General features: G+C 32.8%; 66 protein-coding genes (1 of these 66 cut by a window edge). 33 read left to right on the plus strand and 33 right to left on the minus strand.

Annotated elements, in window-relative coordinates:
- A partial coding sequence (locus tag BMZ76_RS07275) for an IS30 family transposase (RefSeq protein WP_167547434.1) occupies window positions 1-296 on the plus strand: 296 nt, incomplete at its 5' end.
- A 196-nt stretch (window positions 297-492) separates the two neighbouring features.
- Here BMZ76_RS07275 and BMZ76_RS07280 read toward each other — a convergent pair.
- The 3 genes from BMZ76_RS07280 to BMZ76_RS07290 form a co-directional block, all read right to left on the minus strand.
- Entirely contained in the window at window positions 493-1338 is an 846-nt protein-coding gene (locus tag BMZ76_RS07280; protein WP_091204469.1) for a hypothetical protein, read from the minus strand.
- A gap of 18 nt (window positions 1339-1356) precedes the next feature.
- Window positions 1357-2175, minus strand: a complete 819-nt coding sequence (gene kdsA / locus BMZ76_RS07285; protein WP_091204471.1) for a 3-deoxy-8-phosphooctulonate synthase — start codon at window positions 2173-2175, stop codon at window positions 1357-1359.
- Between the two features lie 199 nt (window positions 2176-2374).
- Entirely contained in the window at window positions 2375-2824 is a 450-nt protein-coding gene (locus BMZ76_RS07290; RefSeq protein WP_091204473.1) for a 2-dehydro-3-deoxyphosphooctonate aldolase, read from the minus strand.
- A gap of 194 nt (window positions 2825-3018) precedes the next feature.
- On the opposite strand from BMZ76_RS07290, the gene BMZ76_RS07295 reads away from it, so the two are divergent.
- Window positions 3019-3579, plus strand: a complete 561-nt coding sequence (locus BMZ76_RS07295; protein ID WP_091204712.1) for a YeeE/YedE family protein — start codon at window positions 3019-3021, stop codon at window positions 3577-3579.
- A gap of 44 nt (window positions 3580-3623) precedes the next feature.
- The gene (locus BMZ76_RS07300; RefSeq protein ID WP_091204475.1) at window positions 3624-4040 is read left to right on the plus strand and encodes a DUF6691 family protein; all 417 of its coding nucleotides are present in this window, start codon (window positions 3624-3626) and stop codon (window positions 4038-4040) included.
- Window positions 4041-4084: 44 nt separating this feature from the next.
- On the opposite strand, the gene BMZ76_RS07305 is transcribed toward BMZ76_RS07300, so the two are convergent.
- The 4 genes from BMZ76_RS07305 to prmA form a co-directional block, all read right to left on the minus strand.
- Complete coding sequence (locus tag BMZ76_RS07305) at window positions 4085-4756, minus strand: lysoplasmalogenase (protein WP_091204477.1); 672 nt, start codon at window positions 4754-4756, stop codon at window positions 4085-4087.
- 9 nt (window positions 4757-4765) lie between these two features.
- Entirely contained in the window at window positions 4766-6037 is a 1272-nt protein-coding gene (locus tag BMZ76_RS07310) for a sterol desaturase family protein (protein WP_091204480.1), read from the minus strand.
- A gap of 94 nt (window positions 6038-6131) precedes the next feature.
- Window positions 6132-6407 (minus strand): ATP-dependent Clp protease adaptor ClpS, encoded by a 276-nt coding sequence (locus BMZ76_RS07315; RefSeq protein WP_091204481.1) that lies wholly within the window; start codon window positions 6405-6407, stop codon window positions 6132-6134.
- A gap of 45 nt (window positions 6408-6452) precedes the next feature.
- Window positions 6453-7286: a 50S ribosomal protein L11 methyltransferase gene (gene prmA, locus BMZ76_RS07320; RefSeq protein ID WP_091204482.1), complete on the minus strand. Its 834-nt coding sequence runs from the start codon at window positions 7284-7286 to the stop codon at window positions 6453-6455.
- Between the two features lie 95 nt (window positions 7287-7381).
- On the opposite strand from prmA, the gene BMZ76_RS07325 reads away from it, so the two are divergent.
- Window positions 7382-8605 carry a porin gene (locus BMZ76_RS07325; protein WP_091204485.1) on the plus strand — a complete coding sequence of 408 codons (1224 nt, stop codon included), beginning with the start codon at window positions 7382-7384 and terminating at the stop codon, window positions 8603-8605.
- 54 nt (window positions 8606-8659) lie between these two features.
- Here the strand turns inward: BMZ76_RS07325 and tpiA are convergent, their stop codons facing one another.
- The 4 genes from tpiA to BMZ76_RS07345 all read right to left on the minus strand — a co-directional run bounded on the left by tpiA (window position 8660) and on the right by BMZ76_RS07345 (window position 11839).
- Window positions 8660-9412, minus strand: coding sequence for a triose-phosphate isomerase (tpiA, locus tag BMZ76_RS07330; RefSeq protein WP_091204488.1), 753 nt, complete (start codon window positions 9410-9412; stop codon window positions 8660-8662).
- Between the two features lie 65 nt (window positions 9413-9477).
- Window positions 9478-9975: a TlpA family protein disulfide reductase gene (locus tag BMZ76_RS07335; protein WP_091204491.1), complete on the minus strand. Its 498-nt coding sequence runs from the start codon at window positions 9973-9975 to the stop codon at window positions 9478-9480.
- Between the two features lie 198 nt (window positions 9976-10173).
- Complete coding sequence (locus tag BMZ76_RS07340; RefSeq protein ID WP_091204493.1) at window positions 10174-11274, minus strand: BT_3928 family protein; 1101 nt, start codon at window positions 11272-11274, stop codon at window positions 10174-10176.
- Between the two features lie 19 nt (window positions 11275-11293).
- The gene (locus tag BMZ76_RS07345) at window positions 11294-11839 is read right to left on the minus strand and encodes a DUF1599 domain-containing protein (protein ID WP_091204496.1); all 546 of its coding nucleotides are present in this window, start codon (window positions 11837-11839) and stop codon (window positions 11294-11296) included.
- 88 nt (window positions 11840-11927) lie between these two features.
- Here BMZ76_RS07345 and folP point away from each other — a divergent pair, with 88 nt between their 5' ends.
- Window positions 11928-12752 carry a dihydropteroate synthase gene (gene folP, locus BMZ76_RS07350; protein ID WP_091204498.1) on the plus strand — a complete coding sequence of 275 codons (825 nt, stop codon included), beginning with the start codon at window positions 11928-11930 and terminating at the stop codon, window positions 12750-12752.
- Window positions 12753-12754: 2 nt separating this feature from the next.
- On the plus strand, window positions 12755-13387 hold the full coding sequence (locus BMZ76_RS07355) for a hypothetical protein (RefSeq protein WP_091204501.1): 633 nt from the start codon (window positions 12755-12757) through the stop codon (window positions 13385-13387).
- A 43-nt stretch (window positions 13388-13430) separates the two neighbouring features.
- Here BMZ76_RS07355 and rlmH read toward each other — a convergent pair whose 3' ends face one another.
- From rlmH to BMZ76_RS07370, 3 genes are all read right to left on the minus strand, one after another.
- Window positions 13431-13904: a 23S rRNA (pseudouridine(1915)-N(3))-methyltransferase RlmH gene (gene rlmH / locus BMZ76_RS07360; protein WP_091204504.1), complete on the minus strand. Its 474-nt coding sequence runs from the start codon at window positions 13902-13904 to the stop codon at window positions 13431-13433.
- A 116-nt stretch (window positions 13905-14020) separates the two neighbouring features.
- A complete protein-coding gene (locus BMZ76_RS07365) occupies window positions 14021-14512 on the minus strand; it encodes a CIA30 family protein (protein WP_091204506.1) in 492 nt (163 codons plus the stop codon).
- A gap of 107 nt (window positions 14513-14619) precedes the next feature.
- Complete coding sequence (locus tag BMZ76_RS07370; RefSeq protein WP_091204508.1) at window positions 14620-15054, minus strand: hypothetical protein; 435 nt, start codon at window positions 15052-15054, stop codon at window positions 14620-14622.
- A 358-nt stretch (window positions 15055-15412) separates the two neighbouring features.
- On the opposite strand from BMZ76_RS07370, the gene nadC reads away from it, so the two are divergent.
- From nadC to priA, 4 genes are all read left to right on the plus strand, one after another.
- Window positions 15413-16270 carry a carboxylating nicotinate-nucleotide diphosphorylase gene (nadC, locus tag BMZ76_RS07375; RefSeq protein WP_091204510.1) on the plus strand — a complete coding sequence of 286 codons (858 nt, stop codon included), beginning with the start codon at window positions 15413-15415 and terminating at the stop codon, window positions 16268-16270.
- Window positions 16267-17175 carry a YihY/virulence factor BrkB family protein gene (locus tag BMZ76_RS07380; protein WP_091204512.1) on the plus strand — a complete coding sequence of 303 codons (909 nt, stop codon included), beginning with the start codon at window positions 16267-16269 and terminating at the stop codon, window positions 17173-17175. The genes nadC and BMZ76_RS07380 overlap by 4 nt, the downstream gene beginning before the upstream one ends.
- 122 nt (window positions 17176-17297) lie before the next feature.
- Window positions 17298-17726 carry a DUF2147 domain-containing protein gene (locus tag BMZ76_RS07385; RefSeq protein ID WP_091204514.1) on the plus strand — a complete coding sequence of 143 codons (429 nt, stop codon included), beginning with the start codon at window positions 17298-17300 and terminating at the stop codon, window positions 17724-17726.
- Window positions 17727-17803: 77 nt separating this feature from the next.
- The gene (gene priA, locus BMZ76_RS07390; protein WP_091204516.1) at window positions 17804-20269 is read left to right on the plus strand and encodes a replication restart helicase PriA; all 2466 of its coding nucleotides are present in this window, start codon (window positions 17804-17806) and stop codon (window positions 20267-20269) included.
- Between the two features lie 11 nt (window positions 20270-20280).
- Here the strand turns inward: priA and BMZ76_RS07395 are convergent, their stop codons facing one another.
- Window positions 20281-20976 (minus strand): LytR/AlgR family response regulator transcription factor, encoded by a 696-nt coding sequence (locus BMZ76_RS07395; RefSeq protein WP_091204518.1) that lies wholly within the window; start codon window positions 20974-20976, stop codon window positions 20281-20283.
- 164 nt (window positions 20977-21140) lie between these two features.
- On the opposite strand from BMZ76_RS07395, the gene rpsF reads away from it, so the two are divergent.
- The 6 genes from rpsF (at window position 21141) to BMZ76_RS07425 (ending at window position 25697) form a co-directional block, all read left to right on the plus strand.
- The gene (rpsF, locus tag BMZ76_RS07400; protein WP_035671622.1) at window positions 21141-21482 is read left to right on the plus strand and encodes a 30S ribosomal protein S6; all 342 of its coding nucleotides are present in this window, start codon (window positions 21141-21143) and stop codon (window positions 21480-21482) included.
- Between the two features lie 5 nt (window positions 21483-21487).
- Window positions 21488-21784, plus strand: a complete 297-nt coding sequence (rpsR, locus tag BMZ76_RS07405) for a 30S ribosomal protein S18 (protein WP_086454224.1) — start codon at window positions 21488-21490, stop codon at window positions 21782-21784.
- 65 nt (window positions 21785-21849) lie between these two features.
- Window positions 21850-22293: a 50S ribosomal protein L9 gene (gene rplI, locus BMZ76_RS07410; RefSeq protein WP_091204520.1), complete on the plus strand. Its 444-nt coding sequence runs from the start codon at window positions 21850-21852 to the stop codon at window positions 22291-22293.
- Window positions 22294-22429: 136 nt separating this feature from the next.
- The gene (locus BMZ76_RS07415; RefSeq protein WP_091204523.1) at window positions 22430-22903 is read left to right on the plus strand and encodes a DUF6495 family protein; all 474 of its coding nucleotides are present in this window, start codon (window positions 22430-22432) and stop codon (window positions 22901-22903) included.
- Window positions 22904-22978: 75 nt separating this feature from the next.
- Window positions 22979-24997 (plus strand): NAD-dependent DNA ligase LigA, encoded by a 2019-nt coding sequence (ligA, locus tag BMZ76_RS07420; protein WP_091204525.1) that lies wholly within the window; start codon window positions 22979-22981, stop codon window positions 24995-24997.
- The gene (locus BMZ76_RS07425) at window positions 24981-25697 is read left to right on the plus strand and encodes a hypothetical protein (protein WP_091204528.1); all 717 of its coding nucleotides are present in this window, start codon (window positions 24981-24983) and stop codon (window positions 25695-25697) included. Before ligA ends, BMZ76_RS07425 begins: the two co-directional genes overlap by 17 nt.
- A 39-nt stretch (window positions 25698-25736) precedes the next feature.
- Here BMZ76_RS07425 and BMZ76_RS07430 read toward each other — a convergent pair whose 3' ends face one another.
- Complete coding sequence (locus BMZ76_RS07430; protein WP_091204531.1) at window positions 25737-26648, minus strand: bifunctional metallophosphatase/5'-nucleotidase; 912 nt, start codon at window positions 26646-26648, stop codon at window positions 25737-25739.
- Between the two features lie 153 nt (window positions 26649-26801).
- The gene (locus tag BMZ76_RS07435) at window positions 26802-27578 is read right to left on the minus strand and encodes a 5'-nucleotidase C-terminal domain-containing protein (RefSeq protein ID WP_091204533.1); all 777 of its coding nucleotides are present in this window, start codon (window positions 27576-27578) and stop codon (window positions 26802-26804) included.
- Between the two features lie 47 nt (window positions 27579-27625).
- Between BMZ76_RS07435 and BMZ76_RS07440 the strand changes: the two genes are divergently transcribed.
- The 13 genes from BMZ76_RS07440 (at window position 27626) to BMZ76_RS07500 (ending at window position 40295) form a co-directional block, all read left to right on the plus strand.
- A complete protein-coding gene (locus BMZ76_RS07440) occupies window positions 27626-28144 on the plus strand; it encodes a DUF6913 domain-containing protein (protein WP_091204535.1) in 519 nt (172 codons plus the stop codon).
- A gap of 7 nt (window positions 28145-28151) precedes the next feature.
- On the plus strand, window positions 28152-29039 hold the full coding sequence (gene dapA / locus BMZ76_RS07445) for a 4-hydroxy-tetrahydrodipicolinate synthase (protein ID WP_091204538.1): 888 nt from the start codon (window positions 28152-28154) through the stop codon (window positions 29037-29039).
- 128 nt (window positions 29040-29167) lie between these two features.
- Complete coding sequence (locus BMZ76_RS07450) at window positions 29168-29962, plus strand: outer membrane protein assembly factor BamD (protein ID WP_091204714.1); 795 nt, start codon at window positions 29168-29170, stop codon at window positions 29960-29962.
- An 8-nt stretch (window positions 29963-29970) separates the two neighbouring features.
- Window positions 29971-30288, plus strand: coding sequence for a DNA-directed RNA polymerase subunit omega (locus tag BMZ76_RS07455; RefSeq protein ID WP_035671643.1), 318 nt, complete (start codon window positions 29971-29973; stop codon window positions 30286-30288).
- Between the two features lie 7 nt (window positions 30289-30295).
- The gene (coaBC, locus tag BMZ76_RS07460; protein WP_091204715.1) at window positions 30296-31513 is read left to right on the plus strand and encodes a bifunctional phosphopantothenoylcysteine decarboxylase/phosphopantothenate--cysteine ligase CoaBC; all 1218 of its coding nucleotides are present in this window, start codon (window positions 30296-30298) and stop codon (window positions 31511-31513) included.
- Window positions 31514-31579: 66 nt separating this feature from the next.
- The gene (gene porD, locus BMZ76_RS07465) at window positions 31580-32464 is read left to right on the plus strand and encodes a type IX secretion system protein PorD (protein ID WP_091204541.1); all 885 of its coding nucleotides are present in this window, start codon (window positions 31580-31582) and stop codon (window positions 32462-32464) included.
- Between the two features lie 53 nt (window positions 32465-32517).
- Window positions 32518-34170 carry a DNA repair protein RecN gene (recN, locus tag BMZ76_RS07470; RefSeq protein WP_091204544.1) on the plus strand — a complete coding sequence of 551 codons (1653 nt, stop codon included), beginning with the start codon at window positions 32518-32520 and terminating at the stop codon, window positions 34168-34170.
- 72 nt (window positions 34171-34242) lie between these two features.
- A complete protein-coding gene (locus tag BMZ76_RS07475) occupies window positions 34243-34956 on the plus strand; it encodes a hypothetical protein (RefSeq protein ID WP_091204547.1) in 714 nt (237 codons plus the stop codon).
- Between the two features lie 71 nt (window positions 34957-35027).
- Window positions 35028-36218 carry an enoyl-ACP reductase FabV gene (fabV, locus tag BMZ76_RS07480; RefSeq protein ID WP_091204549.1) on the plus strand — a complete coding sequence of 397 codons (1191 nt, stop codon included), beginning with the start codon at window positions 35028-35030 and terminating at the stop codon, window positions 36216-36218.
- A gap of 114 nt (window positions 36219-36332) precedes the next feature.
- Window positions 36333-37334 (plus strand): glycosyltransferase family 2 protein, encoded by a 1002-nt coding sequence (locus BMZ76_RS07485; protein ID WP_091204551.1) that lies wholly within the window; start codon window positions 36333-36335, stop codon window positions 37332-37334.
- Between the two features lies 1 nt (window position 37335).
- On the plus strand, window positions 37336-37932 hold the full coding sequence (gene coaE / locus BMZ76_RS07490; RefSeq protein ID WP_091204553.1) for a dephospho-CoA kinase: 597 nt from the start codon (window positions 37336-37338) through the stop codon (window positions 37930-37932).
- Between the two features lie 59 nt (window positions 37933-37991).
- Entirely contained in the window at window positions 37992-39575 is a 1584-nt protein-coding gene (locus BMZ76_RS07495; RefSeq protein ID WP_091204555.1) for a sensor histidine kinase, read from the plus strand.
- A 3-nt stretch (window positions 39576-39578) separates the two neighbouring features.
- Window positions 39579-40295, plus strand: a complete 717-nt coding sequence (locus BMZ76_RS07500) for a response regulator transcription factor (protein ID WP_091204557.1) — start codon at window positions 39579-39581, stop codon at window positions 40293-40295.
- 53 nt (window positions 40296-40348) lie between these two features.
- Here BMZ76_RS07500 and BMZ76_RS07505 read toward each other — a convergent pair whose 3' ends face one another.
- The 9 genes from BMZ76_RS07505 to BMZ76_RS07545 all read right to left on the minus strand — a co-directional run bounded on the left by BMZ76_RS07505 (window position 40349) and on the right by BMZ76_RS07545 (window position 48881).
- The gene (locus BMZ76_RS07505) at window positions 40349-41089 is read right to left on the minus strand and encodes an acyl-[acyl-carrier-protein] thioesterase (protein ID WP_091204559.1); all 741 of its coding nucleotides are present in this window, start codon (window positions 41087-41089) and stop codon (window positions 40349-40351) included.
- Window positions 41090-41134: 45 nt separating this feature from the next.
- Window positions 41135-42052: a tRNA (adenosine(37)-N6)-dimethylallyltransferase MiaA gene (gene miaA / locus BMZ76_RS07510; RefSeq protein ID WP_091204561.1), complete on the minus strand. Its 918-nt coding sequence runs from the start codon at window positions 42050-42052 to the stop codon at window positions 41135-41137.
- Window positions 42053-42198: 146 nt separating this feature from the next.
- A complete protein-coding gene (locus BMZ76_RS07515) occupies window positions 42199-43041 on the minus strand; it encodes an ion transporter (RefSeq protein ID WP_449756540.1) in 843 nt (280 codons plus the stop codon).
- Window positions 43042-43065: 24 nt separating this feature from the next.
- Window positions 43066-44427 (minus strand): exonuclease domain-containing protein, encoded by a 1362-nt coding sequence (locus tag BMZ76_RS07520; protein ID WP_091204564.1) that lies wholly within the window; start codon window positions 44425-44427, stop codon window positions 43066-43068.
- Between the two features lie 176 nt (window positions 44428-44603).
- The gene (locus tag BMZ76_RS07525) at window positions 44604-44972 is read right to left on the minus strand and encodes a four helix bundle protein (RefSeq protein ID WP_091204566.1); all 369 of its coding nucleotides are present in this window, start codon (window positions 44970-44972) and stop codon (window positions 44604-44606) included.
- A 27-nt stretch (window positions 44973-44999) separates the two neighbouring features.
- On the minus strand, window positions 45000-45653 hold the full coding sequence (locus BMZ76_RS07530) for a YggS family pyridoxal phosphate-dependent enzyme (RefSeq protein ID WP_091204569.1): 654 nt from the start codon (window positions 45651-45653) through the stop codon (window positions 45000-45002).
- A 34-nt stretch (window positions 45654-45687) separates the two neighbouring features.
- Window positions 45688-46908 (minus strand): DUF1015 domain-containing protein, encoded by a 1221-nt coding sequence (locus BMZ76_RS07535; RefSeq protein WP_091204571.1) that lies wholly within the window; start codon window positions 46906-46908, stop codon window positions 45688-45690.
- A gap of 77 nt (window positions 46909-46985) precedes the next feature.
- A complete protein-coding gene (locus tag BMZ76_RS07540) occupies window positions 46986-47873 on the minus strand; it encodes a 3-hydroxyacyl-CoA dehydrogenase family protein (RefSeq protein WP_091204574.1) in 888 nt (295 codons plus the stop codon).
- Window positions 47874-47915: 42 nt separating this feature from the next.
- Window positions 47916-48881 carry a Gfo/Idh/MocA family protein gene (locus tag BMZ76_RS07545; RefSeq protein WP_091204576.1) on the minus strand — a complete coding sequence of 322 codons (966 nt, stop codon included), beginning with the start codon at window positions 48879-48881 and terminating at the stop codon, window positions 47916-47918.
- 144 nt (window positions 48882-49025) lie between these two features.
- On the opposite strand from BMZ76_RS07545, the gene BMZ76_RS07550 reads away from it, so the two are divergent.
- On the plus strand, window positions 49026-49667 hold the full coding sequence (locus BMZ76_RS07550; protein WP_091204579.1) for a protein-L-isoaspartate(D-aspartate) O-methyltransferase: 642 nt from the start codon (window positions 49026-49028) through the stop codon (window positions 49665-49667).
- 77 nt (window positions 49668-49744) lie between these two features.
- Here BMZ76_RS07550 and BMZ76_RS07555 read toward each other — a convergent pair whose 3' ends face one another.
- Both BMZ76_RS07555 and smpB read right to left on the minus strand, forming a co-directional pair.
- Window positions 49745-50794 (minus strand): Fic family protein, encoded by a 1050-nt coding sequence (locus BMZ76_RS07555; protein ID WP_091204583.1) that lies wholly within the window; start codon window positions 50792-50794, stop codon window positions 49745-49747.
- An 81-nt stretch (window positions 50795-50875) separates the two neighbouring features.
- The gene (smpB, locus tag BMZ76_RS07560; RefSeq protein WP_091204586.1) at window positions 50876-51328 is read right to left on the minus strand and encodes an SsrA-binding protein SmpB; all 453 of its coding nucleotides are present in this window, start codon (window positions 51326-51328) and stop codon (window positions 50876-50878) included.
- A 145-nt stretch (window positions 51329-51473) separates the two neighbouring features.
- Between smpB and BMZ76_RS07565 the strand changes: the two genes are divergently transcribed.
- Window positions 51474-52157 carry an OmpW/AlkL family protein gene (locus tag BMZ76_RS07565; RefSeq protein WP_091204589.1) on the plus strand — a complete coding sequence of 228 codons (684 nt, stop codon included), beginning with the start codon at window positions 51474-51476 and terminating at the stop codon, window positions 52155-52157.
- Between the two features lie 91 nt (window positions 52158-52248).
- Here BMZ76_RS07565 and BMZ76_RS07570 read toward each other — a convergent pair whose 3' ends face one another.
- Together BMZ76_RS07570 and BMZ76_RS07575 are read right to left on the minus strand one after the other, a co-directional pair.
- Window positions 52249-52467 (minus strand): hypothetical protein, encoded by a 219-nt coding sequence (locus BMZ76_RS07570; RefSeq protein ID WP_091204591.1) that lies wholly within the window; start codon window positions 52465-52467, stop codon window positions 52249-52251.
- Between the two features lie 57 nt (window positions 52468-52524).
- On the minus strand, window positions 52525-52734 hold the full coding sequence (locus BMZ76_RS07575) for a histidine phosphatase family protein (RefSeq protein ID WP_091204593.1): 210 nt from the start codon (window positions 52732-52734) through the stop codon (window positions 52525-52527).
- Window positions 52735-52783: 49 nt separating this feature from the next.
- On the opposite strand from BMZ76_RS07575, the gene BMZ76_RS07580 reads away from it, so the two are divergent.
- Entirely contained in the window at window positions 52784-53014 is a 231-nt protein-coding gene (locus BMZ76_RS07580; RefSeq protein ID WP_091204596.1) for a VF530 family protein, read from the plus strand.
- A gap of 7 nt (window positions 53015-53021) precedes the next feature.
- Here the strand turns inward: BMZ76_RS07580 and BMZ76_RS07585 are convergent, their stop codons facing one another.
- The 3 genes from BMZ76_RS07585 to BMZ76_RS07595 form a co-directional block, all read right to left on the minus strand.
- On the minus strand, window positions 53022-53570 hold the full coding sequence (locus BMZ76_RS07585; protein ID WP_091204598.1) for a DUF3575 domain-containing protein: 549 nt from the start codon (window positions 53568-53570) through the stop codon (window positions 53022-53024).
- A gap of 131 nt (window positions 53571-53701) precedes the next feature.
- A complete protein-coding gene (locus BMZ76_RS07590) occupies window positions 53702-54250 on the minus strand; it encodes a GNAT family N-acetyltransferase (protein ID WP_091204600.1) in 549 nt (182 codons plus the stop codon).
- A 10-nt stretch (window positions 54251-54260) separates the two neighbouring features.
- Complete coding sequence (locus BMZ76_RS07595; RefSeq protein WP_091204603.1) at window positions 54261-55112, minus strand: aldose 1-epimerase family protein; 852 nt, start codon at window positions 55110-55112, stop codon at window positions 54261-54263.
- A gap of 170 nt (window positions 55113-55282) precedes the next feature.
- Here BMZ76_RS07595 and BMZ76_RS07600 point away from each other — a divergent pair, with 170 nt between their 5' ends.
- Window positions 55283-56386 carry the 5' portion of a M1 family metallopeptidase gene (locus BMZ76_RS07600; RefSeq protein WP_091204606.1) on the plus strand. 1164 nt of this gene lie beyond the right edge of the window, so 1104 of the gene's 2268 nt are visible here — the first part of the coding sequence; its start codon is at window positions 55283-55285; its stop codon lies off the right edge, out of view.

Genomic DNA, 56386 nt, shown 5'->3' on the forward strand with positions numbered 1-56386 from the left:
TTATAAATACAATAACTTCTGATAATGGGAAAGAGTTTGCGCAACATCAAGAGATCAGTTCGGCACTTGAAATAGATTTTTTCTTTGCCAACCCTTACAGCCCTTGGGAACGTGGTGCAAATGAAAATCTAAATGGATTAATAAGACAATACATACCCAAATCATCATCATTTGATGAAATAACTCCAGAGAAAATTATAGAAATACAAGAGAAATTAAACAATAGACCAAGAAAAAGATTTAATTTTGAAACACCTAATTTTATGTTTAATCAAAAAGTTGCATTTATAACTTGAATCCTGCGTATTAAAACTATCCAACTTGAAATAAACAAATCCGATGGTTAAATTTAACTAATTAAAATTTAAATAAAGAAAAAAAATCAAACAATTCAACGGTTGTTAATTTTATACTTTTTAGTTTATTTTAAGTGAAATTCATAAAAAAAGCCATCATAAATGACAGCTTTGATGATTTTTGAAAATGGATGAATTAAATTCTAAAAATTCCTCCCAATGCAATGATTCTCTGAAAAAAGAAAAAATCCTGTGAAGCACTGTCTTCGGTACTTTCCGTAGTTCGTATGTCCTGCATGTTAATATAGCCACCTTTAAGTTCTCCTTGAATATAAAAGTGTTTGAAAAAAGTAACATTTAAACCTGCTTTTAAAGAAGTTCCAAAACCTGAAACATGAAAATCATCGTGACGTTCTTTTCCTAACAAAGTTGTGTTTGTTTTTGGGTATAATAATCCAAAACCAACTCCCTCTGTTAAATTAATTTGAATTTTATCGGTATTTCCAATTTTGAAGATAGACGAAATATCATCATGTCGAGAAAACTCAGTATTCACATAATTTAAACCATCAGTGTGCTCGTATTTAAGAAATTCTTCAGTCAGAAGCACTTGATTATTGCCCAATAACTCATCATAAGATCCCGGATTTGGATAATACCCATTGATGTCTACGGCCTTATTTTGCGACATCACATATTTCATGTGATCTACGCCTATAGCAACACTATAATGATCATTTATAAAATACCCCATTCTAAAATTAGTTTGAGGAATGGTCATTCTAGCAGGATTAATATAGTCTACATGCCAACCTTTTGGTTTGTCGTGCGCTTGAACATTCTCTAAGGTAAAATCGTAATCTTTACCTCGAAAAGTTATGTCTGATTTGGAGTAACTGTCTCTGTTTCCTCCCCATGAAATAAAAAATTTCCCTTTGTTATGAGTTGAATATTTATCTTGAATTTCTGTAGTTTCCTGTGCAATTGTGTTATTAGTACATAAAATAGTAAGGAATGCGGAATATAATAAAAAATGTTTCAATGAATTTGGGGCCTAAATTTAAAATGTATCTATTGTTTTTCTAATCGCGACTAACTTGGTCATTAAGGATTCGAAATAATCCAAATGCAACATATTAGCACCATCGCTTTTTGCGTTAGCAGGATCAAAATGGGTTTCTATAAAGATTCCATCCACACCTACAGCAATACCAGCTTTGGCAATAGTTTCAATCATGTCTGGTCTTCCACCTGTTACGCCAGCCGTTTGGTTGGGTTGTTGCAGCGAATGTGTAACATCAAGAACAGTAGTGGCGTATTGTTGCATCGTAGGAATTCCTCTAAAATCAACAATCATGTCTTGGTAGCCAAACATCGTTCCTCTATCTGTAACCATCACGTTTTCATTGTGACAATCCAATACTTTTTGAACCGCATGTTTCATGCTTTCCGGGCTCATGAATTGTCCTTTTTTCAAGTTGACTACTTTTCCGGTATTGGCAGCAGCCACAACTAAATCCGTCTGACGCACTAAAAAAGCGGGAATTTGCAACACATCTACATATTGAGCCGCCATATCCGCATCTTCATTGGTATGAATATCCGTAACAGTAGGAACTTTAAAGGTTTCCGAAACTTTTCTAAGGATTTTTAATGCTTTCTCGTCTCCGATTCCTGAAAAACTGTCAATTCTAGAACGGTTTGCTTTCTTGAAAGAACCCTTAAAAACGAAAGGGATTTGTAAATTATCAGTAATACCAACTAATTTTTCGGCAATTCGCATCGCCATTTCTTCACCTTCAATGGCACAAGGCCCTGCGAGCAGGAAGAAGTTGCCACTGTCAGTATATTTGATTTGTGGAATATGTTGTAGGTTCATAATATGATTTTTTAAAGGTGCAAAGGTAGTTATGATTTACGATTTACGATTTACGATTTCCAAATAATTTCCCGCATTAACTTTTTTTTAGGAGCTGTTTCCTGCTGTCCGTTGCAATCTCCCTAAAAAATGGGAGGATTTTCACTTCCATCAGGGCTAGGGAATTGGTAAACATGGATGTTATGGGATTTTAAAGCGATTATTTTTTTAACGAAAGACCCACTGGAACCATCAAAATTCCTTTTTCATAGATGTTTAAATAAAGTAAAACTGGTTTCTTTTGACCTTCCCATTTTAATTCATAAACATCCAAAAATCCAGCACCCAACTCACTTCTTTTTGTTGGAAAGGGACAGCAGCTTTCTAGTTTGGTAAACGTGATTTTTTCACCATTGGGTCCCGCTAATGCATTCAAAAACCGACCTTGATTTATCGTTTCGTTTTCGGTGTTGTTAAAGAAAATATTGATTGGGTAATCTTTGTCGTATCCATATTTTTTGTCTTTACTATATTCGGTAATCACAAAAGTATTGTCTTTCGAAAGTGTAAGATTTGGCGCTTTATCATCTGTGTTTTTCAAAGTAGATTGTGTACTGGAGCAAGATGATATTCCAACTAGTAAAGCAATAAAAAGGATTGATTTTTTCATATTTAAAATAAATTTATCAGGTAAAATTTAAATAGTAATTACAATACCATGTAATTTAAATAATACAAATATAAACAGAACTTTAGACCTTACTGCGTGTTCCCGTAATAATTTGAATTCACACTTTTTAACCGTCAGCAGTATTTCTTCCAAAATTTCGTAAAATGCTTCTTATCTTTGCACAAAAAAACAATATGGATATTATTTTTCAAACATGGTCCTGGTATTTTTCTGGGTTTTTGATTGGTATAATTATGCTTTCTTTAATTTATTTCGGAAAGTCTTTCGGGATGTCTTCTAACTTGCGCTCGTTGTGTTCTATGGCTGGTTTAGGAAAACGAGTAGCCTTTTTTGATTTTGATTGGAAAGCACAACGCTGGAATTTAGTAGTCGTTCTAGGAGCTATGTTAGGTGGTTTTGTTGCCGTTCATTTTATGGGTGATGCTTCAAATGTGGCTATTAATCCAAAGACAATTGCACAATTAGCACAACTTGGTATCGAAGCTCCAAACGGAAAATTATTGCCGGATGCTCTTTTTGGAACAGCAATTTTACAATCTCCAAAAAGTATTTTCATACTGCTTATTGGTGGTGTTTTGATAGGTTTTGGTTCTCGTTATGCCGGTGGTTGTACTTCTGGACATGCAATTTCAGGTTTGAGTAATTTACAAATTCCTTCTTTAAAAGCAGTTATCGGATTTTTTATCGGTGGGTTGATAATGGTACATTTTTTATTGCCATTAATTGTAAAGTAGAAAATAGATAAGCTCTAATTATTTAAAAATTTAAAATATAAAGCATGAAAAATATACTAAAATATGTATTGGTTGGATTTATTTTTGGAATTGTACTGACCAAATCTGAAGCTGTTTCTTGGTATCGCATTTATGAAATGTTTCAATTTCAGTCGTTTCACATGTACGGAATTATTTCGGTGGCTATTTTGACAGGAATTATTGGTATTCAAATCATAAAAAGAAATAACATAAAAGACATCAAAGGAGAATCGATTGAAATTCCGGATAAAGAAAAAGGATCTGCACGATACTGGATTGGTGGATTGTTTTTTGGATTGGGTTGGGCTTTGGTCGGTTCTTGTCCAGGTCCTATATTTATCTTGTTGGGTGCCGGTTTTTGGACTGTTTCGATAGTGCTTTTTGGAGCACTTTTGGGAACTTATTTATACGGATTATTGAAAAGTAAATTACCTCATTAATCGAAAAATAACTTGTATCAAAGTAGCATTCTCCAGCGGAAATGCTACTTTTTTTTGTTTAATTTTAAAATCCCAATGACAATCATATATTGCGCAAGTAAATAGGTAGCCATAATCAGTAAGGAACTGTATTGCAACGGCGCATAGAATTTATCAAATGCCAAAAGACTATCAGAAGCTACAAAAACGATAGCGCCAATTAAAATATAGCTATTGGCAGGTTTTTGCCAGTTTAAGAATCCTTTGAGCGCAAATAATAACATGATTGAAATTGTCAGCGCATAAACAAAAACAGGAATTTTTAAGTCACCCAGACTTGGCAGTAAAATTAGCATCATTACTATTAAATAGAAGGCAATTGCGGTAACTCCAACCCAGAAAATGATTTTACTTTTCTTTAAATAAATCTTCAATTGTTTGCTGAATAGTATTATATAGAAAATATGCGAAAGTAGAAAGGCAATCAATCCTGCTATAAAATACAATTCTCCTTTGTCAGCGAACATCAAAATAATATCACCTACCCATGACAAAGTCAAAGCGGTTAAAAGAATTTTCTTAGTAGAGAACCTTTCTTGAAAATAAACAGCTAAAAGTAAAAACGGCAACAAAAAGGGTTTCAAAAACCAAGCTGTATTTTCATTACCAAAAAATAGAAACGAAAGATAAACAAGACTAAATCCGATAAAACTATTTAATATTACGTTGCTTTTCATCCGTTGTTTTTAAGATTGAGTTACAATCATTGTTTCTTTTTCGAAATTAATACTGACAAAATAAATAGTTACAATTAATGACAAGATAAGATAAACTGCGACAACATAACTCGCAAAAGGAAAGAGTTGATCCATGCCAAACCAATCTCCAAAATAGAAGATTAGTCCAATTCCGAATGTAAAACGAATACTTTCCCAGAATACAGAAATTTTCCGGGTATCCATTAATTCCGTGTAACTGTAAACGGTCAAGAAGATGAATGCGCCGTAAATAAATACATTTGGTAAACCTATTTTGGCAATGGAATTGTACATATAACTAATAAGTAACAATGTAATGATAGCTTGAAATAAGGACCAGTACATCAGTTTATTAGAATGTTGAACTCCATATTTTTCAAAATCATAAACATTGGTGATTTTGGTAACGGGATATTTCTCTTCAAAATTTTCTGGACGCCAGCCTGTTGGTTTAAACCAAATGGTAAACTTGTCTTTCCAGTTTTCCGCGCGCCAAGCATCTGTAATCATCAACCATAAATGCTGAAAATTAATCCTAATGGGATTCCAGGTTCTCGCTGGTCTCGTGATTCCAAAAACAGGTGGAACAGTTTCTAATTCCGCTTGAAAAGTACCAAACAATTTATCCCAAATGATGAATATCTGTGAATGATTCTTGTCCATATATTCTGGGTTAATGGCATGATGAACCCTGTGATGTGATGGCGAAACCAGTATGTTTTCCAGAAAACCAATTTTCTTTATGTGCTTGGTGTGATACCAGAATTGGAGGAATAAATGAATCGGCAAGGTTATCGCAATTACTTTGGAGGGAACTCCTAAAAGAGCAGCCGGGATCAATAAAAAGGTAAATAAATTGACAAAACTGGAAACAGGTTGGCGTAGGGCACAGGCCAGATTGAATTCCTCACTACTGTGATGAATAGCATGTTTGTTCCATAAAAAATTAATTTGATGAGACAAACGATGACTCCAATAGCCATAAAAATCAATAGCAATAAATCCAATAAAATAGGTGAAAATGGTAGCTTCAAGATCGAATAAAGCTATCTTAGATACAATCCAATTGTAGGAAACCAGCGTAATGCTAAGTCCCAAAACATCTTTTAGGGAGTTCACCATTCCAGAGCTCACACTGGAAACAGAATCCATGTTAGGTGACGTATCTTCCCCTTTGTAATGCCCATAAATTTTCTCTATGATAATCAATATCAAAAAGACGGGCATTACAAAAACTAAAATTTTACCGTATTCTTCCATAGGAACACTTTATTTTACTCAAATATAGAATAAAACAGAGTGTTTTTGAATTATTCACAGTAATTTATTTCTTAATGGGAAGTTCTTATTATTCTTAAATTATCTCTGCATTTAATCCTGCTTCTAATAATTGGGTGCATTGTGGTTTCAATTTGTCGTAAGGACCTGTTTTTACGGTACATTTACCATTATAATGCACAATTAATGAACATTGTTCTGCTTGTTCCGGAGTGTGATTACAAACGCGAATTAAAGTTTCAATGACATGATCAAAAGTGTTTACATCATCATTATAAACAATGATTTCGTTGTCTAAACTCACGGATTCTTTTACACTGACTCTCTCTCTTACTTTTTCTTTAGTACTCATTTTGTAAGTTTTTGTACTTTCGTAATTAATAAAAAAATAGTACCTCTAATTTACGAATTTTAAAGATACCCAATTGTTTCTTTCAAATTTTTTAACATACCTAAGACCTTTCTCGGTACACGAAGCGTCTATAAATGGTATATCTTCCTGATAAAACCCGCTTAGAAGTAGTGTTCCATTAGAATTTAAACTGTCTACGTAATTTTGCATGTCATTCAACAAAATATTCCTGTTAATGTTGGCTATAATTAAATCGTATTTTTTACCTTCCAATAGTGCAGCTTCACCTTCATAAACGGTAATATGTTTGCAATTATTGCGTCCGGCATTTTCAATGGAGTTTAAATAACACCAGTTGTCAATGTCAATGGCATCAATTGGTTGGGCACCTTTCATCTCTGCAAGAATCGCTAAAATGGCAGTTCCGCATCCCATATCAAGGGTTTTCATTCCGGTAACATCCATTTCCAACAAATGCTGAATCATCATGTGCGTAGTCTCATGGTGACCTGTTCCAAAACTCATTTTTGGCTCGATAACGATATCAAATTCGGCATTCGTTTTTGGGTGAAAAGGAGCACGTACGTGACAATTTCCTTCTACATCAATGGCTTCAAAATTCTTTTCCCATTCTTCATTCCAGTTTACTTGTTCAATTTCTTCAAAAGTATAATCAATCGTAAACTCTTTGGATTGTAAAATGTGGATATCTTCTAAAATAGTTTCATCCCATAAATCCTTTTGAACAAAAGCCGAAATCCCTGTTTCAGTTTCTGTGAAACTTTCGAAGGCTTTTTCGCCCAACTCTGCAATTAGTATTTCAGAGCCTAATTCTTTTGGAGTAACAGTAAAATGATACCCAATATAAATGTTTGACATGCTTATTTTTTTTGCAAAGGTAACAATCACTATTTAAACCGCATTTGTAAATCAAATTTTATTTTACATTTGCACCGTTAACGCACAACTTTACAATGAAAAAAATTATTTTATTTTTTGTTTTTCTATCCAGTTTTACCAGCATTGCTCAAGTTAATATAAAACAAAACAAGCAGGATAATGATTTAAAATTATCGGCACTTCCTTATTATAGTTTTGGTAAAGGAATTGGGATAACTTCACCTGACAGTCTATACCAATTAAACATTCGTTTTCGAATGCAAAACAGGTTAACTTATTATGAAAATGAAGATGAGAAAGGCGTTTACGATGGGCAAATCAGAAGATTACGTTTGCGATTAGACGGATATGTGGGAAATCCAAAATTTTTATACGCAGTTCAATTGTCATTTGCTCCGGGCGATGTTGGTGAAATTAGAGAAGGTGAGAACATAAATATTATCAGAGATGCAGTTGTTTTTTACAGACCTAATAGACACTGGAATATCAGTTTTGGACAAACAAAATTACCAGGAAATCGCCAGCGTGTGAATTCTTCAGGCGGATTACAGTTAACGGACCGATCGATTAACAATGCCAAATTTACAATTGACAGGGATTTTGGTTTTCAAGTTCACAATATGAACGAATTTAAAGATGAATTTTCCTATAATTTCAAAACAGCTATTTCAACAGGAGAAGGTCGAAATATCACGGGGAATACAGATGCAGGTGTTGCCTTAACTGGTAAGGTAGAGCTGTTACCGTTTGGAGCGTTTTCAAGAGACGGAACCTATTTTGAAGGGGATATTGTAAGAGAAAAAAAACCAAAATTGATGCTTTCAGGAGCTTTTCAGCAAAATAATCATGCCAAAAGAACTCAAGGTCAATTAGGGAATGATTTATTTGAAGCTCGTACTATGAAATCATTTATGCTTGATGTTTTGGTTAAATACAATGGTTGGGCCGCCATGTCAAGTTATATGTCGAGAACTACTTCAAAAAATGCCGTAACAGTAAATCCAAATGATATTTCACAATCTAATTTTGCTTACGTTGGTAACGGATTTGATCATCAATTGAGTTATAATTTTCCTTCCAATTATGAAATTATTGGCAGATATTCCACTCAAAAAGTTGGAGCGGATATCCGGACTTTGGCTCCAAATTCTAAACAATACACTATTGGTTTAACCAAATATGTTTGGGAACATACTTTTAAGTTGCAAAGTGAATTGACTTTTGATACTTTAAATTATTTTGACGGAAGCACAAAAAATAATTGGTATGTACGTTTTCAGGTGGAAATAGGAATTTAAAAAAAAAGCGGTGAAATAAATCATCGCTTTCTTTATAAAGTTTAAAAATGAGATTTATATAGCATTTACAATCGCAACAAAATCATCAGCTTTAAGCGCAGCACCGCCAATAAGACCACCGTCTACATCAGGTTTTGAGAATATTTCTTTTGCATTATCCGGTTTTACACTTCCGCCATAAAGAATAGATACATTTTCTGCAATCTCGCTTCCATACGCTTTACGAACTGTTTCTCTGATAAATTCATGCATTTCCTGAGCTTGTTCTGGTGAAGCTGTTTCTCCGGTTCCTATTGCCCAAACTGGTTCGTAAGCTAAAACAATATTATCCCAGTCTTTTGCTTCAATATGAAATAAACCGTCTCTTAACTGATTTTCTACTACGTTAAAATGATTTTTTGATTGACGGTCTTTTAATTCTTCTCCAAAACAAAAAATAACTCTCATGTCATGTTCCAAAGCTGTATTTACTTTGTTAGCAATCAAAGCATCCGTTTCATGAAAGATTGCTCTGCGTTCTGAATGCCCCAGAATTACAATGTCTACACCAACGCTTTTAAGCATATCAGCGGAAATTTCGCCTGTAAAAGCGCCACCTTCTGCTTCGTGAACGTTTTGTGCAGCTACGTCAATATTAGTAAATTCTAAATGATCAACAGCGGAAGCCAAGTTTATAAAAGTAGGAGCAACAATAACTTGAACCGCTGTGTCTGTTGGAATTTTTGCTATCAATTCATTTAATAAATCCTCCGTTTGCTCTGCATTTTTATGCATTTTCCAGTTTCCGGCAACAATCTTCTTTCTCATTTCAGTTGGGTTATATTTAGTTTTTGGCTATATTATTTAAAATTTTAATTGAATAATATAATGTATTATTTTAAACCTTTAAGGGTCTCATTGATTTTATCAAAATCGGTTTCTATGGCGCGGTATAAAACAATATTACCATTTTTATCCACAATGATGTATCTCGGAATCCAGTCTACGTCTACGGCTTTAGCAAATACACCTTTCATTTGGTCATTTGCCATGAAATGACCTCCTTGTAATTGGTGTTTTTCGATTCCGGCTTTCCATTTATCGGCGGTTTTATCCATCGAAATAAATAAGTAGGCAACGTCAGGATTATTAGCTTGTAATTCTTTTAGTTTGGGCATTGCTTTTACACAATCTCCACACCAAGAAGCCCAAACTTCTATTACCAAGGTTTTTCCTTTGTATTTTTTTAGTATATCCTGAAAAGCAACTTGGCTCCCGTCAGTGGCCAAAAGGGTTTCTGATAAAGCTTCTTTGGAGAATTTAGTTTTTTCTTTACTTGAGGTGCAAGAGAATGTTGCAAACGCAATCAGTAGTGCTATTATTCTTTTCATTTTCAATTTGTTTTTAACAAAGTTAAACAAACAATTTGAATGCGTTGTTAGCAAGAAGTAATTTTGAAAGCATTTTCCGAAAATCACAAAGCAATAACATTATAGTATTAAAATAATCGAAAGCATTTATAATTCCTTTTAAGTCCAAAGTCGTAAAGATATCCATTCGGGCTTCACGACTTTAAACAATATAACTTTTTAGAATTTTAAATCTTCAATATCATTGTGATGTACTTTTTGTAGGATGGTTCCTTTTTCAATCAAAATAATACTTGGGTTGGCTCTTTCAATCGTTTTTACAGTAATAGCATCACAAAAATAGAAGTCAAATGTCAATTTGAATTGGTTTTTTGCAACAGCTATTTCTTCTGCTGAAGATGCAGTCATACCAACTACTTTATAGCCTTTTGCTTTAGCTTCTTGATTCAGCTTTTCCATTTTTGCCATTCCACTGTGATCTGCTTTAACCAAATCATAAGCGGTTATTAAAATCAATTTTGGTTCTGCTAAAAATTCCTCTTTGTAATCGGAACCGTCTTTTTCCATTGTAAAATCATGAATAGGAGGAACGTACCCTTCAGTGATAACTTTGTCTTTTCGGTCAACAAATACAGCACCTTCAGGAATTGCCATTAACTCTTTTTCAGTGAATTCTTTATTGACACCGCCAACTTTGTAAATAAAGACCATTTCCACTACAGATTTCACAGCTCCGTCAGGAATTCGCATTCCTTTTTGAATATTGTTCCCTACTTTATAAGGTCGGAAATCGATTAATGGTAAATGGTTCAATACCCAAACTCCCATAAGCGAGGATAAAACGATATTGGCGTAAATAACTATGTTTTGTACATTATTGCTAAACAACGGTTTTACTAATTTTTGATTTAAAAATAATATCAGAATAAAGAAAAGTAAAACGATATCTTTAGTAAATGATTGCCAAGGTGATAGTTTTAAAGCGTCTCCAAAACAACCACAATCTTTTACCACGTTAAAATAAGCAGAATAAAAAGTCAGGAAAGTAAATAATACAATCAAGATTAATAAACTCCAAACAGTAAATTTTGTCTTATAACCAATAAGCAACATAATTCCCAAAACTACTTCAAGAATTACAAGGAACAATGCAATTCCTAATGCAAATGGAATGAAGAAAGGCATATTAAAAACAGGTTCACTGAAATATTCCGCTAATTTATAAGAGAACCCAATTGGGTCATTTAGCTTGATTAATCCGGAGATAATAAATAGAATTCCAACGAAAATTCTAGAAAATTGAGTAATTATATTTTTCATGTTTTGTTATTGCTTTTTATTATTTATTTCCAAAACCCATTAGAATCAACGCAAAAACCGAATAATTTATCATATCCTGATAGTTAGCATCGATTCCTTCAGAAACTAATGTTTTTCCTTTATTGTCTTCAATTTGTTTAACACGAAGTAGTTTTTGCAAAATCAAATCTGTCAGTGAACTCACACGCATTTCTCGCCAAGCTTCACCATAATCATGATTTTTGTCTTCCATTAAATTTTTGGTCAATTTGATTTTAGCATCGTATAATTCAGTCGCTTTTGCAACTTCTAAATCAGGTTGGTCTGCAACTCCTAATTCCAATTGAATCAACGCCATGATAGAATAGTTGATAATCCCAATGAATTCGCCCGCTTCATCTTCATCAATTTTGCGAACTTCGTTCTCTTGTAAGCTTCTAATTCTTTGGGCTTTAATGTAGATTTGGTCTGTCAATGAAGGTAATCTTAAAATGCGCCAAGCACATCCGTAATCTTTCATTTTGTTGATAAACAGCGCTCGACAAGTCGCAATTACAGTATCATATTCATTTGAAGTATTCTTCATTATTGGTGTATATTTGTATTCAAATTTTTTCAAAAATAAGATAATTTTTTTGAATGTAGAATTTTGAAGTCTTTAAAACTGTAAACGAATGACTATTAACGGCAAAGGATTACTTGTTGACTTAGCAACTCCCAAGGTAATGGGGATTTTGAATGTGACGCCCAACTCTTTTTTTGATGGTGGAAAGTATAAAAATGAAACTGAAATACTTGCTCAAGTCGAAAAAATGCTGTTTGATGGCGCAACTTTTATAGATATTGGTGCTTATTCCAGCAAGCCAAATGCAGAATTTGTTTCAGAACAAGAAGAAATTTCGAGAATTGTACCTGTTGTAAATTTGATTCTAAAACATTTTCCAGAAACAATAATCTCGATTGACACGTTTAGAAGTGAAGTGGCCAAAGCTTCGATTGAAAGCGGTGCAGCTATCATCAACGATATTGCAGCCGGAAATCTGGATAATAAAATGCTGGAGACAGTAGCAAAATACAATGTTCCGTATATTATGATGCACATGCGAGGAAACCCGCAAACGATGCAAACACTCACTGATTACAATGATATTGTAAAAGAAATGTTGTTCTATTTTTCTGAAAAAGTAGCGATGGCCAGAAGTTTTGGAATTAATGATTTAATCATCGATCCGGGCTTTGGCTTTGCTAAAACAATAGCTCAAAATTACGAAGTTTTTCAAAAAATGGAATTGTTTAACATGCTTGAGTTGCCACTTCTTGTTGGGATTTCAAGAAAATCCATGATTTATAAAACGCTTGACACTACAATAGAAAATGCGCTAAACGGAACCACGGTTTTGAATACTTTGGCATTGACTAAAGGAGCAAAAATCCTGCGTGTTCACGATGTAAAAGAAGCTGTGGAATGCGTTACATTATTCAATAAAATCAATTTATAAAGATGAAATATTTTACTCTGATTGTTCTTTTTACGCTATTTTCTTGTGGAAACAAAGAAGCTGTTTTATTGCCAAAAGCCAATACAACAATTGTCAAAAATGTTGTGGATCTTTCGCCAATCTATATTTTTTTCAGAACAAAAGATAAAGATACGCTGGCAGAAGTAAACCGAAAAAACAGTATTATTTCGACCAATTGGATTCTAAATGTTGACAAACGTTTGCCGTTGCGACTTACAATTCCGGAAATCATGAAATTGCAACAAAAAAAGCGTGAAGAAAAAGCACACAAGAATGAAAAGGCCGAAAATTATTATTCTTACGCCGATACGATTGGGAAAAACTTAGCCTTTATTCCTTTTACTAATGTGTATTACAAACTTGAAAAACCAAAGTCCGGAGTTGTGGTCTTTTTTACTAAAAACAATGAAATTCTAGTAAATGATATTATGGTAAAACAAGAAGAATTGCAAGCCTATTTGAATAAAGCACCAAATAACAAATCCATCCAATACATTTTTTGCTTTGATAAAAACTTGAATTTTGGAAGTTACATTCAAGATAAAATTTTCATAAATAGTTTAAAGTTGCCTTCATCGGAATTTAATATAAAACACGAAGAGTTTATTTTTTAATCAAATCAACTGAGAACTGATACTGATTATTGAATACTCAATTTTACTGGTGATGATACGGTTCGTTTCTCAAAATTGTGAAGCCGCGATACAATTGCTCTATAAAGAATAATCGCACCATTTGATGCGAAAAAGTCATTAAAGACAGTGATATTTTTCCTTGTGCTTTGGCATAAACGGTATCTGAAAATCCATAAGGACCACCAATTACGAAAACCAAAGTCTTTACTCCGGAGTTCATTTTCTTCTGTAATTCTTCTGAAAATCCTACACTGGAAAAGTTTTTTCCGTTTTCGTCCAACAAAATAAGTTGGTCCGTTGGTGTAATTTTCGCCAAAATCAGTTCGCCTTCTTTCTCTTTTTGTTGACTTTCGGATAAGTTTTTTACGTTCTTGATATCAGGAATAATATCTAAATCGAACTTAATGTAAAAAGATATTCGTTTAGTGTAATCGTCTATTAATGATTGTAAGGCTTTGTTATCAGTTTTACCGATAGCAATTAATTTGATGTTCATTTTTGTTGAATTTCAGAGGCGCGAAGATAGAAAAATTAACAGTTTCAAAGCATATTCTCTTTGATGAAAATTGATAATCTGACTTTAAGTTTGTATAATGCAAACTAAGATGATATTTATTTCACTTCAATGCTATCAATTTGTAATCGAAATGGTTCTTCTTGTTTATTACCTATCAGGAAAGCAATTTCCTCTAAATTAGAACCGTCATAGCTAGGTAGGTCTAGTTTTTGTCCTCTGAAAGCAGGATATAATTCGCTAATTGGAATTTCTATAGTTTGCCAATCGGTAGTAGTTTGAAAAGGAAATACATACGAATGGGAATCAGTTTGATGGGGCTTGACTCTAAATTGGTATTGTTTACCATCACCTTTAAGACGGATACAAATGTGTTTAGCATCTGTCAAATGAATTGGTTCACAAACATATTTTACGGAACAAAATCCGCCATTATTTTCTAATGAAACGCTGCCTTCAAAAGTTCCAGATCCATCGGGATTCAGATAGAATTTACTTTGAGATTTCCCGCCCATCACAGCGTCGTTTACAATTTTCCAATTGTTTAAGTCACTTTTTAAATCAAAATCAAAAATTAAAATTGGTTTCATAATAAAGGGGAAAATAAATTATTTAGTGCTAATTAAAGATTTGTGTAATGCAATATTTAAGATTTAAAAACAAAAAGTCGCGTCAACTTTTTAGCATTTACACCTAATTATTTCGGCAACGGAGCACCAACCGCAATATCACAGCGATGATTCGTTTGTCCGTGTGGCGGATTCATGCCTTCTGCGGTAGGCGTTGTTTCCGGTTGAGTTATGGTTTCTTTGTTAGCAGGAACCGCTGCGTTTTGTTGTGGAGTTGCTGGAGCAGTAGTCGTCGCCACAGAATTTAATGGTGCGCCGACAGCAATATCACAACGATGACCCGCTTGTCCATGAGCAGGATTCATTCCAGCTGCAACGGTTGTTGGCTGCGTATTTGTATTTTGTTGTTGTTCCGTGGAAGTTTTAGACTGACTTTGCATTTGTCTGCCAACCTCAGTAAAAGGAACTACATTTGTTGGAGTGGTATTTGATGTTTCTACTTCTTTTTTACAAGAAGTGAAAAGTAATGCTGTTACAAAAAAAAGGCTTAAAAAAGATTTCATATATAATGTTTTGATGACTATTCTCAAATATAAGATTTTAAATAATAAACGCCTAAATAAAAATTATTGATTTCGTAGAAACTTGTTTGGAATTAATCTGCTAAATCGTTATTTTTAGGTTGAAATCAATGAATTTGAGATAAAATTGATGGTGGCTTTTTCATAACTAAAAATCATAAAGTACTATTTGTTTTATAGCCATAATTATTAACTGAATGAAGCCACAAATTCTGATTTTGAGCTGTAGTTTTGTAAATAAAATAGATTCGTTTGCTACTTTTTCTTAAGAAGCCAGCTCGTAAATTTTCAATTCCACAAAATATGCATTACTTTAGCATTCTATAAATTTCCTATAAAAATGATTAGCGATATACAGTTCAAAAACGAGTTAGAGATATTGATACAAAATGCCATTCGGGAAGATGTTGGGCCAGGGGATTATAGTTCATTGGCTTGCATTCCGGCATCAGCAACAGGAAAAGCAAAACTACTTGTAAAAGAAGACGGCATTATTGCTGGTGTATCTTTTGCAAAAATGGTTTTTAAGCATGTAGACGCTAACCTTCAGATTGAAACTTTTATCGAGGACGGAACTACAGTAAAAAAAGGAGATATTGTTTTTCATGTTTCTGGAAGTTCGCAATCTATTTTGAAATCAGAACGTATAGTTTTGAATTCAATGCAAAGAATGTCGGCAATTGCTACTAAGACCAAAGAATATGTTCGTTTATTAGAGGGAACAAATACAAAAATTCTCGATACTCGTAAAACAACACCAGGTTTTAGAGCATGTGAGAAATGGGCAGTTAAAATTGGCGGAGGCGAAAACCATCGTTTTGCGTTGTATGACATGATAATGCTTAAGGACAATCACAATGATTTTGCGGGCGGAATTACTTTGGCGATAGCCAAAACCAAAGCATATCTCAAAGAAAACAATCTGGATTTAAAAATAATTGTGGAAGCCAGAAATCTGGATGAAATCAAAGAAATTTTGGAGAGCGACGGAGTTTACAGGATTTTAATAGATAATTTTAATTTTGAGGATACTAAAAAAGCAGTAGCTTTAATAGGTACAAAATGCTTGACAGAATCCTCCGGAAATATTAACGAAAACACGATTCGGAACTATGCGGAATGTGGCGTAGATTATATTTCGTCTGGCGCATTAACGCATTCTGTTTATAACATGGACTTGAGTTTGAAAGCATTATGAGCAAAGAAATTGAATTGAAACTACGAAGAATTCCAATTGTACGGAATCTTATGTTTGGTTTAAAAAAGATAAAACTACCTTGGTTAGAAGGTTTGTCTTTGTATGATTTGATCGAAATATATGGCCTTGGAATCATCGAAAGTGCATTAACTTATCACGCTAGTGCCATTGCGTTTAGTTTTTTTATGGCATTATTTCCTTTTGCATTATTCATTTTAAATTTAATTCCATTCATACCTATTGCAGGTTTTCAAGAAGATTTTTTGATGTTTGTTAAGGACGGAGTGCCGCCAAATACTTATGATGCAATTTACAAAATCATCAGCGATATTCTGAATAATAGTGATTCCGGACTGTTATCCTCGGGATTTATATTGTCGATTTTCTTGATGGCAAATGGATTAAATGGAATTTTAGGAGGCTTTGAAACCTCTCGTCATGTGCTTATCAAAAGAGGTTTTGTTCGTCAGTATGTAGTTGCATTGGGAATGTCATTATTACTGTCCTTATTGTTATTAGTCACAGTGGCAATAATCGTAGTTTTTGAAGTATTGATTCAGAAAACAGTCTTTAGTGATCAAATTCAATTAATCGTAATTGGCCGTTATGCTTTTGTTATTTTAATGATTTTAATGACCACGTCTATACTTTTCAAATTTGGTACAAAACACGATAAAAACCGAGCATTTATCTCGATAGGTTCTGTCTTTACAACCATTTTAATTATTTTGGATTCGTATTTTTTTGGGATTTGGGTCACAAAATTTTCACAATACAATGAATTATATGGTTCAATAGGAACATTATTGATTTTGATGTTTTATATTTGGATCAACTGTATGATTTTGCTGTTGGGATTTGAATTGAATGCCACAGTAAACAAACTAAAAGTAAAAAAAGAGTAAAGTATTAAATTAAAAATAGGTTCAAAATTAGGAGCTATTTCCTGCTATTCGTTATAATCTTTTCTTTTTTAAAGAAAAAAAGAAAAGGATTTCCACTGCTATCAGGGCTAAAAAAAGAAAAAATGAAAAAAACGATTACAATTCTGGCATTATTTGCTTCAATGGCTTTTTATGGTCAAAATCAAACTGTTTTCGGCAAATGGAAAACCATTGACGACGAGACGGGCAAAGCCAAATCAATTGTTGAAATCTATGAACGTTCTGGAAAAGTTTATGGAAAAATAATTGACATAATAGATGTTGAAAAGAAAAAAAGTTTATGTACTAATTGTACTGGTGATGAAAAAAATAAGCCAGTGATAGGACTTGTTATTATCAAAGGACTTGTAAAAGAGGGTAAAGAATACAATTCAGGAAAAATTCTTGATCCAACTACAGGGAAGCAATACAAATGCTTTTTAGCTTTGGACGGAAATGATAAATTAAAAGTTCGCGGATATATTGGTGTAGCCATATTTGGAAGAACACAAACCTGGAATAGAGTAAAATAATTATAAATTAAGAGTTATGAGTTCAAAGTAAAAAAGCTAAGCATAACTCACAACTCATAACTCTTAATTACTGTTAAATGCATTTCGTCGAAGTAATTTTACCACTTTCCCTAGCCAAAACCTTTACCTATAGTGTTTCCGAGATGGAATTTCATTACATCAAAAAAGGAATGCGGGTGGCGGTTCCTTTTGGAAAAAGTAAAATTTACACGGCTTTAGTTATTGAAATTCATCAAAACAAACCCGAATTATACGAAGCCAAGGAAATCCATCAAATTCTAGATGAAAGACCCATTGTAACTGAAATCCAAATTAGACATTGGCAATGGATTGCTTCTTATTATATGTGTGCCATCGGGGATGTGTATCGTGGCGCCATGCCAAGTGCACTTTTGCTGGAAAGCGAAACCCTTATTTCTCAAAAAACCGATTCGTTTATCGATACCAGCCTGCTTTCAGATGATGAGTTTTTGGTTTATGAAGCTTTGCAACAGCAAAACTCACTAAAAGTGCAAGATATTATTGCTATTTTAAACAAGAAAAATATTTTTCCTGTTATTCAAAAACTGGTTGATAAGAATATTTTAGTGCTTCAGGAGGAAATCCAAGAAAGTTATAAACCTAAATTAGTTCGATACGTACGTTTACATCCTAAATATGAATCCAATCAAGGCTTAAGCCAGTTATTGGAAACATTAAAAAATGCCAATAAACAAAAGGAAATCGTGATGCGTTATTTCCAATTGTGCGCAACTGAAAAGACACAAGGTGAAGCTAAACCTATTACCGTAAAAAAATTAATTGAGGAAGCTAATTCTTCTGCTGCGATTGTAAAAGCGTTAATCGAAAAAGAAATATTTGAGGATTATTTTCTACAAGAAGACCGAGTAAATTTCAACGGGAAAATAAGAGAAGATGAATTACGATTAAGTGCAACACAACAAACGGCTTTTGAGGAAATAAAAGAAAGTTTCACTTATAAAGAAGTGTGTTTGTTGCATGGCGTAACTTCCAGCGGAAAGACCGAAATTTATATCAAACTCATCGAAGAGTATTTGGCAACGGGAAAACAAATCCTTTATTTATTGCCCGAAATCGCTTTAACCACTCAATTAGTGGGGCGTTTAAGAGCGTATTTTGGAAATAAAGTGGCTGTTTTTCATTCGAAATACAACAATAATGAACGCATTGAAGTTTGGAATCAAGTCTTGCAAAAATCTGAGAAAGCGCAAGTGGTAATAGGAGCAAGGTCCGCCTTGTTTTTGCCATTTCATGATTTGGGATTCATAATTGTAGATGAAGAGCATGAACAAACCTTCAAACAAGTAGATCCGGCTCCAAGATATCATGCGCGCGATGCGGCTATAGTGTTGGCACATTCGCACAAGGCAAAAGTACTTTTGGGTTCAGCGACGCCAAGTATAGAAACGTATTTTAATGCCAAATCAGATAAATTTGGTTTAGTCGAAATTTCCAAGCGATTTGGAAACGTGATGATGCCCAATATCGAATTGGTGGATTTGAAGGACAAATACTTTCGTAAAAAAATGACAGGACATTTCAGCGATGTTTTAGTAGAAGAAATTACAAACGCATTGTCATTGGGAGAACAAGTAATTTTATTTCAAAACAGAAGAGGTTATTCTCCTATCATTGAATGCATCACTTGCGGTCATGTGCCACACTGTCAACAATGCGATGTGAGTTTGACGTACCATAAAAATAAAAATCAATTGCGCTGCCATTATTGCGGATATAGCATGGCTAAGCCTACGCATTGTCACGAGTGTTCCAGTGTTGATTTGACTACAAAAGGCTTTGGAACCGAACAGATCGAACAAGAATTGATTTCTATTTTTCCAAATTCAAAAATTGGTAGGATGGATCAGGATACAACTCGAGGAAAATTTGGTTTCGAGAAAATCATTGATAGTTTCAAAAACAGGGAAATAGATATCTTAGTTGGAACTCAAATGCTGGCTAAAGGATTGGATTTTGACAACGTAAGTTTGGTGGGAATTATGAACGCGGATAATATGTTGTTTCATCCTGATTTTAGAGCTTTCGAAAGAAGCTTCCAGATGATGACGCAAGTTGCAGGTAGAGCCGGACGTTCAGAAAAACAAGGAAAGGTAATCATACAAACCTATAATCCCAATCACAATACGATACAACAAGTCACCAATAACGATTATTTAGGAATGTATAACGAACAGTTGTATGACCGACAAATTTATAAATACCCACCGTATTTCAGAATTATAAAACTGACTTTGAAACAGCGTGATTTTGATAAGTTGAAGGAAGGTTCTATGTGGTTGTATCAAGTGATGAGCCAAAACCTGAATATGCCGGTATTGGGTCCGGAGGAACCAGCTATCAGTAGAATTAGAAATGAATACATTCGAACAATAATTATCAAAATTCCTCAAAATGTGTCTATTGGAAACACAAAAAAAACGATTCAGAAAATGTTAAATAGTTTTGAGGCTGTTGCTCAGTACAGAGCGATTAAAGTTATGTTGAATGTAGATTTTTATTAATGAATAAGATATTAAGAAAATGAAAGTGCTCGAACTAAATCTTCTTTTTTATGTCGACTTAAAGGAATTTTTGTCATTCCAATTTCAGCATATTTGCTGTTGAAACGTTCTACCTTATCAATATTGATAATATATGATTTGTGCACTCTTACAAATTTTTCTTTTGATAAATCGTTCTCAAAAGATTTCATTGTAGAAAGTACTAAATTGCTGTCTTCTTCGGTGACAACTCTAACATAATCACCAAACGCCTCAATCCATTTTATTTTAGAAGTAAAGATTTTTAGTTTTTTTAAATTACTTTTAATGAAAATATGCTCTCCTTCTTCTTCTTTATTGTCCTTTTTAAGTAAATGAAAATCTATAGCTCTTTTGACCGAAGCATTGAATCGATCGATTGCAATAGGTTTCTGAAGGTAATCAGTGGCGTCATAATCAAAAGCTTTCATTGCATATTCAGCCTTTGAAGTGATAAAAATAATTTGTGGTTTTACTTTTAAGCCATCTAAAAAATCAAAACCGTTAATTACTGGCATCTCGATATCAAGAAAAATTAAATCCACATTATGAATAGACATACAACTTCTTGCTTCGATTGCATTAGAAAAATCACCTATTAAATGTAAATTCTGATGATTATTAACTAACTTAGCGATAATCATTCTCTGGATAGAACTATCATCCACCACAACACAGTTTAGTTTCATAATTTTGTATTTTAGATTTAGCTACGTAAACCTACTACTTTTTTATTAAAAAAAAATTAATAGAGCCGATTTTTTTACTATTCATCGAATAAAACTAAAGAAGACTTGTTTATTAAGAATTATTGGTTACTTTTGCACCCAAAATAACAAATAAATATATATTTATGAATCATTATGAAACTGTTTTCATTTTAAATCCCGTTTTATCTGAAGTTCAGGTAAAGGAAACAGTAAGCAAATTTGAAGATTTTCTTACTAGTAGAGGAGCAGAAATGGTGTCGAAAGAAGACTGGGGCCTTAAAAAAATGGCGTACGAAATTCAAAACAAAAAAAGTGGTTTTTACCATTTATTCGAATTCAAAGTAGCTGGAGAAGTTCTTATTGCTTTTGAAACTGAATTTAGACGTGATGAAAGAGTAATGCGTTTCTTGACTGTAAGTCTTGATAAACATGCTATTTCTTGGGCTGAAAGAAGAAGAACTAAATTAAAATCTACAAAAGCTTAATTATCATGGCAACATTACAACAATCGGCTTCAGGAAAAAAAGACGGAGATATCAGATATCTTACGCCTTTGAACATAGAAACTAACAAAACTAAAAAGTATTGTCGTTTCAAAAAATCAGGTATCAAATATATTGATTATAAAGATGCTGATTTCTTATTGAAATTCGTTAATGAGCAGGGAAAAATTCTTCCTCGTCGTTTGACTGGAACTTCATTGAAATACCAAAGAAAAGTGTCAGTTGCAGTGAAAAGAGCGCGTCACATTGCTTTGATGCCTTACGTGGCTGATTTACTAAAATAATAAAATAACTCAGTTGTTGGTTTTCTGAAACATGAAACCTAACTTCTATAACAAAGGACAACAACATGGAACTTATATTAAGACAAGACGTTCAAAATTTAGGATTTAAAGATGATATTGTAACGGTGAAAAATGGTTACGGTCGTAACTTTTTGATACCACAAGGTCACGCACATTTAGCAACTTCTTCTGCAAAGAAAGTATTAGCTGAAAACCTAAAACAAAGAGCGCACAAAGAAGCTAAAGTGGTAGCAGATGCGAAAGCATTAGCTGAAGCTTTAAAAGCTATAGAAATTAAAATCTTTGCAAAAGCAGGTGGTGAAAAATTATTTGGTTCAATCACGAATATTGATATCGCTGAAGCTTTAGCCAAAGGTGGACAACAAATCGAAAGAAAATTCATTACAAGCGGAATCGTTAAGCGTACTGGTAAATATACTGCCAGCGTTCGTTTACACAGAGATGTTATTGTTGAATTAGATTACGAAGTTGTTGCTGAGAAAGCATAAATTTTTTAAATTTATATAATTAAATCTCGATGGAAGTCGGGATTTTTTTTGTTTAGTCTGAACCTGTTTCAGATTCTTTAATTCATAAATAAAGAGCATCTTAAATAATTAAGATGATGAAATAAATTTAGCATAAATGAAATACTCAAGATTAACAAAAGAGCAATTTGAAGAATTGAATCAGGAATTCAGTACTTTTTTAGCAACTCAAGCAATTGATAGAGCAGAATGGGATACAATCAAAGCTTCAAAACCAGAAGTTGCCGAACAAGAGCTCGAAGTTTTTTCTGATTTAATTTGGGAAGGTGTTCTGTCGAAAGCAACCTATTTAGAACATTTTTCTAAAAATCATATTTTCCTTTTTCATTGTTTTGATACCCATGTTCAATCGATTGTTTTGAAATCATTGATTCCTGAAGTTGATTTTTTGACTAAAGAAGGATTGCAATGGCTTAGCGATAATATGTTTACGGATACTATTGAAATGAAAATTGGAAAAAAAGAGTTTACAGAAGACCGTAACACCTCCATTTTTGAATTAATACAACAAGGTTCGTTTTTGAGTGATGGTCTTTTATACCAACAAATAAATACGATTATAGCATCGTAATTGTATTGCTATTTATTTTTAATTGGTTATTTTAGTACACTTTTTTAAAACTAAAACAGCCAATTTTTATTTTCTATGGATATTCAAAATACGATTCAAAAATTAAGGGAGGAATTAAATCAACACAATTATAATTACTATGTGTTAGATAAACCTATAATTTCTGATTATGAATTTGATTTTAAATTAAAGCAACTTCAAGAGCTTGAAAGTCAATATCCGGAGTATTTTGACGAAAGTTCACCGACCCAGCGTGTAGGAGGAACGATAACGAAAAACTTCCAGACTGTACCGCATGAACACCGAATGTATTCTCTTGATAATTCGTATTCCAAGGAAGAATTAATCGAATGGGAGAAACGCATTCAAAAAGTTCTTGGAGAAGTTCCATTAGAATATACTTGTGAATTAAAATACGATGGTGCTTCTATCAGTATAACTTACGAAAACGGAATTCTAAAACGTGCCGTAACTCGAGGTGATGGTTTTCAAGGCGACGATGTGACTAATAATATCAAAACCATAAAATCAATTCCGTTAAAATTAAAAGGGAATTTCCCTTCTAAATTTGATATTCGTGGCGAAATAATTCTGCCTTTTGCAGGTTTCGAAAAAATGAACCAGGAATTAATTGAAATAGGTGAAACACCTTACTCAAATCCGAGAAATACTGCTTCTGGAAGTTTAAAATTACAGGACAGCGCGGAAGTTGCAAAACGACCATTGGATTGTTTGTTGTATTTTTTAATTGGAAATAATCTGCCTTTTAAATCGCAATTTGAAGGTTTAGAAACTGCCAGACAATGGGGATTTAAAGCGCCTAAAGAAGCTAAACTGGCGCGTAATTTGGATGAAGTTTTTCAATACATTGATTATTGGGACAGTCACAGGCATAATCTTCCTTATGAAACCGATGGTGTAGTGGTAAAAGTAAATTCTTTTCACTATCAGGATGAATTGGGTTTTACTGCAAAATCACCTCGTTGGGCAATTGCCTATAAATTTAAATCAGAACAGGTTTCGACAAAATTGAATTCTATTTCATATCAGGTAGGACGAACAGGTTCTATAACTCCAGTAGCTAATTTAGAGCCAGTGCAATTGGCAGGAACTGTTGTAAAACGTGCTTCTTTACACAATGCAGATCAAATAGAAAAGTTAGATATTCGTGTAGGTGACACTGTTTTTGTAGAAAAAGGAGGGGAGATTATTCCTAAAATTATTGCTGTTGATTTGATTAAGCGTCTTGATAATTCAGAGCCTACAAAATACATCACACATTGTCCGGAATGCAATACTGAATTGGTGAGAAGCGAAGGAGAAGCCAACCATTATTGTCCTAATTTTTATGGCTGTCCGCCGCAAATTATTGGGAGAATCCAACATTTTATTTCAAGGAAAGCAATGGATATTGAAGGTCTTGGAGGTGAAACGGTAGCCTTGTTATTCAATAACGGGTTGGTTCATAATTATGCCGATTTGTATGAATTAACAGTTGAGCAAATTCGCCCTTTGGAGCGAATGGCTCAAAAATCTGCAGAAAATTTGGTGAATGGTGTAGCGAATTCAAAGAATATTTCTTTTGAACGGGTTTTATTTGCACTTGGAATACGCTTCGTTGGAGAAACAGTAGCGAAAAAATTGGCTAAACATTATAAAAGTATCGATGCATTGCGTCAGGCTACTTTGATGGATTTGATTTTAGTGGATGAAATTGGTGAACGAATTGCGCAAAGTGTACTAGATTTTTTTGATAATCAGGAAAATAGTATTATCATTGAAAGACTTAAAAAATATGGATTACAATTTGAAATTATTGAAAAGATAAATCCAAATGCTACAGATAAACTTTCCGGTAAAACGTTTGTAGTTTCGGGTGTCTTTGAGAAATTTTCTAGGGACGATTTGAAAAAAGCAATTGAAGATAATGGAGGAAAAGTGGGAAGTTCCATTTCGGCAAAAACGGATTATGTTATAGCTGGGGATAATATGGGACCCGCTAAATTAGACAAAGCCAATAAACTAAATGTTTCGATAATTTCCGAAGATGATTTTATCAATTTAATTAATAAAACTAATGCAGCTACTGACTAAAAATTATAATTTTTCACAGGGAAACGCAATCGTTGGTTTAATTTTTTCTTTTACAATTATTGAAGTTCTTGCAGAATTATTTTCTTTCAAAATAATTTTATTTGCATTTCGACCATTGATAGCATTATTGTTAATGTATCTGTATTGGATTACCTCTAAGGAAAGAAATGTGTTTTTCTTTATATCTATCTTCTTTTTGTTGCTTACCAGTATATTTATTATTTCGGAATCATTACCTTTTTTAATAGTTGGATTAGCCGGAATTGTAATCCATCGTATTTTACTTATATTATATATTATAAAGTTGAATAAGGTCAAAGATTTTTTGCCCATACTAATAGCAGTAATTCCTTTTATTTTTATTTTTTCTTATTTGCTTTCTATTTCGGATGAAATTCCAAAGGAGAGTTATTATCCTTTAGTAATCCAAAATATTTTGGTATCCATTCTTGGAGGAGTTGTTTTGTCTAATTATTTTATGAATGAAACTAAAAATACACCTTGGCTGTCAATCTTTGGAGTATTATCTATAGCGCTGTATTTTATTGTATTTATTGAGAAATGTTTTCTGCCTAATTTGCCTCCAACGTACTTTAGACCATTGGGAATGATTTTGTATGTAACGAGTTATTATGCTTTTTATAAATTTGTCATTGATACCGAAAGATTGAAAGCAGATGTAAATGAAGATAACGAATAAACTATTGAAGTTTATTGCTAATAATAAAATCGGTTACAGCTACACTATAATCGATTTTCCTTCAAAAGCTTTTGATTTATTATTATCTACATAAAAATCTATTCTTCCTAAGTTAATACCGTAACAACCTACCTGATTTACTAAAACTTCTTTGCCCACAAGATTCTTTGCAACTGTAGGTTTGTCCAGAAAAGTATGAGTATGACCACCAATGATTAAGTCAATATCCTGAGTCAGTTCGGCTAATTTTAAATCACAAATCTTATTTGGCTCGTCTCTGTATTTGTATCCTAAATGCGACAAACAAATCACGATATCACATTGCTTTTCTTTTTTTAAAATCCGAACTATATCTTGAGCAGTCTCGACAGGATTATTATACACGGTTTCCTTGTACATCCCTTTGTCAACCAATCCTGCAAGCTCGATTCCAAGCCCAAAAACACCCACTTTTATTCCGTTTTTATTGAATATTTTATATGGCTTTACATAACCATCCATCACAGTATTTTTAAAATCGTAATTGGCGGACAGGAATTGAAATTTAGCGTGGGGCATCTGCGCAAGTAAACCTTCCACACCATTATCAAAATCATGATTTCCTATGGTAGATGCATCATATTGCATCATACTCATCAACTTGAACTCTAATTCTCCACCGTAATAATTAAAATAAGGCGTTCCCTGAAAAATATCACCTGCATCGAGCAACAATACATTTGGATTTTCTTTTCTGATCGTTTCAATCAAAGCGGCTCTTCGTGCCACGCCACCCATATTTGCATTTCTAGGATGATCCGCAGGAAATGGATCAATATAACTGTGAACATCATTAGTGTGTAAAACTGTCAATTGTCTGGTTTTAGAGGTCTCAAAACTGCTCAATGACACACCTAAACTCAATAAAGCCGAACCGGCAGCTGTTTTCTCAATAAATTCTCTTCTTTTCATTTTATATTTTTTTGGAGCTATTTCCCGCTCTACGCTGTATCCACGCGAAAAAGCGTGGGATGCCGCTTCAATCGGGGCTAAGGCTTTATATTTTCAAAATTACTTTCGGTTATTTAAAACTGAATAATGCGACTGAACTCTGAATACTTATTTTTATTCAACCGTAATTCTAACATCTTTTATCACAGGAATGGTGTCAACTTCTTTAAAATAATCAATAAGAATATTTCGTAATTTGTATTCTAAATCAAATTTCTGAACACCTTTTTTGAAGAAATTCATGTTGTCTCCACCACCAGATAAATAATCATTGGTTCCCACATAATAAATGGTCTCTTTTTGAACAGGTTTCCCTTGAACTAAAATATTTTTGGCAAAATTATTTTTATCAATTGTAAAAGTTACTCCGGCTAATGGGTGTGGTTTCTTTTCAGCAATAAAAAAGTCGATCATTTCAAGAATTTGTTCTCCTTTTAATGCAATCACAACCAAACTGTTTTCAAAAGGCATAATTTCAAAAGCTGTTCTGGCTGTTACATTTCCTTTTGGAAGTATGGAACGAATCCCTCCGCTGTTAAGCAAACAAACATCAATATTCTTTTTTTCTCTGGCTTGAAATACGATATTTCCTCTCATTAAAGTAACATCAGCCATCAAATTACCAATTGTACTTTGCCATTTACCAGCGCTTTTATCCAATGTTTCCGGACAATAAGCCAGCACGCTGTCTAAATCTTTGTTAATATGTTCCCGATACGGTTTTATGAAATTTTCAATTGCAGGAACGTGATTTTCCTTTTCAGTAATAGGAATTCGTTTTCCTTCTATTTTTGTGACGTAATTTTGCTTGCTGCAAGAGGCAACAAAAAAAAATGTTAAGAATATAACAAAAAGTTTAGAAACGTCGTTATACTTTTTTAGATTTACCATTTTAAATGCAACTTAATTAATTAATTTTGTAACCAAGTAAAAGTAATATGTTTTTGAATTATATAAAGAATTTTTTAATAAAAAAAACATTAAAAAATAGCTTGCAAGATTCAAAAATGAATCACTCATCAGTTATTGTACAAACCGTTGGTTTGCTGGTAGATGTAACTGATTTTGCAGCAACCGAATTATTGATTGCAGAGTTAATAGCAAACGGAATTTTAGAGAAAAATATAAAAACAATCGTTTATTGTGATGCTGTTAAGAAAAAAGAAGGATTGAAATATCCCACATTTAGTGGAGCGCAACTAAAATGGAATGGAGAAATTAGAGGTCACGAGATTAATGAGTTCAGCAATGAAAAGTTTGATTTGTTAATCAATTTTTATGACATCGAGAAAGCAATTTTAATGCAAATTACGCATGATTCTAAAGCACAATTTAAAGTTGGCTTTTCATCAATAGACAAAAGATTAAATCATTTTATAATCAAAACGGAAATCAATAATGACGCCGTTTTTGTAAAAGAGTTATTTAAATATTTAAAATTATTAAACAAAATATAAATATAATATGCAATCATTAATAGGAACCGGAGTTGCTCTTGTAACTCCGTTTAAACAAGATTTTTCAATTGATACCGAAGCATTAAAAAGAATTGTAAATTTTTCTATCGATGGAGGAATTGAATATCTTGTCATTTTGGGAACTACGGCAGAAAATGCAACTTTGTCTCAAGACGAAAAAGAATTAGTTATACGTACCGTAATCGAAGCTAATAATGGTGCTTTGCCATTAGTTTTGGGAGTGGGAGGAAATAATACAGCAAAAGTTGTTGATGAGTTAAAAACCAGAGATTTGTCAGCGTTTACGGCTATACTTTCTGTTTCTCCATATTATAATAAACCAACGCAGGAAGGGATTTACCAACATTTTAAAGCCGTTGCTGAAGCTTCTCCAATCCCGGTAATTTTATATAATGTTCCAGGAAGAACGGCAAGCAATATGTTGCCTTCAACTGTTTTGCGTTTGGCTAATGATTTCGAAAATGTTGTAGCTATAAAAGAAGCGGCAGGAGATATTGTTCAGGCGATGCAATTATTAAAAGACAAACCGAAAAATTTTCTGGTAATCTCCGGTGATGATATGATTGCTTTACCGATGGTTTTAGCAGGCGGATCAGGCGTAATATCTGTAATTGGTCAAGGTTTTCCGAAAGAATTTTCTGAAATGATTCGGTTGGGTTTGAATCGCAAAGTAGATGAAGCATTCAAAACGCAATACCTTTTAGCGGAGTGTATCGATATGATTTTTGAGCAAGGAAATCCAGCTGGAATCAAACAAGTGTTTCTGTCACTGGGAATTTCTGAAAATACAGTGCGTTTGCCATTGGTGAATGTCGATGATACGTTAGCAAACAGAATTGATAAATTTGTAAAAAAAGTGAATAGAAAAGGGTAAAAAATCGTTCTTTTTATAAACAAAAAATTTATTTTGAAGTCGCTGAATTAATAACTAAATTTGCCACCGAAACTTCGGTATGGTTTTGTGGGTTGTTTCAACTTGCAAATCATGAAAAAAGTAAAAAAATGAAAAAAATAATATCTCTATTGCTTCTTGTTGCTGTTTTCAGTTCTTGTAACGAGTACCAAAAAGCATTAAAAACCGAAGATGTTGCTGTCAAGTTTGAAATGGCGACTCAGTTATATGATGCAGGAAAATATTCGAAAGCGATTCGTATTTTTGAACAAATTGCTCCGGCTTACAGAGGAAAACCTCAAGCTGAAAAACTGTTTTATATGTTCTCGCAATCGTATTACAAAACAAAACAATACTATTTAGCCGGATACCAATTTGAAAGTTTTGTTTCGGGTTACCCTAAAAGTGAAAAATTAGAAGAAGCTGCTTATTTAGGTGCAAAAAGTTATTCAATGTTGTCACCAGTTTACAGTTTAGATCAAACGGAAACCAATAAAGCGCTAGATAAACTGCAGTCTTTTATAGACAATTATCCAAACTCACAATACATTACTGAAGCAAATACTGCTGTGAAAGTATTAAGTGAGAAAATTGAGAAAAAAGTATTTGAAAATGCTAAAGGATACAATACAATTTCAGATTTTAAATCTGCTATCGTGGCTTTAGATAATTTTGTTGCTGATTATCCTGGAACGCCTTACAAAGAAGATGCATTGTATTACAAGTTAGATTCTGCATATCAATTGGCCATTAATAGTGTTCCTGCAAAAATGGAAGAGCGATTGAATGTTGCCAAAGTTGCGCAATCAAATTTGATAAAATTTAATGCAGAAACGAAATACAAAAAAGTAGCTAACGAAATGTTAGTTCGAATAGAAAAAGATTTACAAAAATTTACTAAATAAATAAAGTCATGGATTTAAAAAAGACGAATGCTCCAGTAAATACAATAACATACAACAAAAATGTTATTGAAGAACCTACTGGTAATGTGTATGAAGCGATAACCATTATGGCTAAAAGAGCAAACCAAATCAACTCTGAAATTAAAAAAGAATTGACAGAGAAATTGGAAGAATTTGCTACATATAATGACAGTCTTGAAGAAGTTTTTGAAAACAAAGAACAAATTGAGGTTTCAAAATTTTACGAAAAATTACCTAAGCCACACGCTTTAGCAGTTCAAGAATGGTTAGATGGTAAAATCTACCACAGAGATTCAAATAAATAATAGTACGATGTCAGTTTTAAGCGGTAAGAAAATTCTACTTGGAGTTTCTGGTGGAATTGCAGCCTATAAAACAGCATCATTAGTACGACTTTTCATAAAAGCAGGTGCACATGTCCAAGTGATAATGACACCTGCTTCTAAGGATTTTGTAACTCCTCTTACTTTATCCACGTTATCAAAAAATCCTGTTCACTCCAGTTTTTACAATCAAGACGACGACAATGAAAAATGGAACAATCATGTTGAATTAGCACTTTGGGCTGATTTGATGGTAATTGCGCCTGCAACAGCAAATACATTGTCTAAAATGACAAATGGGACTTGTGATAATCTTTTGATTGCAGCTTATTTATCTGCAAAATGTCCGGTGTATTTTGCTCCTGCAATGGATTTAGACATGTACAAACATCCCTCAACGGTAGCTAATTTCTCTTCTTTAACTCGATTTGGCAATGTTATAATTCCTGCTGAAAGCGGTGAATTAGCAAGCGGATTATCCGGTGAAGGAAGAATGGCGGAACCTGAAAATATTGTAGCTTTTATTGAAGCCGATTTAAACAGCAAATTGCCACTTAAAGGGAAAAAAATATTAATTACTGCTGGTCCCACTTATGAAGCAATAGATCCTGTACGCTTCATAGGCAATCATTCTTCGGGTAAAATGGGTTTTGATATTGCCTTAAGCGCTGCGAATTTAGGTGCTTCGGTGATTTTGGTTTCGGGACCTACAAATTTTAAAGTTTCAAATCCATTAATCGATGTTATTTTAGTAGTTTCTGCCGAAGAAATGTACATTGCTTGTCATCAGTTCTTTGCTGACGTAGATGTTGCAATTGCAGCTGCAGCCGTCGCAGATTATAAACCTCAGAATGTTGCTCAACAAAAAATCAAAAAAGTAGCGGATAATTTTACAATTGAACTTGAAAAAACGAAAGATATTTTAGCTTCTTTGGGTGCTAAAAAGAAAAATCAGTTTCTGATTGGTTTTGCTTTAGAAACAGAAAATGAAATTGAAAATGCAAAGCTGAAAATTCAGAAAAAAAACTTAGATTTGATAGTTTTAAATTCATTACAAGATCAAGGTGCCGGTTTTGGTAAGCTAACGAATAAGGTAACTTTTATTGATAAATATTTCAATATTGAACCTATGGAATTAAAATCAAAAGAAGCAGTGGCAGATGATATCCTAAACAAAGTAATAACGCATTTAGGAATTCAACGATAACAAGCAATACGTGCAAGCTAATAATAGTTTTGATTTAGATAAAAGCAAAATAATAAAAATCTACAGATGAATAAAATAGTTACCTTTTTGCTGCTTTTTATTGTTGGTTTTGCCCAAGCCCAACAACTAAATTGTGTGGTTACCGTAGATTCAAAAAGGTTAAGCGTCACCAATCAACAAGTTTTTAAAACCTTAGAAACGTCCATAGGCGAGTTTTTAAATAAAACAGATTGGACGGGTCAAGCTGTAAAGCAAAGTGAAAAAATTAATTGTTCGATGTATATTACTGTTTCTGGTAACAGTTCGGATCAATTTACAGCAACAATTCAAGTACAATCTTCCAGACCAGTATTTAATTCTTTTTATTCTTCGCCTGTATTAAATTATAATGACAAAGACTTTAATTTTAGATATACAGAGTTTGAAAATCTAGTATTCAATCCCACTACGTTCGATTCTAATTTAGTTTCAGTCCTAGCTTTTTACAGTTATGTAATTTTAGCAATGGATGCCGATACATTTGTGGCTGAATCTGGAACCCCTAATTTTGAGATTGCTCAAAATATTTCAAATGTGGCGCAGCTAGGCGGTTCCAAAGGCTGGGGCCAAGCTGATGGAAACCAAAATCGTTACTTTTTGATAAACGATATTTTATCTCCAACTTTCAAACCAGTCAGACAAACCATGTACGATTATCATACTGGATTAGATTTGATGAGTCAGGATTTAAAAGCTTCGAAAGAAAAAATAAAAGGATCGTTGATTAATTTAGCAAAATTAAACCTGTTAAGACCGAATGCCTTTTTAACACGTGTCTTTTTTGATGCTAAATCAGATGAAGTCGTTTCTATATTTTCTGGTGGACCCAGTATTACCATATCAGATTTAGTTGACAATCTGAACAAAATTTCTCCTTTAAACTCAAGCAAATGGGTAGCAATTAAATATTAATTGGTCTTCAATTTTAGTTTAATTTTACTTCTTCCTAAAACACAATATATTAAATGATAACGTCACTTTCGATAAAAAACTATGCTTTAATAGAAAAATTGACTATCGATTTTTCAAAAGGTTTTTCAACAATTACCGGAGAAACCGGTGCGGGTAAATCAATAATTTTAGGAGCATTAGGATTGGTTTTAGGAAAAAGAGCCGACTTGACTTCTTTAAAAAATAAAGAAGAAAAGTGTATAATTGAAGCTCATTTTGAAATTTCTAAGTATAATTTACTTCCTTTTTTTAAGGCCAATGATTTAGATTATGAAAATGATACTATAATCAGACGTGAAATTCTTCCTTCCGGAAAATCAAGAGCTTTTATCAATGATAGTCCCGTAAATCTGCAGGAATTACAGGAACTGAGCTTGTTCTTGATTGATATTCATTCGCAGCAGCAAACTCAGAAACTTTCGGATGAGAATGTGCAGTTCGAAATTATTGATGCAATTGCTAATAATAAAGAAATAATTCTGGAATATCAAACGCTTTTAAAAAGCTATAAATCGGATAAATCCAAATTAAATTCACTGCTGAAAAGACAAAGCGAATCTAAAAAAGAGCAAGAATACAATACTTTTTTATTGGATGAATTAATAGCAGCACAATTAAAATCAGGTGAACAAGAATCTCTTGAGGCTGATTTTGAAAAATTGAATAATGTTGAGATTATAAAAGATTCTATCGATAGATCTTTGGCTGTTGCCAATGAAGAACAAATTGGTGTACTGCATAATTTGAATGAAATCAAGGTTTCATTACAAAAAATAGCTTCTTTTTCAACTGAATATTATTCTCTGCTAGAGAGGATTACAAGCTTGACAATTGAGTTTGATGATATTTCGGATGAAATGATTCGCTGTTCAGAAAAACTGATAAATGATCCGGAACAACTGGATTTAATAAGTCAAAAGCTTCAGGTAATCTTCACTTTGCAAAAGAAACATCAGGTTTCATCTGTGGATGAATTGCTTCAAATTCAGGCGAATCTAGAAAATTCAGTTTTGGAGTTAGGCAATATGGAAGAAGAGATAACTGCATTGACGTTTTCTATTAAACAAAAAACAGTTGAATTGGATGCTTTTTCGACAACAATTCATAATAATAGATTGGTTTCGATTCCAGTTTTATCTCAAAAATTGATTACTATTTTAGCAACTTTGGGAATGCCAAATGTTCGTTTCAATATTGATATTAATACGACGGAAACCTATTTCCAAAACGGAAAAGATGAGCTTCAGTTTTTGTTTTCTGCCAATAAAGGAACTGATTTTGGTTTATTGAAAAAAGTAGCTTCCGGCGGGGAAATGTCAAGAATTATGCTTGCGGTAAAAGCGATATTGGCACAATATTCAAAATTACCAACATTGATCTTTGATGAAATTGACACTGGTGTTTCTGGAGAAATAGCTATTAGAATGGGGGAAATTATGAAAGAAATGAGCCAAAAAATGCAAATTTTTGCAATTACGCATTTACCCCAAATTGCGGCAAAAGGAAATGCACATTTTAAAGTATTTAAATCGACCGTTGGCGAGGATACGCAATCGGAATTGAAGCTTTTGAATGACGATGAAAGAATTGTTGAAATCGCGCAAATGTTATCAGGAACTGTTGTTTCTGATTCGGCCTTAAATCATGCCAAAGCCTTGCTCAACTAATATTTTACTATATATTTGTCTCTAAGAAATTAACGCGAATTTAATTAAAGTTATTTATTTAAAAAATAAAATATGTATTTCAAAAAATCGATCGGAATATTGAGTGTAATTAGTATTTCTTTTTTTAATACCTCTTTTGGGCAAGCGTTAGATCCGAACCATACAGTTGGTTCTATTCCAGCCAATAATTATATGTATTCGGTTAGTGATTATTCAGAGGGATTTTATGTTACTTTAGAAGACTTCATTAATAAAAAAACTACCAAAATTAATCCAGTTGAACGCAGAACAATTGTAGGGTTAGAAAAAAAATTAATACATAAAAATTCTATTGTTGATCATGTTTTTCTGTACACTATTGCTGATCAAACTAAATTGACCGGAGTTTTTGCTGTTTCACTCAATGGAAATCTTTATGTACAACAAAAAAATTTTCGAAAATATGCAGTGAAAGGTGATAAGAGTGAAGAAGGAGATAATCCAAATTCGTATCACAGGGTATTACAAGCCGGAAAGTTTCTATATTTAGAGGCAGAGCTTGCTAATGGATGGTCAAAAGGATTGGCCTATGGAAGTGGTGGAGCTATAGGAGGTGTGATTGGTTCTTCAATGAATAGACTGAAAGGAATTGTATTTGATATCAATAAAAAAGAGTTTAATGTTTTAAAAGACTGTAAGGATTTTAATGAATTTTTAACCAGTTATCAAGTAGAAAACGTGAAATGTGAAAACAAGAAAATAGATATTATCACGGTTAGGGAAAATATTAATAAAATAATAAAATAAGGTATTTATATTTTTTTTGAATTAAAGAATAGGAAAGTCTAACAATATAAAAACGGAAACAAAAGATAGTTATGATTATTGAACCAAGAATGAGAGGATTTATTTGTACGACATCACACCCAAAAGGATGCGAGCAAAATGTTAAAAATCAAATAGAATATATACAATCAAAAGGCGCAATTGAAGGTGCAAAAAAAGTATTAGTAATTGGTGCTTCAACCGGTTTTGGTTTGGCTTCCAGAATTACAAGTGCTTTCGGTTCTGATGCAGCAACTATTGGTGTGTTTTTTGAAAAAGCTCCTTCTGAAGGAAAAACAGCTTCTCCAGGTTGGTATAATTCTGCAGCTTTTGAAACAGAGGCACATAAAGCAGGTTTGTATGCAAAAAGTGTTAATGGTGATGCGTTTTCAAATGAAATAAAACAACAAACATTAGATCTTATAAAAGCTGATTTGGGGCAAGTAGACTTAGTTATCTATAGTTTAGCTTCTCCGGTTCGAATGCATCCGGTTACTGGTGTTTTGCATCGTTCAGTATTGAAACCTATCGGTGGGACGTATACCAATAAAACGGTTGATTTTCACTCAGGTAAAGTTTCTGAAATCTCAATCGAACCATGCAGTGGTGACGATATTGAAAACACAGTTGCCGTTATGGGCGGTGAAGATTGGGCGATGTGGATTGATGCTTTAAAAGCAGAAAATCTTCTTGCTGCAGGAGCTACAACGGTTGCTTATTCTTATATTGGACCATCATTGACTGAGGCAGTGTATAGAAAAGGAACTATTGGTCGTGCCAAAGATCATCTCGAAGCGACTGCATTTGCTATCACGGAAAGTTTAGCTGCTATTGACGGAAAAGCATTTGTTTCTGTAAATAAAGCATTGGTTACACAAGCAAGTTCAGCCATTCCGGTTATTCCATTGTATATTTCATTATTGTATAAAATAATGAAAGAAGAAGGAATTCATGAAGGTTGTATCGAACAAATTCAACGTTTGTATCAAATAAGATTGTATACCGGAAATGAAGTTCCAGTTGATGAGAAAGGAAGAATACGTATTGACGATTTAGAAATGCGCCCGGATGTTCAGGAAAAAGTAGCTAAATTATGGATTGAAGCTGTAACTGAAAACTTAGCTGAAATTGGAGATTTAGAAGGATATAGAAAAGATTTCTACAATCTATTTGGCTTTGACGTAGCAGGAGTAGATTATAAAGCAGATGCAAACGAAGTGGTAAACATCGAAAGTATTGACTAATCAAATTACTGAATTTAAAATTTATAAAACCATCAATTAATAGTTGATGGTTTTTTTATGGATAAAGATTACATTTGTTAAAATTTTTTAAGTCTAAAAATACACATTATATTTATGTTTTTTTCCCTAATTATACCTGTTTATAATCGTCCTGACGAAGTTGATGAGCTTTTAGAAAGTTTATCGCATTCAACGTATCCTGAAATATTTGAAATTGTTTTAGTAGAAGATGGGTCTACTTTAGTTTGTAAAGATGTTGCTCAAAAATATGGTGACACATTAAATATTTCATATTATTATAAGAAAAATTCAGGACCTGGCGATTCCAGAAATTACGGAATGCAGAAAGCCAGAGGAAATTATTTTATCATTTTCGATTCGGATTGTATTATTCCAACACAATATTTATCAGAAGTTGATAAAGCTTTAAAACAAAATTATGTGGATTGTTTTGGAGGACCTGATAAAGCATTAGATAGTTTTTCGGATATTCAAAAAGCGATCAATTTTGCAATGACTTCGTTTCTGACTACAGGTGGAATTAGAGGTGGTTCGGAGAAAATTGATAAATTTCAGCCCAGAAGTTTTAATATGGGATTATCCAGAAAAGCTTTTGAAGCATCAAAAGGTTTTGGAAATATCCATCCGGGGGAAGATCCTGATTTGTCAATTCGTTTGTGGAATTTGGGTTTTGAAACCAAACTGTTTCCTAATGCTTACGTGTATCATAAGAGAAGAATTGATTGGAAAAAGTTTTCTATTCAGGTTAATAAATTTGGAAAAGCAAGACCGATTCTGAACAGTTGGTATCCAAAATATAATAAACTGACTTTTTTCTTTCCTTCCGTTTTTATCATTGGATTTTTTACTTCCGTTGTATTGTTGTTCATTTTTAATTTTGATTACCTACTTCAGTTGTATTTTTTTTACTTTTTCGTACTGTTTTTGGTGTCTTCTTACCAAAATAGAAGTGTTAAAATAGGCTACTTATCAATAATAGCGGTTTGGAAACAGTTTTACGGATACGGTTTAGGCTTTATAAAATCGTATTATATGGTAATTATTTTGAAACAAAAACCCCAAGAAGCTTTTCCCGAATTATTTTTTAAAGTGTAACATGACAAAAATTATTGGTTTAACTGGCGGTATCGGAAGCGGAAAAACTACGATTGCAAATTATTTTCAATCCTTTGGGATTCCAGTTTATATTGCTGACGATGAAGCGAGGAAAATTATGCGATCTTCGGAAATTATTGCTGCGATAAAAAATACATTTGGCGAAGCAATTTTTGAAAGCGGAATATTGAATAGAGAGAAACTGGCCAAAATCGTATTTAATGAACCGGAAAAATTAGAATTACTTAACAATATTGTTCACCCTGCCGTAAAAAAGCATTTTGAACACTGGCTTTTGCAGTATAAAAAAATTCATTATGTAATTTATGAAGCTGCTATTTTATTTGAAAGTGGAGGTTATAAAAACTGCGATTTTATTATAACTGTCACAGCTCCAGTAGATAAAAGGATTCAGCGGGTTATCGAACGTGATAAAACCACTCGTGAACTTGTTTTAAAAAGGATAAATGCACAGTGGACAGATGAAAAACGAATCTCTAAAAGTGATTTTGTTATCGAAAATATTTCACTTGAAAATGCAAAACTGGAAGTGTATCGAATTCTTAAAATTTTAAAGATTAAACAAAAACATTCATAGGTGTTAATGTTTGGTTAATCTATTATTTAATATATTGTTAAAATACTAAATTTGTTTTGATGAATAAACTTTTTTTTAGAGTACTTGTTTTATTAATGAGCTTGTCCCTAATTGGGATTATTCTAGTTCAGGTGTATTGGTTTAATACTTCATTTAAAAACAATGACGAGCAATTTAAATTTCATGTTAAGCAAGTTATTGGCAGTGTGGCTGATAAGATTCAAAAACAGGAAGCGTATAACTTTTATGATAAAATAAATCACTATCGTGACAGTACAGGAAAAGTACCAAAAAAGGATGATATATTGGAATTTTATTACGTTCAAAAAAATCCAAGAACCAATAAAACAATTATATATTCAAATAGTATAATTTCTGAAGATTACAATATTTCACCTACGTTCTTTGATAAAAAATTTGATAGTGAAAAGTTTAAGAGCTTTAATTCTAAGCGTGTTACAGAAGTTTACAACAATAATTCTATTGATAAATCCAACGTAACACAAAGTTTAATACCAGATATCAGGATTGAAAAAACCGGTAATTTAGATGTTTTAGATAATGCTTCATTTGAAATATTTTATAAAGATTTTGCTTCTGTTTTACCAATTCAGGAAAGAGTTTCAAAAGAGACGTTGAATAAACTCATCAAAAAAGAATTAGAGGAATCTGGTGTAAATACGAAATTTGAATTTAGTATTTACAATAATAATTTGGCCACTAATGTAAAATCGAACGAATTTAAATATAACAAAGAAGCAACGTACTCCACTCCGGTATTTACTGATAATGAAGGGAACAGTAAGTACCAATTGTTAGTTACTTTTCCCCACAAAAAGAAATTTTTATTATCTGAATTGGTAAGTATAACGGTTCTTTCAATAATTTTTACATTAATTATTTTAATTGCGTATTCAAGCGCTTTAAATCAATTAATACGTCAACGTCAGATTTCTGAAATCAAGAATGATTTTATCAATAACATGACACACGAGTTCAAAACTCCTATTGCTACAATTAATTTAGCTTTGGATGCCATCAGAAATCCAAAAATAATTGATGACAGAGAAAAGGTATTGCGATATCTGCAGATGATAAAAGATGAAAACAAGCGGATGCATGCACAAGTAGAAAATGTACTGCGCATCTCTAAATTAGAAAAGAAAGAATTAAATATCATCAAAGAATCACATAATATCCATGACATAATAAACGACGCAATTGAGCACGTGAATTTGATTCTGGAAGATAGAGAGGGTACAATTAAAAGTCATTTTGATGCTGTAAGAACGACAGTTTTGATTAATGATGTTCATTTTACCAATGTAATTGTAAATATTCTGGAGAATGCTATTAAATATTCGCCAAACGTTCCTGAAATTGAGATTTTTACTGAAAATATCAAGGACATGATTATTATTAAAGTAAAAGATAAAGGTTTGGGAATGAGTAAGATTGCTCAAAAAAGAATTTTTGAAAAATTTTACAGAGAACATACTGGCGATATTCACAATGTCAAAGGACATGGTTTAGGTTTATCGTATGTAAAAAGAATTGTTGACGACCATAATGGTCAAGTTTATGTAGAAAGTGAAAAGGGAAAAGGGAGTACCTTCATAATAAAATTACCATTAATAAATTAGAATATGGAAAATGTAAATAAAAAAATACTTCTAGTCGAAGATGACCTTAATTTTGGTGCAGTTTTAAAAGATTATTTAATGCTAAATGATTTTGATGTCACTTTGGCGAAAAATGGAATGGAAGGATTTGAAAAATTCAAGAAAGATACTTTTGATTTATGTATTCTTGATGTGATGATGCCATACAAAGATGGATATACATTAGCTAAAGAAATCAGAGAAAAAAACAATGAAGTGCCAATCATTTTCTTGACAGCAAAATCGATGAAAGAAGATGTGTTGAAAGGTTATAAAGCAGGTGCTGATGATTACTTGAATAAACCTTTTGATTCGGAAGTATTGTTGATGAAAATAAAAGCCATAATTCAAAGAAAATCATCTGATACTAAAGCTGAGCAAGTACAATTTGAATTCAATATTGGTAAATTTCATTTGAATTCAAAGCTTCGTTTTCTAACATTTAATAATGAAGAACCAATAAAATTGTCTCCAAAAGAGAATGAATTACTGAAAATGTTAATTCTTTATGAAAATGATTTGATGCCAAGAGAATTAGCCTTGACAAAAATCTGGAGGGATGATAACTATTTTACTTCAAGAAGTATGGACGTGTACATCGCTAAGCTGAGAAAGTATTTGAAACTGGACGAAGATGTAGAAATTTTAAACATCCACGGAGAAGGATTTAGATTAGTGGTTAAGAATAAAGTAGCAGAATAAATAGATACAAGCCTCAAGAAATTGAGGCTTTTTTTGGAACATAAAGACATATTTTATTTCCAGTTCAATTGCAAAGCAAAACTTGTCTTGTCCTCTTTTGTAATAGTAAAAGTAGTCTCTTTTTCGAAGATGCTTTCGTGAATGATGACTTTATCTTTTAGTGATAATTCTTTTAAGAAATTCATTTCAAAGCTTTCGATATGTTGATTCAGAATTAATTTCTCATCGACTAAATCCAAACACCATTCCAAATATTTGACATTGTTTACATGGTTTACAATGTCTAAATCAGATAAAAAGACATTTTTTTCGAAAACTATTTCTTTCTCATTATTGATATTAATTTTAGAAAAACCATCAATAGTAGCTCTTTTTTCAGGATAAAGCTCAAAATGTTCGAACGGCAATGCCAATCCTTCGGGCCGACGCTTTTTAGTATTAAATACCGCCCAAAAAGTCTCAGAACCTACAATTTTTTCTCCATTTACATGCATTTCCAACGCACGTACGGATCGAGAATTTTCCAAAGAATTAATCCATGTTTTCACAGTTACGGTATCTCCCCATTTTGGTAATTTTGTGATTTCAACTCGCATTCGGCTTAAAACCCAAGCTTGGTCAAATTCCTGCATGTCCGTAAAACTGATTCCGCCAACTTCGGAATGTGCTGCTGCTGTTAATTGTAAAATATTACACAAATCAGTGTATTTTAAAAATCCATTTGGCGCACACTGCGTAAAATTGATTTCCCAGTCTTTGCTGAGAATGGAGGTGAAGTTTGGAGAGATAGGCATGGAGAGAATTATGAATTATAAATTGTTAATTTGGATTCTTTAGTTTTATTTTTTCGAATTGATGTAATCCACAATAGTTTCATACGGAGTTTCGAAATCAAACCATTTTGTATTTTCATTTCTTTTGAACCAAGTCAATTGGCGTTTTGAAAATCGTCTTGTGTTTTTCTTTATTTCTTCAATGGCAAATTCCAATGAAATTTCTCTGTCAAAATACCTGAATAACTCTCTGTAACCAACTGTTTGTAGCGCATTGAGTTCTTTGTTCGGAAATAACGTTTTTGCTTCAGCCAGAAGACCTTCGTTCATCATAATGTCAACACGTTGATTGATTCGGTTGTAAATTATCTTTCTGTCCGCTTCCAGACCAATTAAAATAGGAGTGAACTTTCTACTATTTTTTTTCTGGTTTAAAAAAGATGAATACGGTTTTCCAGAACCCAGGCATACTTCTACAAAACGCATCATTCGTTGCGGGTTTTGCAATGTTTGAGGATTCTCAGCAGTCAAAGTTTTGTAATAATCGGGATCTAAAATTTCGAGTTTTTGTTGCAAATATCCAATTCCCAGTTTTTCAGAGTTTTTGTTTATTTCAGTGCGTACTCCAGCATCTATTTCGGGAAATTCATCAAAACCTTTTAGAATTGCATCTACGTATAATCCGGAACCACCCACCAGAATCGCGTAATCATTGGTCAAAAATAGTTCGTCCAGTTTTGCAATCGCTTCTTTTTCGAAATTCCCAACGGTATAATTCTCGGAAATCGATTTGTTTTGGATGAAATGGTGATTTGCTGCAGCTAATTCTGATTCATTGGGAACTGCTGTTCCAATGGTCATTTCCTTGAAAAACTGTCTGCTGTCACAGGAAATGATTTCACAATTGAAGTAGTTTGCTAAAATAATGCTTAAGGAAGTTTTTCCTATAGCTGTAGGTCCGATGATAGTGATTAGGTATTTCATATTTTTTAGCCCAGATGGAAACGGAAACCCCGCAGTTATGAAAGTTAGTTTTTCTTGGTGTAAAAGAGCGACTGTAGGAAGCTCCTTTTATGCCTTAGAAAAACAACTGAAATAACGAGGAGTTGCAGTGTACAGCTGGAATTGCTTCAAATTAATAAATTATAGTTCTGCTCCGCAATGGAAACAGTATTTGGCATTAAATTCGTGGCCTTCGGTTCCGCAAACAGTGCATGAATTAATTTTTCTGCCCTTGATTTTTTACGGTTACTGTTTGCAAATTCAACCGAAACAATTCCTGTAAGAACGGCTATTATTCCGTAACCCATAATCATTATTACCGACGCGATGGCTTGTCCCAATGGCGTAATGGGCGAAATATCTCCGTAGCCTACTGTTGTGTGCGTGACTATAGTCCAATAAATACTGATTGGAATACTAGTGAATCCTCCTTCTTCTCCTTTGACGACATACATTACGGAACCGATTATGATACTGCTGATGAGAATAAAATAGATAAAAATCAGTATTTTTCCTCTACTGGCAATCAACGCTTCTTTTAAATGTGTGGACTGCCTGGAGAACTCAGGATGATTTAAAATTTTAAATAAACACAATAATCGGAGTGCTCTGACGACTGTTAAAATACTGGTTCCAACAAAGAACAACGAGAAATAGATGGGTAAAGTCGCTATCAAATCAATAATTCCATAGAAACTAAAGATGAATTTGAGTGGTTTTTTGAGAGAAATAATGCGGAGTAGGTATTCTAAAGTGAAGAATATTGTAATAACCCACTCCAAAATAATAAGTTCTTTGTGGTATTTTGTATCAAAATCTTTTACAGTTTCAAACATCACGATTACGACACTTATCAAAATTACGCCTAAAAGAACGAGATCAAATAATCGTCCGGAAGCTGTGTTGGTTCCGTAAATTACGACTTTTGTCCTTTGCCTGAAAGCGTCGAATTTTGACTTTATTCTTTGCATATTTATTTAGGAATTGGCATGCGTTTAGAATTTTACAGTCTTTAACGTTTGATTTTTTCGGATGTGTCCTTGAATAATATTTTTGGCGTCACGGTTATTTTGCATCGGAATAATGATGTTCCTCAATATTTCGATATTGTTAATTTGATAGTTTAAATCATAGAAAGCATAACCTTTATAAATCCCGTTTTCTATCAAAACTGCTGAACGTTCGCTGATGGTTCTTCCTTTATCAATCAAAACCATATTTTGATTTTGGAATGTATTTTTCTCTATAAAATTTTGTACTCTGGCATTGTATTCTTCGGGTGAAACCTCGCCAATACAAGCACCGTCACACTCTTTTATACTGTATTGAAAACAGTTTGTTTTGGAATGATACAAACCGCTAAGTTTTTGACATAAATTGTAATGGGAAGTGATTCTGAACAACGCATTTTTTCCTTCTTGAATGGAAGTAAAAGAGGTGATTTCTTTTTTTCGGCCATCTGTTTTTTGAAGTTTCAAATTAATGTATCCCTTTTCATCTTTTTCCGCATACAAAGCCAATTGAAAGATACTTTTTCGCTGTGCTCTGTTGTAGATGGGCTTATTAATTTTTATTTCTTCACTTTCTTTCAATAATGCAATCAATTCACTTCCGGTTTCATCATACGTTACCGTAAAAACTTCGGCTTGAATCTTTTTACATTTAGTGGAAGTTCCTGTAAAATGCTGGTTGATGCGTTTTTTTATATTTCGGCTTTTGCCAATGTAAACCAAGTTCCCTTTTTCGTTGTGAATATAATATACTCCTGTTTTAGAGGGTAAGCCGGCAACAATATCTAGTAATTTTGGCGCAATTCCTTTTTCGATTTCCAGTTTTATAAAATCCTTTACGATTTCTTTTTCTAAATCTTTTTCTAAAAGGATTTTAAATAATTTCACAGTCGCCAAAGCATCACCGCTTGCTCTGTGGCGATCTGCCATTGGGATTCCAAGAGCACGAACGAGTTTCCCCAAACTGTGGGATGGCTGTTCCGGTAATAATTTTTTTGATAATTCGACTGTGCAAATTGTTTTGGCTTCAAAATCATACCCTAATCGTCGGAATTCAGTTCGTAGGATTCTGTAGTCAAAAGAGGCATTATGAGCCACAATGACACAATCATTTGTCATTTCGATGATGCGTTTTGCTACTTCGAAAAACTTGGGAGCAGATTGCAACATGGCATTGTTGATTCCGGTCAGTTTTACAACAAATGGCTGAATTGGGATTTCCGGATTTACCAAACTGATGAATTGATCTACTATTTCGTGACCATCAAATTTATAAATGGCGATTTCAGTGATTCCTTCTTCGTTAAATTGTCCTCCAGTGGTTTCTATGTCTAGTATTGCGTACATTTTCAATGTCAATTTCAAAAATCAATAGCAATGTCAATTTCAAAAATCAATTACAATAACAGAGTCAATTTTAAAATCAAATATCAATTTTAAAAATCTAAAAAATTGAATATTGTAATTGCTATTGTAATTGCTATTGAAAAAATATTGTAATTGCCATTGTAATTGTTAATGAATTATTTTTTATTGTTAATCATTTTTGAAGCGATAGCTATAAGTTCTTCAACTTCTGTCAAAAGCCACTTTCTTTCTTCTAAATCTCCTGTTTTTATATAATCAAGAACTTTTAATGAATTTCTGGACTCTTTGAGTTCCTTAACGGAAAGAGAAACTTTAAATATAAAATCTCTACTTGTTATTGTTCCTTGAGCCTCTCCGTAATTCAGTGAAGAACTTCCGGATGATCTTATCAGTTGGTTTTTGTAATATTCAATTTCATAAGACTTTTCTAATTTTCTAACAAAGAAAATACATTCACCTGCAAATCGAACTAAACGGTCTTCAAAACTGTATATTTTTTCAAAATTAGGTTCGTTTATTTGCATTTTTATTGAAATTGAATTTCGTTATAGCTAATTTCGTCCTCCAAAGATACTACTTCCTATTCGAACCATTGTGCTTCCGCATTCAATTGCGAGTTGATAATCGCCGGACATTCCCATCGAAAGAATGGTGAATTGTGAATTATTAATTTTGAATTGATCAAAAATAGATTTTAAATGAGTAAATTCTTTTTTGACTTGTTCTTTATTATCTGTGAAAGTAGCCATTCCCATTAATCCAACAATTCTAATATTCTTCAGTTCCTGAATTTCGTTTGATGATACAAGGGAAGCGAGTTCTTCCTCGTCAAGACCAAATTTAGTTTCTTCTTCGGCAATATGTATTTGTAATAAACAATCGATGATTCTGTTGTTTTTTTTACCTTGTTTATTGATTTCCTCAAGTAATTTCAAACTATCCACACCGTGAATCAAGCTCACAAACGGTGCCATAAATTTGACTTTATTTGTCTGAACGTGACCTATCATGTGCCATTGAATGTCTTTTGGAATTTGGTCCCATTTCTCGGCCATTTCCTGAATTTTATTTTCTCCAAAAATGCGCTGACCAGCTTCATAGGCTTCCATTAAATCCGAAACAGGTTTGGTTTTTGAAACCGCAACTAAGGTTACATGTTTTGGTAAAGTGGATTTTATTTGGAGTAAATTTGTTGCTATTGCCATTTTAATAGTATGATTTTTATAAGGTTATTGAAATCTAAAGTTCATACACGACCAATCCGCTTCGGAATTTAGGTTCAATATACGTGCTTTTTGGGGGCATAATTAGATTGGCATCGGCTAATGCTTTTATTTCTCCAATGTTCGAAGGGAATAATATAAAACCGATTTCAAATTCTCCTTGATCAATTTTATTTTTTATTTCTAAAATAGATTGTTTTCCTGAAAGATATTCGATTCGTTCGTCATTTCGTAAATCTTCAATGGCAAGAATAGGCAGCAACACTTTTTTGTATAAAATTTGTGTGTCTAAAGTATCCAAAGCAGTTAAGAAAATTTCATTTTCTTTTCGTAAAATTAAACTGTAAAACTCATTGTCCAGATACATTCCGAAATGATGCTTTTGGGAAGGGTGAAAAGGTTGCTGAAATTTATTTTCAAGAATAAAATCCTTTTCTAATTCTTTGATAAAATCTTCTTTTGATAAACCGTTTAAATCTTTTACTAAACGATTGAATTCGTATATTTTGACATTATTTTCGGAAATTAAATAGCTCAGGATGTGATTTTTTGCTGTATTCCCTGGATCATCATTTTCCTCAGATAATAACTTCAGTGCTTCGGTGCGATGGTGACCGTCAGCGATATAAAGATTATCTGTCTTTTCAAATATATTTTGCAACCAATTGATTTCTAATGCGTCTTCAATTTTCCACATATAATGAATTTCTTTTTTCGTCGTTGAAAATTCAAAATCAGCTAATTTTTGGGTACAATCAAAAATCCAATTTTCAATCGTTTTATTATCTGGGTAGGTCATTAAAACAGGTTCGGTATTGAACTCTGAATATTTCATATATTCTTTTAATAATCGAACTCTGAAAGCAATAATATCTTCGTGTTTTTTAATGATATTGTTGCAATAGTCAACTACACTTGTACCTACGATAATTCCAGTGAAAGAGTGTGTTTTGGTAACAATCTTATGAATATAAATTGCGGGTTTATTGTCTTTTATTAAAATAAGTTCATTTTTGAAATCCTCGTATTTTTGATGTACTTGTCGGTATCTTTTTTCAAAAGAAACGGTTTCAGGATTGGTATATGCAGGCTTTAGAATATGTAAAAAGGACAACGGATTAAAATCCAATTGTGCCGCTAATTCAGCATTTACATATTCTTCATAAGAACGACAAGTGACAAGACAAACTTTATCACGAGTGGGACGAACTGCTTTAAAAGGAACTATTTTAGCCATCGGATTTAGTTTTCAGTCACAGTCGCAGTTTTCAGTTATTCGTAAAACCTGAAAGCTGCGACCGGAAAAGGTAACTTTTATATAAATTGTTTAGAAATCTTCTCTGCTTTTTTGCTTTCAGAATAATCGTAGAAACCCTCTCCAGATTTCACACCCATTTTTCCTGCACGAACCATATTTACTAATAATGGGCAAGGCGCATATTTTGGATTTTTGAAACCGTCATACATTACATTTAAAATGGCTAAACATACATCAAGACCAATAAAATCAGCAAGTTGTAAAGGTCCCATCGGGTGACCCATTCCAAGTTTCATAACAGTGTCAATTTCATAAACACCGGCCACTTTGTTATAAAAGGTTTCGATAGCTTCATTAATCATTGGCATCAAAATTCTATTGGCAACAAAACCAGGATAATCGTTGACTTCAACAGGTGTCTTTCCTAATTTTTCTGCAAGATTCATGATGATTTTAGTTACTTCGTCCGAAGTATCGTAACCACGAATAATTTCTACCAATTTCATAATAGGCACCGGATTCATAAAATGCATTCCGATAACACGTTCAGGATGTGATACGACTGCACCAATTTGAGTAATAGAAATAGAAGAAGTATTGGTTGCCAAAATCGTATTATGAGAACAAGCTTCGTTTAATTGCTTGAAGATATTTAGTTTCAATTCTACATTTTCAGTTGCCGCTTCAACCACTAAATCTACACCTACAACACCATCTTTGATATCCGTGTAAGTTATAATATTGGTAATCGTATTAGCTTTTTCTTCTTGGGTAATACTTCCTTTTGCAATCATTCGGTCTAGATTAGCGGCAATTGTTGCCATTCCTTTATCTAATGATTTTTCAGAAACATCTATTAATTTTACGGTAAAACCGCTTTGTGCAAAAGTATGGGCGATTCCATTCCCCATTGTTCCTGCTCCGATTACAGCTATTGTTTTCATTCTTATTTTGGATTAAAATATTTTAATTTTAGGATTTAAAGATTATTTTTTAAAACAATCAATAATTTGGTACGCTACTCTTAATGCTTCAGTTGCTTGTTCCAATGTCACAATAGGAGTAGTATTGTTATTTATGGCATCGGCAAATGATTCTAATTCATCAAGAATTGCGTTGTTTTGATCTACATCTGGATTGGAGAAATAGATTTGTTTTTTTACGCCTTCAGCATTTTGTAAAATTATATCAAAATCGCCAGGAATTTCCGGAGCATCTTTCATTTTTACCACTTCACATTTCTTTTCTAAGAAATCAACCGAGATGTAAGCGTCTTTTTGGAAAAAACGAGATTTACGCATGTTTTTCATCGAAATTCTGCTCGCTGTCAAATTGGCAACACAACCATTTTCGAATTCTATTCTTGCATTGGCAATATCCGGCGTATCACTGATGACCGAAACCCCACTGGCATTTATATTTTTCACTTTAGATTTTACTACACTTAAAATAGCATCAATATCATGAATCATCAAATCTAAAACTACAGGAACATCGGTTCCACGAGGATTGAATTCAGCAAGACGATGGGTTTCAATAAACATAGGATTTTCAATCATGTTTTTGGTAGCGATGAATGCAGGATTGAAACGTTCCACATGCCCAACTTGACCTTTAACATTATATTCTTTTGCTAAGGCGATAATTTCTTCCGCTTCTTCCACCGTATTTGAAATGGGTTTTTCTATAAAAACATGTTTGCCGGATTTGATGGCTACTTTGGCACATTTGTAGTGAGAAAGAGTTGGGGTAACAATGTCAATTACATCAACTGCATGAATAAGAGTTGCAATTGTGCTAAAATGTTTATATCCAAATTCTTTAGAAACCTTTTCGGCATTCTCTTGATTTGGGTCATAAAAACCGACTAATTCATATTTATCAGATTGTTGTAATAGTCGCAAATGTATTTTTCCCAGATGACCAGCACCTAATACTCCAATTTTCAGCATAATGATGTAATTTTTACAAAAATAGGAATAAAATGATTAATCTATTATTGATGCAGGACAATTCTTCAGTTAATTTAAAATTTATAATCCAACATTTGAATTCAGAAATTGTTTTCTATTTTTACCAAAATAAAACATTAAATTTTGAAAGACACAGCCAAGCATCAAGGACTTCGGAATCAATTAATAAGCGTTTTAGAGCAAAAAGGGATTAAAGATAAAAGTGTTTTGGATGCTATAAAAAAGATTCCAAGACATTTATTTTTGAATTCCAGTTTTGAAGACTTTGCTTATCAAGATAAAGCATTTCCTATTGGAGCTGGTCAAACGATATCGCAACCATACACTGTAGCTTTTCAATCTCAATTATTAGAAGTAAAAAAAGATCATAAAATTTTAGAAATAGGAACCGGCTCCGGATATCAAACGGCTGTTTTGTGTACTATGGGAGCAAAAGTATATAGTGTTGAAAGGCAAAACGAGTTATTCAAAAAAACATCTGTTCTGTTTCCAAAATTGAATATTCGTCCCAAACATATTTCTTTTGGAGATGGATACAAAGGATTACCAAACTATGCCCCTTTTGATAGTATTATTGTTACTGCCGGAGCACCATTTATTCCCCAACCTTTGATGGCACAGCTTAGAATAGGAGGTAGGCTCGTAATTCCGGTAGGAGAAGAAGTACAGATTATGACTTTATTAATCAGGAAAAATGAAACTCAATTCGAAAAGCATGAATTTGGAGAATTTCGATTCGTTCCTTTATTAGAAGATAAAAATTAAAATCCCATCCCCAACCTTTCCCCACACGAGCGATAACGGGCTGGCTAAGCAAAGAAAAAGGAGTTGAAGATGTATTTTTATTGACCAATAATATTTAAATACCGTTCTAAGCTTTCTTTTTCCAATTGAGCGATGAACAACAAAAAATCTTCTTTATTGTTTTTAGTTTGCGCTGCTTCAAGTGTTTGATAATATTGCATTCTACTTTCATAGTCACCTTTTATATTAGCAATAATGTAGCCATGTTGCAATAAAATCAAGTTCATAATCAAGCGTGAAATTCTGCCGTTTCCATCAACAAATGGATGGATAGTAACCAAACGTTCGTGCATTTCAGCAGCTAAAGCTATCGGATGAAGACTTGATTTATTGGTTTCATACCAAATAAAAAAATCTTCCATTTCTTTGGCAACCAGAAAAGGTTGTGGCGGCATAAGACTGCTTCCTTGAATCATCACTTGAACTTTTCTATAACGACCCGCATCCTCAGGATGAATTCCTCTCAAAATAAGATTATGAATAGACAGTACTTCTCGTTCATTTATGGAACTATTTCTTTGCATTAAATCTTTGATGAATGCAATTGCTTCATGATGATTGATTACTTCAAGATGTTCTCGCATGCTTTTCCCTGATATCGTTAAACCTTCATTGATAACCAAATCAGTTTCTCGAAGCGTCATCGTGTTTCCCTCGATACGGTTACTTTCAAAAGTATATTCCAGCTCTAAAGCTTGTGCAATGCGATAACTGTCAAATTGACGAAACCCATCTAGTTTTGTCTTCAAAGCATCTACTTTGTCTAATACTTTCTGCAGTGTAGTAGATAATTTTTTCTTTGTGGGTTTACTTTGATATCTAATCTCTTTTTCAGCCACGAGTAATGCTTTTAGTGCAAACTCGTCATGACCAATTTCATAAATAATTTTTTCTTTAAGCCAAACGACCATTATGGTTTCTAAATCGATTTCCAACAAAGATGCTAGTTTTACAACTTGTTCTCTTGTTGGTTTTCTGGTTCCACTTTCAAATTTACTAATTAAGGCTTGATCAATTCCTAAAAGTTGAGACACTTCTCGAGTTTTGAGTCCTTTTTGTTCTCTTGCATTTTTGAGTAGTGTTTTCATTTCAAAGTAAATGTTTTAAATTGTCTTGACAAATTCAGTCATTTTTTCAAACAAAAAATATTTCAATCAATTTAACCTTATTTAAAATGATTTTTTGATTCGGTCTAGATCGCGTTTGGTATCCTGTTCTTTAAGAGATTCGCGCTTGTCATAAGTTTTTTTACCTTTACAAAGGCCTATTTGTAGTTTAGCCAATCCTTTTTCATTGGTAAAAAGCTTCAAAGGAACTATTGTTAATCCTTTGGCTTGAACACTTTTTAACAAACCTTTTAATTCCTTTTTCTTCAAAAGTAATTTCCGTTCGCTTCTGGCTTTGTGGTTAAATTGATTTCCAAAAGTGTATTCTTCGATATATGTGTTTATGGCAAAAAGTTCATTATTGCTAAATTCACAAAAACTCTCTGTGATGTTTGCTTTTCCTAGTCGAATGGATTTGATTTCGGTACCAGCCAAAACAATTCCAGCATTAAATGTTTCGATAATTTCATAGTCGAATCTGGCTCTCTTATTGAATATATTTATTGTTTTTAGCATAGACTGCAAATGTATAATAAAATTGAAAATTTATTTAGTAATAAGCCCTAAAATAAGTGTAAATAATTTTCAAACTATGATTTATATCAGTTAAAAATGAAAGGCTCAAACATACATTTGTTTAACAATTTAAACTAAAGTTAAAATGAAAAAAATTATCTTAGCCTTTATGGCGGTGTCTTTTTTGACATTAAATGCACAAGCCCAAGAACAAAATAGTACTCAGGATTTTAAAAAATGGCAGGCTCGAATCAGGGGAATTGCGGTTATACCATATGAAAGTGCCAAAATCGGAATTATTGGAGGTGATGTCTCTCTTTCAAACACATTTGTTCCAGAAATGGACTTTACTTATTTTTTCACAAAGCATTTTGCAGCCGAGTTAATTTTGGGAACTACCAAGCACGATGTTAAAACTGTCGGCTCCGATATTTCTGCTATTGGAGGACCAACTAATGTCAACATAGATTTAGGAAATGTTTGGTTATTGCCTCCAACATTAACATTGCAATACCATTTTACACCTTTTGAAGAAAAAGTATTTAAACCTTATGTTGGTGCTGGTGTCAACTATACTATTTTTTACAATGTAGAGGATGGAAATACAGTTAAAAATGTTAGTTATAAAAACAATGTCGGTTATGCTTTCCAAGTTGGTTTTGATTTAATGTTGAACGAGACTTTTTTTATTAATGTTGATGCTAAAAAATTATTTCTAAAAACCGACGTCACTGTAGATGCTTCAAATTTAGCAACAGGGCTCAGTATTCCTGCTGAAGTAACTATAAATCCATTGATTTTAGGAATGGGATTAGGAATGAAATTTTAAAAAAAAAACTGTCGGAATTAACGATAATACAAAAAGTCACTATCATTCGACAGTGACTTTTTTTTATTTTTACTTCATCTTCAGGAGTATTTTATTCTAATTTCAATAATTGATAAGAAATTATATTATCAACTACGGTTACCATATAAAGATTCCCAAAAGTTCCATCCTCAATAGCTGCATATACTTTTTGATTAATCATCTGATTGACAAATTTCGGTGTGGTATTGCTATGTCCTACGATTAAAACTTTTTTTCCTAAAGTTTCTTTTTTGAATGATTCAATGTTTAGGGTTTTAGGATTATACAATTTTATTTGAATCTTTTTTGCTGTAACAGTAGGACTTGCGGTTTGTATAGTTCTTTTTTAATCCGTTGAATATATTTTATCAAAACTAATTTCTGAAAATATTTTGTTCCAAAGTTCCGCTCTCTTCAACCCTTTTTCAGATAGATCAGGATTTTGAGAATTATCGACTTTTTCAGCATGTCGAATGAAGTAATAAGTAGTTATGTTGTGTTGTCCAAAACTGATATTTAAAAATAATAGTGCAAGTAGTAATAGAATTTTTTTCATTTGAATGAATTTAAAAAATTAGTATTTCACGATTTTATATATTTGCCAAATGGAAAATTTAAAATTGAAAGATCCGCTTCACGGGATCACACTTCAAACAATAGTTGAACAATTAGTAGCTCATTATAGATTTGATACTTTGGGAGAACTCATTAAAATAAAATGTTTTACGGACAATCCCAGTGTAAAATCCAGTCTGACTTTTTTACGAAAAACAGATTGGGCAAGAAAACAAGTGGAAGATTTATACTTAAAATCAGTCAATAAATTTACAAAATAAAAGGTAGTTATAATTTGTAAGAAACCATTACGCCACCTCTATACGGGAACCATTCGCCGCTTTTGTTATAGTTTTTTGCTTTGTCGTATCGTTCTCCGGTAGTTAGATCATAACCTTTATAAAATCCTTGATGCCAACCGCCACCGAAGAAACAGTCTAACATGAATTTATCATTGATTTTAACCTGGTAACCAATGGTTGCGCCTATAAAATAACCCACTCCTTTTTCATACAAATTAGTATTTATAAAATTCCATTTTTGAAAATTAAATATACTCGCGCCAATATGCGCTCCAGCATAAAAACCATTGTATTTTTCTTTAAAATGGTATCGGTATTCCGGCGTGAAAGTATAAAATTCTCTGGGTTTACCATTTACTGATTTCCAAAAAGAGGCTAGAGCATCGAAGTGGAAGGTCGATTTTTTTCCGATACTGGTTTCAATACCCACGTTTGGAATTGTCAAAAATGTAGTAAAAGCATTAGCTTTTACATACGTTTGAGCTTGTAATAAGATTGAGAAGAGCAGGAAAAAAACAATAAATAATTTTTTCATAAAAAGAGTTTTCTAACACGTAAAACCAATTAAATACTAATTCTGATTATTGCAAATGTAATATTAATAATTCAAATTTTTTGTTGAAATTAATTAACACCCTCATTTATTTTAGTCATACAACACAAGTGCTACCTATTCAAAATAGAATAAATTACGGTATCCAGAAATTGACCATCAAAAAATTTATTTTCTTTTAAATGGGCTTCTTTAACAAAACCATTTTTTTCTAAAACTTTCGCAGAAGCATGATTATCAGGATCAATTACAGCCTCTAACGAATGCAATTTCATAACAGTAAATCCATAGTTTACGGCTTCTTTCACTGCTTCAGAAATAATTCCTTTTCTATGAAATTCAGGCAATAACATGTACCCAATCTCGGCGCGATAATTTTCGGGTTTTATCATGTAATGACCAATAACTCCAATAAGTTTGGGGTTATCTTTCAACGTAATAGCCCAATTTATACCTTCATTACTATCTATTTTACTGTCAATCATTGCAATGTGTTCTAACGCATCTTCATTCGTTTTTACTAAAGGTCTTGGAATATATTTCATGGTTTCGGGATTAGATCGCAATGCGAAAATCTCTTTTACATCATTGCTGTCTACTCTTCTCAAAAGTAAGCGTTCGGTTTCTAAATTTGGAAATGGACTGAAGTTTATAGTTAACATATTTTAGGAATTAAAGTATTTCAATACTGAATTTTGAATGGAAAGTTGCATTTGATTCTAAAATTTGAATGCCTTCTTTTTCGAATAGATTTCCGGAATTTTCAGTGGTATCCGAATAACCAAACCAAGGCTCAATACAAATAAAAGGCGCTTTCATTTTGGTCCAAATTCCTAAATTTGGAAAATCCTCAAAATGTACTCTTAAAATTGGATTTTCATTTTCTAAAATCGTCAACGATTTTGATTTGATTGTTTTAAAAATCAATGCATCGTCTTCAAATAATTCATACGCTAACGGAACCTGTTTATTATGAACTTCTAGTTTCTTGGTTTTATTTGAAATTAAATCATTCTCCAAAAGATAATATTCCAAAGATTCTTCTTTTTCAAAAGCAACAGCATAGTTTTCAAATTGATTTGGCAAAGCGAAAGCAGGATGTGCTCCAATGGAAAACGGCATCGCAGTTTTTCCGTTATTTATTACTTTATATGTAATTGATAAATTATTTTCGTGTAAAGTGTAAATGATTTGTAATTCAAATTCAAAAGGATACATTTTTACTGTTTCTCCTGAAGATTGTATGGAGAAAACAGCACTATTTTCGGTCACATCAATTAATTCAAATTCCATGTCTCTGGCAAAACCGTGTCGCGATAAATTATATTCCATTCCGTTAAAATGAAACAAATTATTTTTTAATGTACCAACAATTGGAAATAAAACAGGAGAGTGCTTGCCCCAAAATTCTGGATTTCCTTCCCAAATGTATTCTTTATTCAAATTCGTTTTTAAAGAAATTAATTCAGCACCAAAATGTTTGATTTCAGCCGTGAGTATTGAATTTTTTATTATGGTTGTCAAAATTGTTCGTCTTTAATTTAAAAATTGATTTTCGATGGTAAATATATTTTATAATTTTTAATTCTAATTGGCTTTCTGCATGATTTTATTGATTTAAAATGGAATCAATTCCAACTCAATAGTTCGAAATTCTCTTTTTTTTCATTAATTTGTGATATAAATACAAAAAAATGAAAAATATCCGCTTCAGAGTCTATTTACATTTGACTTTATTATTAGGAGTTGCATCTATTTGGGCGCAACAAACCCCAGCAAATGCATCTGCTTCTACAGTTTCAAAGTACGATTACCATGATGCATTTGCCCCGTTTTTTTATTCAAAGAATGGAACAAGTACGCGTTCAGCCAGTGGTCAGCCTGGAGCTGAATATTGGCAAAACAGTGCCGATTATAAGTTAACGGCGAAACTAGATGAAAAAAACAATGAAATTTCCGGAACAGGAGTTATCACGTATACGAACAACAGCCCGGATAAAATGGCTTTTGTTTGGATGAACTTAGACCAGAATTTATTCAAAGCGGATTCTCGTGGAAATGCAGTTGTGCCTTTGAAAGGAAGCCGAAATGGGGCTCAAGGCCAAATTTTTGATGGTGGTCATAAAATAAAATCGGTAAAAGTAATTACTACTTTGAAAGGAGTTTCTACTGAAAAAGAAGCTAAGTACGTCATTACGGATACTAGAATGCAGGTTTTTCTTCCGCAAGGATTGAATGCTAAAGGAGGTTCTGTTAAAATCAAAATCGATTTTTCCTTTATTGGGCCTTTTGAAGGGTCGGACAGAATGGGAATTCTGGAAACTAAAAACGGTAAAATTTTCACTATTGCGCAATGGTATCCGCGCATGTGTGTGTATGATGATGTTCGAGGTTGGAATACGAATCCGTATTTGGGAGCTTCGGAATTTTATCTGGAATATGGTGATTTTGATGTGAGCATTACAGCGCCATCCAATCATATTGTGGTTGCTTCCGGCGAATTGCTAAATCCTACAGCGGTTTATTCTACTGTGGAGCAAAGTAGATTAGCTCAAGCAAAACAAAGTGATAAGACTGTTTTTATTCGTACTGCTGCCGAAGTTGAAAATTCATCTAAAATGGTTTCAGCAACTACTAAAACATGGAATTATAAAATTAAAAATGCTCGTGATTTTTCTTGGTCTTCGTCAGCGTCATTTATTTTAGACGCAGCAAAAATAAATTTGCCAAGTGGAAAAAAATCGTTGGCAATATCAGTTTATCCTATTGAAAGTGCCGGTGAAGCAGCATGGGGACGT

The organism is Flavobacterium xueshanense, from assembly GCF_900112975.1.
In the GTDB taxonomy this organism is placed as follows: domain Bacteria; phylum Bacteroidota; class Bacteroidia; order Flavobacteriales; family Flavobacteriaceae; genus Flavobacterium; species Flavobacterium xueshanense.

Excerpts from the sequence above, each read along its gene's own strand:
- kdsA (WP_091204471.1), bottom strand. The coding sequence starts at position 2,175 with ATGAACCTACAACATATTCCACAAATCAAATATACTGACAGTGGCAAC.
- BMZ76_RS07290 (WP_091204473.1), bottom strand. The coding sequence starts at position 2,824 with ATGAAAAAATCAATCCTTTTTATTGCTTTACTAGTTGGAATATCATCT.
- BMZ76_RS07295 (WP_091204712.1), top strand. The coding sequence starts at position 3,019 with ATGGATATTATTTTTCAAACATGGTCCTGGTATTTTTCTGGGTTTTTG.
- BMZ76_RS07300 (WP_091204475.1), top strand. The coding sequence starts at position 3,624 with ATGAAAAATATACTAAAATATGTATTGGTTGGATTTATTTTTGGAATT.
- BMZ76_RS07305 (WP_091204477.1), bottom strand. The coding sequence starts at position 4,756 with ATGAAAAGCAACGTAATATTAAATAGTTTTATCGGATTTAGTCTTGTT.
- BMZ76_RS07310 (WP_091204480.1), bottom strand. The coding sequence starts at position 6,037 with ATGGAAGAATACGGTAAAATTTTAGTTTTTGTAATGCCCGTCTTTTTG.
- BMZ76_RS07315 (WP_091204481.1), bottom strand. The coding sequence starts at position 6,407 with ATGAGTACTAAAGAAAAAGTAAGAGAGAGAGTCAGTGTAAAAGAATCC.
- prmA (WP_091204482.1), bottom strand. The coding sequence starts at position 7,286 with ATGTCAAACATTTATATTGGGTATCATTTTACTGTTACTCCAAAAGAA.
- BMZ76_RS07325 (WP_091204485.1), top strand. The coding sequence starts at position 7,382 with ATGAAAAAAATTATTTTATTTTTTGTTTTTCTATCCAGTTTTACCAGC.
- tpiA (WP_091204488.1), bottom strand. The coding sequence starts at position 9,412 with ATGAGAAAGAAGATTGTTGCCGGAAACTGGAAAATGCATAAAAATGCA.
- BMZ76_RS07335 (WP_091204491.1), bottom strand. The coding sequence starts at position 9,975 with ATGAAAAGAATAATAGCACTACTGATTGCGTTTGCAACATTCTCTTGC.
- BMZ76_RS07340 (WP_091204493.1), bottom strand. The coding sequence starts at position 11,274 with ATGAAAAATATAATTACTCAATTTTCTAGAATTTTCGTTGGAATTCTA.
- BMZ76_RS07345 (WP_091204496.1), bottom strand. The coding sequence starts at position 11,839 with ATGAAGAATACTTCAAATGAATATGATACTGTAATTGCGACTTGTCGA.
- folP (WP_091204498.1), top strand. The coding sequence starts at position 11,928 with ATGACTATTAACGGCAAAGGATTACTTGTTGACTTAGCAACTCCCAAG.
- BMZ76_RS07355 (WP_091204501.1), top strand. The coding sequence starts at position 12,755 with ATGAAATATTTTACTCTGATTGTTCTTTTTACGCTATTTTCTTGTGGA.
- rlmH (WP_091204504.1), bottom strand. The coding sequence starts at position 13,904 with ATGAACATCAAATTAATTGCTATCGGTAAAACTGATAACAAAGCCTTA.
- BMZ76_RS07365 (WP_091204506.1), bottom strand. The coding sequence starts at position 14,512 with ATGAAACCAATTTTAATTTTTGATTTTGATTTAAAAAGTGACTTAAAC.
- BMZ76_RS07370 (WP_091204508.1), bottom strand. The coding sequence starts at position 15,054 with ATGAAATCTTTTTTAAGCCTTTTTTTTGTAACAGCATTACTTTTCACT.
- nadC (WP_091204510.1), top strand. The coding sequence starts at position 15,413 with ATGATTAGCGATATACAGTTCAAAAACGAGTTAGAGATATTGATACAA.
- BMZ76_RS07380 (WP_091204512.1), top strand. The coding sequence starts at position 16,267 with ATGAGCAAAGAAATTGAATTGAAACTACGAAGAATTCCAATTGTACGG.
- BMZ76_RS07385 (WP_091204514.1), top strand. The coding sequence starts at position 17,298 with ATGAAAAAAACGATTACAATTCTGGCATTATTTGCTTCAATGGCTTTT.
- priA (WP_091204516.1), top strand. The coding sequence starts at position 17,804 with ATGCATTTCGTCGAAGTAATTTTACCACTTTCCCTAGCCAAAACCTTT.
- BMZ76_RS07395 (WP_091204518.1), bottom strand. The coding sequence starts at position 20,976 with ATGAAACTAAACTGTGTTGTGGTGGATGATAGTTCTATCCAGAGAATG.
- rpsF (WP_035671622.1), top strand. The coding sequence starts at position 21,141 with ATGAATCATTATGAAACTGTTTTCATTTTAAATCCCGTTTTATCTGAA.
- rpsR (WP_086454224.1), top strand. The coding sequence starts at position 21,488 with ATGGCAACATTACAACAATCGGCTTCAGGAAAAAAAGACGGAGATATC.
- rplI (WP_091204520.1), top strand. The coding sequence starts at position 21,850 with ATGGAACTTATATTAAGACAAGACGTTCAAAATTTAGGATTTAAAGAT.
- BMZ76_RS07415 (WP_091204523.1), top strand. The coding sequence starts at position 22,430 with ATGAAATACTCAAGATTAACAAAAGAGCAATTTGAAGAATTGAATCAG.
- ligA (WP_091204525.1), top strand. The coding sequence starts at position 22,979 with ATGGATATTCAAAATACGATTCAAAAATTAAGGGAGGAATTAAATCAA.
- BMZ76_RS07425 (WP_091204528.1), top strand. The coding sequence starts at position 24,981 with ATGCAGCTACTGACTAAAAATTATAATTTTTCACAGGGAAACGCAATC.
- BMZ76_RS07430 (WP_091204531.1), bottom strand. The coding sequence starts at position 26,648 with ATGAAAAGAAGAGAATTTATTGAGAAAACAGCTGCCGGTTCGGCTTTA.
- BMZ76_RS07435 (WP_091204533.1), bottom strand. The coding sequence starts at position 27,578 with ATGGTAAATCTAAAAAAGTATAACGACGTTTCTAAACTTTTTGTTATA.
- BMZ76_RS07440 (WP_091204535.1), top strand. The coding sequence starts at position 27,626 with ATGTTTTTGAATTATATAAAGAATTTTTTAATAAAAAAAACATTAAAA.
- dapA (WP_091204538.1), top strand. The coding sequence starts at position 28,152 with ATGCAATCATTAATAGGAACCGGAGTTGCTCTTGTAACTCCGTTTAAA.
- BMZ76_RS07450 (WP_091204714.1), top strand. The coding sequence starts at position 29,168 with ATGAAAAAAATAATATCTCTATTGCTTCTTGTTGCTGTTTTCAGTTCT.
- BMZ76_RS07455 (WP_035671643.1), top strand. The coding sequence starts at position 29,971 with ATGGATTTAAAAAAGACGAATGCTCCAGTAAATACAATAACATACAAC.
- coaBC (WP_091204715.1), top strand. The coding sequence starts at position 30,296 with ATGTCAGTTTTAAGCGGTAAGAAAATTCTACTTGGAGTTTCTGGTGGA.
- porD (WP_091204541.1), top strand. The coding sequence starts at position 31,580 with ATGAATAAAATAGTTACCTTTTTGCTGCTTTTTATTGTTGGTTTTGCC.
- recN (WP_091204544.1), top strand. The coding sequence starts at position 32,518 with ATGATAACGTCACTTTCGATAAAAAACTATGCTTTAATAGAAAAATTG.
- BMZ76_RS07475 (WP_091204547.1), top strand. The coding sequence starts at position 34,243 with ATGTATTTCAAAAAATCGATCGGAATATTGAGTGTAATTAGTATTTCT.
- fabV (WP_091204549.1), top strand. The coding sequence starts at position 35,028 with ATGATTATTGAACCAAGAATGAGAGGATTTATTTGTACGACATCACAC.
- BMZ76_RS07485 (WP_091204551.1), top strand. The coding sequence starts at position 36,333 with ATGTTTTTTTCCCTAATTATACCTGTTTATAATCGTCCTGACGAAGTT.
- coaE (WP_091204553.1), top strand. The coding sequence starts at position 37,336 with ATGACAAAAATTATTGGTTTAACTGGCGGTATCGGAAGCGGAAAAACT.
- BMZ76_RS07495 (WP_091204555.1), top strand. The coding sequence starts at position 37,992 with ATGAATAAACTTTTTTTTAGAGTACTTGTTTTATTAATGAGCTTGTCC.
- BMZ76_RS07500 (WP_091204557.1), top strand. The coding sequence starts at position 39,579 with ATGGAAAATGTAAATAAAAAAATACTTCTAGTCGAAGATGACCTTAAT.
- BMZ76_RS07505 (WP_091204559.1), bottom strand. The coding sequence starts at position 41,089 with ATGCCTATCTCTCCAAACTTCACCTCCATTCTCAGCAAAGACTGGGAA.
- miaA (WP_091204561.1), bottom strand. The coding sequence starts at position 42,052 with ATGAAATACCTAATCACTATCATCGGACCTACAGCTATAGGAAAAACT.
- BMZ76_RS07515 (WP_449756540.1), bottom strand. The coding sequence starts at position 43,041 with ATGCAAAGAATAAAGTCAAAATTCGACGCTTTCAGGCAAAGGACAAAA.
- BMZ76_RS07520 (WP_091204564.1), bottom strand. The coding sequence starts at position 44,427 with ATGTACGCAATACTAGACATAGAAACCACTGGAGGACAATTTAACGAA.
- BMZ76_RS07525 (WP_091204566.1), bottom strand. The coding sequence starts at position 44,972 with ATGCAAATAAACGAACCTAATTTTGAAAAAATATACAGTTTTGAAGAC.
- BMZ76_RS07530 (WP_091204569.1), bottom strand. The coding sequence starts at position 45,653 with ATGGCAATAGCAACAAATTTACTCCAAATAAAATCCACTTTACCAAAA.
- BMZ76_RS07535 (WP_091204571.1), bottom strand. The coding sequence starts at position 46,908 with ATGGCTAAAATAGTTCCTTTTAAAGCAGTTCGTCCCACTCGTGATAAA.
- BMZ76_RS07540 (WP_091204574.1), bottom strand. The coding sequence starts at position 47,873 with ATGAAAACAATAGCTGTAATCGGAGCAGGAACAATGGGGAATGGAATC.
- BMZ76_RS07545 (WP_091204576.1), bottom strand. The coding sequence starts at position 48,881 with ATGCTGAAAATTGGAGTATTAGGTGCTGGTCATCTGGGAAAAATACAT.
- BMZ76_RS07555 (WP_091204583.1), bottom strand. The coding sequence starts at position 50,794 with ATGAAAACACTACTCAAAAATGCAAGAGAACAAAAAGGACTCAAAACT.
- smpB (WP_091204586.1), bottom strand. The coding sequence starts at position 51,328 with ATGCTAAAAACAATAAATATATTCAATAAGAGAGCCAGATTCGACTAT.
- BMZ76_RS07565 (WP_091204589.1), top strand. The coding sequence starts at position 51,474 with ATGAAAAAAATTATCTTAGCCTTTATGGCGGTGTCTTTTTTGACATTA.
- BMZ76_RS07575 (WP_091204593.1), bottom strand. The coding sequence starts at position 52,734 with ATGAAAAAAATTCTATTACTACTTGCACTATTATTTTTAAATATCAGT.
- BMZ76_RS07580 (WP_091204596.1), top strand. The coding sequence starts at position 52,784 with ATGGAAAATTTAAAATTGAAAGATCCGCTTCACGGGATCACACTTCAA.
- BMZ76_RS07585 (WP_091204598.1), bottom strand. The coding sequence starts at position 53,570 with ATGAAAAAATTATTTATTGTTTTTTTCCTGCTCTTCTCAATCTTATTA.
- BMZ76_RS07590 (WP_091204600.1), bottom strand. The coding sequence starts at position 54,250 with ATGTTAACTATAAACTTCAGTCCATTTCCAAATTTAGAAACCGAACGC.